Below are 55813 nucleotides of genomic sequence, written 5' to 3' on the forward strand. Positions count from 1 at the left end.
CCGCGCTTCCGGAGCGTCAGGAAGTCGAGCGGCTCGAGGCGGAGCGCGTCACCCGTAAGGACGCGGCGGTGGCCGTCGAAATCGTCCTCGACGATCTCGACCGCGACATCCGCAAGCTCGAAGGTGAGGTCGACGCCGTCCGTCAGCGCGAGGACCGCGACCGCACGCTGCTCCAGAGCGGAACGGTCGGATCGAAGCAGCTCACCGAACTCGAACACGAACTCGGCAGCCTCGTCCGCCGTCAGGGACTGCTCGAGGACGAATTGCTGGAGGTGATGGAACGGCGCGAGGCGTCGCAGTCCGACCACGACCACGCCGGTGCGCAGTTGTCGCAGATCGAGGAAGACCTCATCGACGCCGCCCGCCGCCGGGACGACGCCGTCGCGGATCTGGACGCCGCCGAGCAGCGCTGCATCCGCGACCGCACAGCGCTGGCCGACCAGTTCCCCGCCGACCTGATCGCCGTCTACGAGAAGCAGCGCAGCCAGAACGGTGTCGGAGCGGCGCTGCTGCAGGCCCGGCGCTGCGGAGCGTGCCGCATCGAACTCGACCGCGGCGAGATCTCCCGCATCACCGCCACCGCACCCGACGTCGTCGTGCGCTGCTCGGAATGCGGCGCGATCCTGGTGCGCACCAAGGAGTCGGGTCTGTGAGTGCCGGTCGGGTCGTCGTCGAGGCCGATGGTGGTTCGCGCGGCAATCCCGGACCCGCCGGCTACGGCGCCGTGGTGTTCGACGCCACCCACGGCACTGTTCTCGCGGAACGCAAGGAGAGCCTCGGGATCGCCACCAACAACGTCGCCGAGTACCGGGGGCTGATCGCCGGTCTCGACGCCGCCGCCGAACTCGGCGCGTCCGAGGTGGACGTGCGGATGGACTCCAAACTGGTGGTCGAGCAGATGTCCGGGCGCTGGAAGGTGAAGCACCCGGACATGATTCCGCTGCAGCGCCAGGCGTCCACACTCGCCCGGCAGTTCGATTCTGTGACGTACACCTGGATTCCGCGGGCGGAGAACGCGCACGCCGACCGCCTCGCCAACGAAGCCATGGACGGCGCCGCCGGCGATTCCGACGCCGAACCGGAACCGGCTGCCGTCCAGTCGGAGAAGGCCACCCCCGCGGCACCGGGCTGGATGGACACGACGGGCGCCCCGACCCGGATGCTGCTGCTTCGGCACGGGCAGACCGCGCTGTCCGTCGACCGGCGGTACTCGGGTCGCGGGAACCCGGCCCTCACCGAGATCGGGCAGGCCCAGGCGAACGGCGCGGCCGCTCGCCTTGCAGGCAACAGCGGAATCGCGGCCGTGGTGTCGTCCCCGCTGGGACGCGCGCAGCAGACCGCGACGGCGGCAGCGAAGGTGCTCGGACTCCCGGTCACCGTGCACGAGGGCCTCACCGAAACCGACTTCGGCGAGTGGGAGGGCCTCACGTTCCGGGAAGCTGCCGAGCGTGACCCCGAACTGCACCGCAAGTGGTTATCGGACACGTCGGTGTGCCCGCCCGCGGGGGAGAGCTTCGACGAGGTGCGGGAGCGCATCCTGAAGGTTCGCGACGACCTCACCGCTTCCTACGCCGGCTCCACGATCCTCGTGGTCACCCACGTGACCCCCATCAAGACCCTGTTGCAGTTGGCGCTCGACGCGGGACCGTCCCTGCTGTACAAGCTGCATCTGGATCTGGCCTCGCTGAGCATCGCCGAGTTCTATCCCGACGGCGGCTCGTCCGTCCGCCTGGTCAACGACACCTCCCACCTGTGAGTACTTGTTAACCGCGGGCGGTTAACAAGTACTCACAGGCCCAGAGGGCAACGACCGCGGCGAGCAGGGTCAACGGCGTGGTCACCAGCGCGAGAATCGTGAACGTCCGGAGATCTGCGGGAGATCCGGCGCGCGCGGCGACGCGCCGCCACAGCATGATCGCCAGCGACCCCACGTACGTGAGGTTGGGGCCGAGGTTCACACCGAGCAGCATCGCCAGCACGAGTCCGGTCGGAGCGTGCGGTCCGAGCGCTGCCAGCAGGAGCAGCGTGGCGGGGAGGTTGTTCACCAGGTTCGCGGCGACCGCGGCGACGACGGCCATCGTGAGCAACGCCGTGAACGACGTGTCGGTCGGCAGTCGCGTGGCGATCCATTCGCCGATCGGACCGTTCGCGACCCCGGCCACGACGACGCCGAGGATCAGGACGAACCCGCAGAACCACACGTCGATCGAATACACGATCCGGCCCACGCTGGTCCGGCCGTCACGCAGGGCGACGACGCCCAGCACGATCGCCCCCGCCGCGGCCACCCACGCCGGTGCGACCCCGACGAAGCCGGACACCGCGAACCCCAGGAGTGTGGCCGCGATGATCGACAGTGCGACTACCGGCGCCGGCGGGTCACGTTTCGGCTCCGGCTCGGCTTCGGGCCGGACGAGGTGCCGCCGGAAGAACACGCGAAACAGGATCAATTCGACGAGGATCGCCGCGGCCCACGGCAGCGCCATCACGGCGGTGAAATGCAGGAAGCTCAACCCGGTCGCCGAGAACGCGATGAGGTTCGTCAGGTTGGAGACGGGCAGCAGGGTCGACGCGGTGTTCGACAGGTGCGCGGTGGCATACGAATGGGGGCGCGGATCCATCCGCAGCGAGCGGGCGGTGGCGATCACCGCCGGTGTCAGCAGGACCACCGTGGCATCGAGGCTCAGGACCGCGGTGGTCAGCGCCGCCGCCGCGAACACGAGAGTCAGCAACCTCTTCGGATCCCCCCGCGCCCCGCGCCGCAACCGGCCCGCGATCCAGGTGAACACCCCCATGGCGTCCGCGAGGTGCGCAAGGACGAGGATCGCCGCCAGGAACCCGACGGTCGGGGCCATCTCCGACACTTCGTCCCAGGCCTCCGCCGGCGTCACCAGACCGGTGGCGAGGACGACGACCGCGGCCGGTGCGGCCGCGACGATCTCGGGCAGCCTCCGTGGACGCACGACGGCGAAGACGAGGACTCCGGCGACGAGCGCCACCGCCAGAACTGTCACCGACGGGTCACTTCAGGAGTTTGTGGAGGGTGCGCAGATTCCGGGTTGTGGTGAACGCCTTGAGCTTGGGAGCGCCGGTGCTCTTGCCGAACCTGCTCTTGAGCGTCATACCCCGTTCGACTTCCCAGTACAGGACGCCGTCGCCGGCCTGCACCCGTTCGACCCCCGGATCCAGCTCGTCCCCGATGCTCAGAAGGGTGTCCAGGACCTCGGGTTCGGGCGTCACCAGCACGTACGGGTGCCAGCCTTCTCGCTCGGGGTCGAACGGGTAGTCGTCGACGATCTGTCGAACCGTGTCGAGGTCGAGGACGAAACCCAGGCTTCGTAGTGGAATTCGGCACGCAGGCCGGATTCGATCTCACTCTTCAGCGCGGGGACGTCGTCACGGTCGGAATCGAACAGCACGTTGCCCGACGCGAGGACGGTCTTCACGTTCTCGAATCCCAGATCGACGAAGGTGCTGCGGAGGTCGGCCATCTTGATGTTGATGCCGCCCACATTGATGCCGCGCAGGAGGGCGGCGTATCGGGTCATGATCAGACCATAGTGCGGCGGCATGACACGTTCGCGCGAACTGTAGGCTGATCGGGCGGACGAGTTGGCCGGGCGACCGCGGCACAGGGAACCAGCACATCAGTGCACAGGCCCTGAGTCGAGGAAAGTCCGGACTCCACAGAGCAGGGCGGTTGTTAACGGCAACCCGAGGTGACTCGCGGGACAGTGCCACAGAAAACAGACCGCCGACGCCACATCCTCCGGGGTGAGGCGTCGGTCAGGGTGAAACGGTGCGGTAAGAGCGCACCAGCACCCCGGGTGACCGGGGTGGCTAGGTAAACCCCGCCCGGAGCAAGGTTGAAGGCCGCACCGGATCCTCCGGGATCCCGGTGCGGCTGCGCAGGTGTCCGAGGGCTGCTCGCCCGAGCCTGCGGGTGAACCGCTCGAGGTACCCGGCGACGGTGTGCCCAGATGGATGGTCGCCACCCGGCGCTTCGGCGCTCGGGGACAGGATCCGGCTTACACGCCAACTCGTCCGCCTCACCCGTGCGCCGGTCGGCGAGGTCTCGATCCTGACTGGCGAGTAACAAACAGACCGGTTAGCATCTTTCCCGCAACGGCCCGACTGACCCGAATCGGGGTCGATGCCGGGGCCCGTCGCCCACGTCCGTGGGCGATGGGCCCCTCTATCGGCGGCAGTAGATGTTACTCGCGATAGCGGTAACATCTGTCCATGGACTTGCCCCACGACATCGCCGGCTCCGGCCCCACCCTGATACTCGTGCACGGGGTGGTGCATCGCCGGCAGGCCTGGAACGCCCTGCTGGACCAGTTGACGCCCTATCGCCGAGTGGTCACCGTCGACCTTCCGGGACACGGAGAATCGGCGGCACTCGAAGACGGCCCGGACATGATGGATCAACTCCTCGAGGAACTGAGCGGGTTCGTCCGCTCGGTGACGCCGCCCGGCGAACGGCCCCACGTCGCCGGAAACTCGCTCGGAGGCTGGCTGTCCCTCGCGCTGGCGGCCAGGGGCGAGGTCGCCTCGGCCACGGCGCTCTCACCGGCCGGCTTCTTCGTCAACCACGCCGATCAGGCCCGCACCATTTACACGTTCCGGGCCCTGCGCGGACTCGCCCGGGCAATGGGTCCGAACGCTCCGAAGGCTTTGCGGTACAAGGCTGTCCGCTACCCCTCGCTTGCCGCCTTCTTCGCGCGGCCCAGCCGGGTGCCGTACGAGGATGCCGTGGTCGACGCGCACTCGCTCACCACCAACGCCCTGGTCGACAAGGGGATGACGGCGTCGTTCGATCTTCCGTCGGTCGTCGACGCGACGGTTCCGGTCACCGTGGCGTGGGGGCGCCGCGACCTGATTCTGCCGGTGTATCAGGCACGGGGGGTGCGCCGATTCCTCCCGCAGGCGCGGATACTGGTCCTGCCCGGCATCGGGCACGTCCCGATGACCGACGACCCGAATCTGATCAGCACGATTCTGCTCGGCGGCAGCTCGGCGACTTCCGGCGATTCCCGGAACTGACCTCGGCCCTACCGTGCCTCGGCGACGACGACGGCGCCGAAACCGAAGAGGACCGTTCCGGTGATCCGATCCAGGGTCCGTCGCACCGACGGCTTCTCCAGCGTGGTACGGGCACGGGTCAGCAGAAGGCTGTACGCGCCGAGCCAGACGATCCCGAGGAGCCCGTGAACGAGCACGAGCAACGCCAGGGTCGGGGCGGTCGGCCACCCGGGCGGAACGAGCTGGGGGAGCAGGCCGGTGTAGAACACTGCGATCTTCGGGTTCAGGAGGTTGGTCAGGAACCCGGCCCGCCAACTCGACCCCGGCGACGGAACCTGTGCCGGTCCGGGCGCGGCGGTGCGTTGTCGCGACCGGCTGCGCCAGAGGGTGGAGAGGCCCAGATACACCAGGTACATCCCGCCGACGATCTTCACGACGGTGTAGGCCTCCGCGGAGGCGGCGAGCACCGCGCCGAGCCCGACGACGGTCAGCGCGCCCCACACCATCAACCCGGCGACCACGCCGAACGTCGCTCGCAGCGCGGCGCCGCGTCCACCGGACAGGCCGGCGCGCGTCACCACCGCCATGTCCGGACCCGGAATGACGGTCAGGAGCCCGAGCACCGCGAACGCGGTCATCACGACACCGATCATCGGCCCAGTATGTCGGGCGCGCTCAGCGCAGTGAAATCCAGACTTGTGACTTGCCGAGCACGGTGTGTCCGTCGAACGTCACCGTCAGGTCGATCCTCGCAGTGCCCGCGGCCTCGTCGACCTGTGCGGCCTTCGCGACGACCTCGACGACCGCGCCGTCGTCCGGGGCGACGATCACCGGCTTGGTGAAGCGGGCGCGGTATCCGGTGACCCGTGCCGGGTCGCCGAGCCAGTCGACGACGCATTGCGTCGCCAGTCCCAGCGTCAGCATTCCGTGCGCCAGCACACCGGGCAGGCCCACGGCGTTCGCGACGTCGTCCCGGTAGTGAATGGAGTTGAAATCACCGGACGCCCCGGCATACCGGACCAGGGATTCCCGGGTCACGTGATATCGGGCCTTGGCGACGGTGTCGCCGAGCATGATTCGCTGCGGCGACGTCATTCCTCCCCCCTGACGAACAGCGTCGACGTCATGGTGCTCACGTGATCGCCTGCGGCGTCGAGGATCTCGATGTCGGCGACGAGCAGTGTATGCGGACCGCGTGACGTCACGTTCGTGACGGTGAGCACCGCGGAGAGTTCGTCGCCCGCGACGACCGGGCGGATGGACGTGGCGTGTTCGGTGCTGTGCACCAGATTGACCGGCTCGATTCCCGACGTCGGATCGGCGACGAGCTGCGCCAGTGCGCGTTCCTGCACGATGACGGGAAACGTGGGCGGGGCAACGAGATCGGCGTGACCGGCGGCGCGGGCACTGCCGACGTCGAAGGACGTCGGGTTGGTGGCGAAGACGGCGCGGGCGAATTCCCTGATCTTCTCGCGGCCGACGAGGTAGGGCTCGGTCGGCGGATAGACACGACCCGCGATCGCTGGATTCACTGCCATCAGGTCAGCCTAGAGACGTCCCGTCCCCAGGGCAGGGCGAAGCGTTCGGAGAATCGTCACGAATGTGTCGCGGACGTGCCTGCCCGCTCACGTCGAAGCCCCCGCCGGACAGGTCCGGCGGGGGCTTCGACGTATCGACTGATCGACAGCCGTCAGACGGGATCGACCATCAGCAGTTGGGCCCAGTAGGTGGCGCCTTCGGCACCGAGGTAGGGAAGTAGCTGATCAAAAATGATCGTTGACATGCTCGCTCCATTCTCTGTTCGGGCACTGCGCCGGGAAGGCGAGCCATCGGCACCGCACTGACCGGCGCCGGGGACCGTATCACCGGACAGGACTCCGAGGGTAACAGTATGAGCGTGATCCACAACCCCACACGTCCCACCGGTGCCACACTGAGGGCATGACTGACGAAGATCATCTCTGGTACTACAACGTCGAGGACGGCACGGTCACGCAGGGGAAGGCGGCATCGTCGATGTCCCGGATGGGCCCGTACCCCGATCGCGCGTCCGCCGAGAAGGCGCTGCAGATCGCCGCGGAGCGGAACAAGGCGGCGGACCGGGCAGACGAGGAGTGGAACAACTAGCGTTGTCGAGAGGGTGTGCGTGAGGTGCCGATGAGTCGTTTCGTCGCGCGCGGAATCGATTTCGGCACCGTGCGCACCGAATTCCACCTGCCGGAGGGGTATCCGCCCGCGGCGGTCGCGCAGGCGCGGGCGGCGTCCGACCGGTATGCGTCCGAGCGGGAGGACCGCACCGATCTGGCGTTCGTCACCATCGATCCGCCCGATTCCCTGGATCTCGATCAGGCGCTGCATCTGGAGCGGACACAGGTCGGATTCGTCCTGCACTACGCGATCGCGGACGTCGGCGCCGTCGTGGAGCCCGGTGGGGTGCTCGACGTGGAAACCCGCAAACGCGGGCAGACGTTCTACCTCCCCGACGGCAAGGTGCCGCTGCACCCGAAGGAACTCTCCGAGGGATCCGCGAGTCTTCTCCCCGACGAGGACCGCCCGGCGGTGGTGTGGCGGATCGAACTCGACGAATCGGCCACACCCTTGTCCTGCACGGTGTCCCGTGCGACGGTGCGTTCCGTGGCACGGCTGGACTACGCCGGGGTGCAGGCCGATTCGGAGGCGGGGAGACTGCATCCGTCCATCGCGTCGCTGCCGGAGTTCGGCCGGCTCCGCACGGCGGCGGCGGTGGCGCGCGGAGCGATCGAACTCCGGCTCCCCGAGCAGGAAGTGGTGCCGGACGGCGACGGCTGGCGGGTCGACCTCGCGCCCCGCACCGAGGCCGACGACTGGAACGCCGAGGTCTCGCTCCTCACCGGAATGTGCGCCGCGGACATGATGCTCGACGCGAAGGTCGGGCTGCTCCGCACCCTGCCGCCCGCCGGACCGGACGCGGTCGCGGCGCTGCGACGCACGGCGTCGGCATTGGGGATCGACTGGCCGGAGAGCGTCGGCGTCGGTGAACTCCTGGCGCGGCTCGACCCGAATTCGGCGTCGACGCTGGTGCTGATGACCGAGGCGCCGTCGCTGCTGCGGGGCGCCGACTACGCGGCGTTCGACGGCGCCCTGCCCGAATTGACCACGCACGCCGCCATCGGCGCCCCGTACGCCCACGTGACCGCGCCGCTGCGCCGGCTCTCGGATCGGTACTCGACGGAGGTGTGCCTCGCCGTCACCGCCGGAACGCCGGTGCCGTCCTGGGCGCGGGACGCCCTGGGTTCGATGCCCGAGATCATGGTCGGCTCGGATTCCCTCGCGAGCAAGATCGACCGTGCCTGCATCGACCTCACCGAAGCGACCGTGCTCGCCGACCGGGTGGGGGAGACGTTCGACGCGACCGTGCTGCGGTCACGGAACGGCAAGCGCACCGCGGACGTGTTCGTCCCGTCCGTGTCCGTGATGGCGAAATGCGTGGGCGACCCCGCCGAGGGCGAACAGGTGAAGATCAGGCTCGTCTCCGCCGACGTCGCGAAGCGGACTGTCGAGTTCGGTTACCCCGCATAGCGCGTCAGTCGCGGAACCGGTCCGTTGCCTCGACGAGGTGATGCACGATGCCCGGCTCCATCGCCGAGTGTCCCGCGTCGTCGACGATCTCGAGCCGCGAACCCGGCCAGGCCAGGTGCAGCGCCCACGCACTGGTCGCCGGGCACACCACGTCGTAGCGCCCCTGCACGATCACGCCCGGAATGCCGTCCAGCGCGGCGGCGTCCCGGAGAAGCTGACCCTCGTCCAGGAACCCGCGGTTGTGGAAGTAGTGGTTCTCGATGCGGGCGAAGGCCAGCGCGAACCTCGGCTGGGACGTCTCCACCACCCGTTCCGGTTTGGGGAGCAGCGAACTCGTCGCACCCTCCCACGTGGACCACGCGACCGCGGCCCGCGTCGCGACGTCGGGATCGTCGGACTGCAGGAGCCGGTGGTAGGCCTCGACGAGGTCGCCACCCCGCTCCGACTCCGGCACCGGCGCCAGGAACTCCTCCCACAGTTCGGGGAACAGATGTCCGGCACCGCCGTTGTAGTACCAGTCGATCTCGCTGCGGCGCAGCAGGAAGATGCCGCGCAACACCAGCTCGGTGACCCGGCCGGGATGCTTCTGGGCGTAGGCGAGAGCCAGCGTGGAGCCCCACGACCCGCCGAAGACCTGCCACCGGTCGATACCGAGATGGCTGCGCAGCAACTCCACATCGCCGAGGAGACGGTCGGTGGTGTTGACCGACAGATCGGCCCCGTCGGCGACGTGGGGTGTGGAACGGCCGCATCCGCGCTGGTCGAGCAGCACGATCCGGTACACCTGCGGGTCGAAGAACTGTCGTTGCGCGGGATCGGTGCCGCCGCCGGGCCCGCCGTGGAGAAACACGACCGGCTTCCCGTCGGGGTTCCCGCTCTGCTCCCAGTACATCTGCTGACCGTCGCCGACGTCGAGATGCCCGAACTGGTACGGCTCGAGCGGCGGGTACAGGGTGCGCAGCTGGGTCACGTCGGCCTCAGAACCCGATCAGGCCGGACGCCAGATCGGGGATCACCAGAGCGGTCACCGCTTCCTGCCGGATGCCGGGGCAGGCCGCCGTCGTGATGACGTCGATCCGGCCCCGGTCCTGCAGGAAGTCGAGCGCGTTGAGGTTGTTCTTCGCGATCCACGTGCCGACCAGACCGTTCAACCCGGTCTTGCCGATGGTCGGGGTGTAGGTGCGCCAACTCTGCAACTGACCTTCGAGGTCGGTGCACAGCTGGGCGGCCTGCGCATCGGTGACGCCACCCGGCACCAGGCCGGGGCCGGGAACCGCGGTGGTGGCCGGGGGTGGGGTGGTGCCGGGTGCGGGTGCGGGGCCCGGTCCGGCACACCCCGTGACGACCGCCGCGGCCGCCACCGCTGCGGCCGCCACCACGGCCGGGCGGTGACGACGTCCGGTGCCCTGCACGCGTCGCTGTCCCATGAACATCCCCCTCGAGTGTGTGCCGGCCCGGTGAGTCGAGGACGACCTAGAAGCTGTGCTCTTCCGCCGGGAACGTTCCGGCGCGTACCTCGGTCGCGTATGCGGCGGCTGCGTTACGCAACTCGTCACCGACGTTACCGAAGCGCTTGACGAACTTCGCCGTCTTGCCGCTGGTGTAGCCGGCCATGTCCTGCCACACGAGGACCTGGGCGTCACACTCGACGCCCGCTCCGATGCCCACGGTGGGGATGGTGAGCTTGCGGGTGACCTGGCCTGCGATCTCGGCGGGCACCATCTCCATGACGACGGAGAACGCGCCGGCCTCCTGCACGGCGATCGCGTCGGCGACCAACTGCTCGGCGGCGTCGCCGCGGCCCTGTACACGGAAACCGCCGAGCGAGTTCACGCTCTGCGGGGTGAACCCGACGTGGGCCATGACGGGGATGCCTGCCGCGGTGATCGCGGCGATCTGCGGCGCGACACGCTCGCCGCCCTCGAGCTTGACCGCGTGGGCCAGCCCTTCCTTCATGAACCGGGTCGCGGACGCGAGGGCCTGCTCCGGGGAGCTCTCGTAGCTGCCGAACGGGAGGTCCGCCACCACGAGAGCGTGCGGCGCACCGCGGACGACGCCGCGAACGAGGGGGAGGAGTTCGTCGATCGTGACCGGGACGGTGGTCTCGTATCCGTAGACGACGTTGGCAGCCGAGTCGCCGACGAGGAGAACGGGAATCCCGGCTTCCTCGAAGATGCGGGCGCTGGAGTAGTCGTAGGCGGTGAGCATCGCCCAGCGTTCACCCTCGGCCTTCATGGCCTGCAGGTGGTGGGTTCGGGTCTTGCGCTTGGGAACGTCGTGCGATGGTGCTGATCCGTAGAGCCGATCTTCTGACGTGCTCGCGGACGACTTGCTATCGGACATCGTTGTCCCTTTCTGGCCTCGAGGCCCTTGACGGGTCCCCGGGTGCGGGTGATGACGCCTACAGTCTGCCACCGGCCCGCGGGGGAGCGAAGGGCTCGCGCGGGTGCGATAGGTCACACCCACCGTCTGTCCTCTGACCTGCGGGAAGGCCTGCCGGCGCAGAACCCCTGGCACGATCGTCCTATGTCGAAGAGTGCTCGGGTACCGGCCGCGTTCGCGGGGTGCATCGCCGTCGTCCTTGTCGTCGCAGGCTGTGCGGGAGGCGGACGGGACACCGGTGAGGCCGTCGCCGAACCGTCGGCGGCCGCGGCGGCTCCGGCCGGACCGATCCCCGCCGGGCTCGAGGAGTTCTACACGCAGCAGGTGCAGTGGGGGTCGTGCGAGGGCTACAGCACGGACGGGTCTCCGCTCGGCGACACTCTCGACTGCGCGAAGGTGACCGTGCCGAACGACTACGCGAACCCCGGGGGTGCGACCGCGCAGATCGCCGTCTCCCGGTCGAAGGCGACCGGCGACAAGGTCGGATCGCTGCTCGTGAACCCCGGTGGCCCGGGGGCGTCGGGTATCGGGCTGGCGTCCGTGGCCGACGGCACCGACATCGCGGAGCGGTTCGACGTCATCGGTTTCGATCCGCGCGGCGTCGGCGCGTCCACGCCGCAGGTGACCTGCCTGACCCCGCCGGAGGTGGACGCGCGGCGTAAGGACGACGACGTCGACATGAGTCCCGCCGGAATCGCGCAGACGGAGGCCGAGAACCGTGAGTACGCGGACAAGTGCGCGGAGCGGACCGGCGTCGACGTCCTCGCGCACGTCGGAACGTACGACGTGGTGCGCGACATGGACGTCATCCGGGCGGTGCTCGGTGACGAGAAGCTCAACTACCTCGGCTACTCGTACGGCACCCGGCTCGGCTCGACGTACGCGGAGACGTTCCCGGGCAACGTGCGCGCGATGGTCCTCGACGGTGCCCTCGATCCCGAGCAGGACCCGACGGAGGAAGTGATCCTGCAGGCGGCCGGATTCCAGTCCGCGTTCGACGCGTTCGCCGCGGAATGCATGCAGCAACCGGACTGCCCGCTCGGCACCGACCCGGCGCAGGCGAACGCGAGGTTCCGGGCGCTCGTCGACCCGCTGATCGCCAAGCCGGCCGCGACCACCGACCCGCGCGGACTCAGCTACACCGATGCGATCACCGGCGTCCAGCAGGCCCTGTACTCGCCGAATCTGTGGGGCCCGCTCCGTGGAGGCCTGGAGAGCCTGCAGACGGGGACGGGCGATTCGCTGCTGATGCTGGCCGATCTGTACGAGGGGCGCGCCGACGACGGCACGTACTCCAACCTCAACGACGCCTTCAATTCCATCCGCTGCATGGACGATCCGCCCGTCACCGACCGCGCGGCCGTCGGGGAGGCGGACGTGCGGTACCGCCAGGCGGCGCCGTTCCTCGACGACGGTCGCGGCACCGGCAGCGCGCCGCTGGACGTCTGCGCGTTCTGGCCCGCGCCGAACACGGGCTCGCCGCACACCGTGTCGGCGCCCGGGATCCCGCCTGTCGTCGTCGTGTCGACGACCGAGGACCCGGCGACGCCGTACCAGGCGGGCGTGGATCTGGCGAAGCAGATGAACGGCTCACTCGTCACGTACCGGGGCACTCAGCACACCGTCGTTCTCGACGGCGAGGCGTGCGTCGACGACGCCGTCTCGGACTATCTCGTCGACCTCGCGGCGCCGCCCGCGGACCTGATGTGCTGACCCACGCCTGTGACGGGATCGTCCGAGGTGCCCGCACGCTGGCACGATGCGGAATCCGGCATAGTCGAATCAACGAAGTAACACAGATTTAACGAACTTTGCTTACTCTCGCGGACATGGATCGCCAAAAGGAATTCGTGCTTCGCACCCTCGAAGAGCGCGACATTCGGTTCGTCCGATTGTGGTTCACGGACGTTCTCGGATACCTGAAATCGGTGGCGATCGCCCCCGCGGAACTGGAAGGTGCCTTCGAGGAGGGCATCGGCTTCGACGGATCCGCGATCGAGGGCTTCTCCCGGGTGTCCGAGGCGGATACGGTCGCGAAGCCGGACGCCTCCACGTTCCAGGTGCTGCCGTGGAGTTCGAGCAAGGGGCATCAGCACTCCGCCCGCATGTTCTGCGACATCGCCATGCCCGACGGTTCCCCCTCCTGGGCGGATTCGCGGCACGTGCTGCGCCGTCAGCTGAACAAGGCGAGCGATCTGGGCTTCAGTTGCTACGTGCACCCCGAGATCGAGTTCTTCCTGCTGGAGAACGGGCCGATCGACGGCACGCCGCCGAAGCCCGCCGACTCCGGCGGCTACTTCGACCAGGCCGTCCACGACTCCGCTCCCAACTTCCGCAGGCACGCGATCGACGCACTCGAGTCGATGGGTATCTCCGTCGAGTTCAGCCACCACGAAGCGGCTCCCGGCCAGCAGGAGATCGACCTGCGGTACGCGGACGCCCTGTCGATGGCCGACAACGTGATGACGTTCCGCTACGTCGTCAAGGAGGTCGCGATCGCCGAGGGCGTGCGCGCCACGTTCATGCCGAAGCCGTTCAGCGATCAGGCCGGCTCGGCGATGCACACCCACATGAGCCTGTTCGAGGGCGACACCAACGCCTTCCACAACCCGGACGATCCGATGCAGCTGTCGGAGACCGGTAAGGCGTTCATCGCCGGCATCCTCGAGCACGCCAACGAGATCAGCGCCGTCACCAACCAGTGGGTGAACTCCTACAAGCGTCTGATCCATGGTGGCGAGGCCCCGACGGCGGCGTCCTGGGGGCCGTCCAACCGGTCGGCACTGGTCCGCGTCCCGATGTACACGCCGAACAAGGCGTCCTCGCGTCGCGTCGAGATCCGCAGCCCAGATTCGGCCTGCAACCCGTACCTGACGTTCGCGGTGCTCCTCGCCGCGGGTCTGCGCGGAATCGAGAAGGGCTACGAACTTCCCCCGGAGGCCGAGGACGACGTATGGGCGTTGACGTCGGCCGAGCGCCGCGCCATGGGTTACCGGGAACTGCCCGGCAACCTCGACGGCGCGCTGCGCGAGATGGAGAAGTCGGAGTTGGTGGCCGAAGCACTCGGCGAGCACGTGTTCGACTTCTTCCTGCGCAACAAGCGTCGCGAGTGGGAGGAGTACCGGAGCCACGTGACGCCGTTCGAACTCAAGACGTATCTGGGGTTGTGAGCAAGAGCATGGTGAAGCCTCCGGCAGCGCGTTCTGCCGTTCCCGGTCCGGGTCGTCTGGGTCTCGTCGAGCCGACCGCTCCGTCCGAACTCCGCGATCTGGGCTGGGTCGGTGAAGACAGCATCGAACTGCTCTGGTCGTTGTCGAGGGCCGCGAACGCCGACCTCGCCCTCCGCACCCTGGTGCGTCTGAAGGACGGGCTCGGCGAGGGCTGGGCCGAACTCGATGCGGCACTCCGCACCGACAAGGGTCTGCGTGGCCGGCTGTTCGGGCTGTTCGGCGCGTCCAGCGCGTTCGGCGACCACCTGGTCGCGGATCCCGCGTCCTGGAAGATCCTCGCCGGCGACGTCCGCCTCCCGTCGAAGGACGAGGCGACCGCCACGATGATGGCCGCGGTCGGGGCCGAACCCGAGGACGGCGCCCACCCGGACGCAAAACTGTACCGGGCGAAGGTGACCGGACCCGATGCCATCGCGGCGCTGCGCAAGGCGTACCGCGACGAGCTGATGCTGCTCGCCGCCGTCGACCTCGCGGCGACTGTCGAGAACGAACCGGTACTTCCGTACCAGACTGTCGGGCATCAGCTGTCCGATCTGGCGGACGCCGCGCTGAACGCCGCCCTCGCGGTGGCCGTCGCAGCCGTGTGTCCCGACGCGCCGTGCCCCGTGCGGCTGGCCGTCATCGCCATGGGCAAGTGCGGTGCCCGCGAACTCAATTACGTCAGCGACGTGGACGTGGTCTTCGTCGCCGAACCCGCCGACGCGATCGCCAGCCGGATCGCGGGCGAGATGATGCGCATCGGGTCCTCGGCCTTCTTCGACGTGGACGCCGCGCTGCGGCCGGAGGGCAAGCGCGGCGAACTCGTCCGCACCCTCGATTCGCATGTCGCGTACTACAAGCGCTGGGCCAAGACCTGGGAATTCCAGGCGCTGCTCAAGGCCCGCCCGATGATCGGCGACGTCGCGCTCGGACAGCAGTACGTCGACGCCCTCAGCCCGATGGTGTGGACCGCGTCGGAGCGCGAGGACTTCGTTCCCGAGGTGCAGGCGATGCGCCGCCGGGTGGAGGAGATGGTTCCGCCGGAACTCCGCGAACGCGAACTGAAACTGGGCCGCGGCAGTCTGCGCGACGTCGAGTTCGCCGTCCAGCTCCTGCAACTCGTGCACGGGCGCGCGGACGAGGCGCTGCACGTCCAGAGCACCATCGACGCGCTGACCGCCCTCGCCGCCCGCGGCTACGTGGGCCGCGACGACGCTGCGAATCTCGCTGCGTCCTACGAGTTCCTGCGGTTGCTCGAGCACCGGCTGCAGTTGCAGAAGCTGCGGCGCACGCACACCCTCCCGCCCGCCGACGACGAGGAAGCGCTGCGCTGGCTGGCTCGCGCGGCGCACATGCGGCCCGACGGCAGCAAGGACGCACTCGGCGTTCTCAATGCGGAGATCAAGCGCAACTCGCACCGCGTGCGACGGCTGCACGCCAAGCTGTTCTACCGGCCGCTGCTCGAATCGGTGGCGCGCATCGACAAGGAGGCTCTGCGGCTGAGCCCGGACGCGGCCATCCGCCAGCTGGCGGCGCTGGGCTACACCGCCCCGGAGAACGCGCTCGGGCACCTCACCGCACTCACCAGCGGCGCGTCCCGCAAGGGCCGCATCCAGGCGTTGTTGCTGCCGACGCTGCTCGAATCGCTCGCCGACACACCGGATCCCGATGCGGGCCTGCTCGCGTACCGGCGGCTGTCGGACGCGATGACCGATCAGACCTGGTTCCTCCGGCTGCTGCGTGACGAGGCCTCGGTCGCCGAGCGGCTGATGACAGTACTCGGATCCTCGGCCTACGTCCCCGACCTGCTGATCAAGGCGCCGGACGTGGTGCGCCTGTTCGCGGATTCGCCGGCCGGACCGCGGCTGCTGGAGTCGAAGCCGGAGGACGTCGCGCGCGGCATCCTGACGGCGTCGGCACGCCACGACGACCCGGCCCGCGCGATCGCGGCGGCGCGCTCCCTGCGCCGTTACGAGCTGGCCCGTATCGCCTCCGCGGACATCCTCGGCATGCTCGACGTGCCGGGCGTCTGCAAGGCGCTGTCGTCCGTGTGGGCGGCCGTGCTCAATGCCGCCCTGGCGGCCGTGACCAAGGCGAGCGAGAAGGAACTCGGCACGCCCGCTCCCGCGACCTTCACGGTGATCGGCATGGGCCGGCTCGGTGGCGGTGAGCTCGGCTACGGTTCCGACGCGGACGTGCTGTTCGTGTGCGAGCCGCGCGAGGGGATCGACGAGACGGTCGCCGTCAAGTGGGCCAATAGCATCGGCGACAAGGTGCGGGCTCTGCTCGGCGCGCCCAGCACCGATCCGCCGCTGGAGGTCGACACGGGTCTGCGCCCGGAGGGACGCAGCGGCCCGATGGTGCGCACGCTGGCGTCCTACGAGGCCTATTACGCGCAGTGGGCGCAGGCCTGGGAGATCCAGGCACTGCTGCGCGCGCATCACGTCGCGGGCGACGCCGATCTGGGACTGCGCTTCCTGCACATGATCGACAAGACACGCTACCCGGAGGGCGGGGTGTCGGAGCAGGCGGTCCGTGAGATCCGGCGCATCAAGGCGCGCGTCGACTCCGAGCGACTGCCGCGCGGCGCCGACCCCGCGACGCACACCAAGCTCGGGCGCGGCGGTCTCGCCGACATCGAATGGACCGTGCAGCTGATCCAGCTCCGGCACGCCCACGAGATCGAGTCGCTGCACAACACGTCGACTCTCGAGACACTCGACGCGATCGGCGCGGCCGAGTTGCTCAGCGAGTCCGACGTCGATCTGCTGCGTGACGCGTGGATCACGGCGACGAAGGCGCGCAACTGCCTCGTGCTCGTTCGCGGCAAGGCCACCGATCAGCTGCCCGGCTCGGGCCGGGTGCTGTCCGCGGTCGCGCAGATCGCCGGCTGGGGTGGCGGCGACGCGGGCGAGTTCCTCGACAACTACCTGCGGGTGACCCGGCGGGCCAAGGCTGTGGTGGAGAGAGTCTTCGGGGAGTGATCGCCACCTGGGGGGTGCGGACGCTGACGGCGCTCGGGTGGCTCGCGGTGCTCGTCGGCGTGTTCGGCGTCGTGCTGAGATTCCTCGACGTCCAGAACCAGCGTCTGCTCGTGCTGGCGTCCGCGGCGCCGTACCTGATGGCGGCCGCCGCGGTCGGGGTGCTGTTGCTGGGAATCACCCGGCACTGGATCGGTTTCGGGGTCGCGCTGGCCGTGGCCGCGGTGGCCACCCTGTCGCAGGGCCCGCTGTACGTGGCGAACAGTTCGGTGACGGCGTCCGGGCCGGAACTGACGGTGATGCAGGCCAACATCTGGCTCGGCAACGCGGACGCCGACTCCCTCGTCCGGCAGATCCGGGACCACGACGTCGACGTGCTCACCACCAACGAACTGACACCGGAGGCCGTCGACCGGTTGGTGGCCGCGGGAATCGAATCGACGCTGCCGTTCTCGTTCCTCATGCCCGGCAGTGGCGGCGAGGGAACCGGGATCTGGAGCCGGTACCCGCTGACCGACAAGGTCCACCACTCGGAATTCGTCCTGTCCGCGCTGTCGGCCCGGGTGGAACTCCCGGACGGTGCGAGCACGGCACTGTACGCGTTCCACCCGGTCCCGCCGTGGCCGTCGGATCCGTCGCTGTGGTCGCGCGAGATGGACCGCATCAAGACCATTCTCGACGCCCTCCCCGCCGACTCGGGACCGGTGATCGTCAGCGGCGACTTCAACTCCACCCGCGACCACGTGAAGTACCGCAGCCTCGTGACCGGACGCTACCGCGATGCCGCGGACCAGGTGGGTGCGGGAATCCAGAACACGTATCCCGCCGACCGGCAGCCGTTCCCGCCGATGATCGCGATCGATCACATCGTCACGAGCGGAGCGCAGGCGGAGTCCGTGGAATCGGTTGTCCTGATGGGTTCGGATCATCGAGGTCTGATCGCGAAGATCGCCGTCGGCAGCTGAGCGTCACGGGAGCGTGACGAATCCCTTCTCCACCATCCAGTCCTGGGCCACGTCCGCTGGTTCCTCGCCCTCGACGTCGACCCGCCGGTTCAGCTCGGTGATCTCCTCGTTGGTCAGCGCCGCGGAGATCGGGGCCATCACCTCCGCCACCTGCGGATGTGCCTCGGCGAAATCCTTGCGCATGGTGATCGCCGGGTTGTATTTCGGGAAGAACTGGCGATCGTCCTCCAGCAGCACCAGATCGAGCGCGATGATGCGGCCGTCCGTCGTGAACACCTCGCCGAACTTGCACTGCGTCCCGTCCGCGGTGGCCTGATAGATGATGCCGGTCTGCAGGATCTGGCGGTTCGCGCGGGCGGGGTCGAAGCCGTACTTGGCGGCCATACCCGGGAACCCGTCCTGCCGGACGTTGAATTCGGTTTCGACGCAGGTCGTCGCAGCGGCGGGGTCGCGGTTGACCAGATCCGCGTACTCCGACAGGGTGGTGATCCCGGTTTCCTCGGCGGTCTGCCTGCTCATCGCGAGTGCGTACGTGTTGTTCATCGGGGCCGGATCCACCCACACCATGCCGTTGCTTTCGAGGTCCTCGTCGCGGACCGCCTCGAACTGCGCGGTCGGGTCGGGAATCGGAATCTCGTTGCCGAGGTAGTTGATCCACCCGGTCCCGGTGTACTCGTAGGTGACGTCGATCTGCCCGTCCAGCTGGGCGTCCCGGGTGCTGTTGGAACCCTGGATGTTGGTGAGGTCGCGCACCTCCGCGCCGGCGGCACTGAGCGCGAACTCGATGATGTACCCGAGGGTGACCTGCTCGGTGAAGTCCTTGGAACCGACGGTGATCTTGACACCTTCGAGTTCGGGGACGGGCTGGATGCTGCCCGGTTCCACAGACAGTGGCAGGGCGCCACCGGATTCGAGGCCGCAGGACGCTGCGAGGACTCCGCAGAGTGTCACGGCCGTCGCGGCGATCGCCTTCCGAAGGTGGTTCATCAGCGCAGCCCCTTCGGGCCGAGGAACTCCTCGGCCAGGGCGCCGCACCAGTCGACGAGCAGCGCGAGCGCGACCGCGAGCACGGCTCCCACCACTAGGGTCACGTTGTCGCGCAACTTGTATCCGGTGTCGATGAGGATTCCCAGACCGCCGGCGCTGACGAGGAAACTGAGCGTCGCGGTGCCCACGGCGAGCACGAGCGACGTGCGCAGTCCCGCGAGGATGTACGGGACGGCGAGTGGGAACTCGACCTTCCGCAGGACGAGGCCGGCGGTCATGCCCTGTCCGCGCCCGGCGTCGATGACGGCGGGATCGACCTCCTGCAGACCCAGGATCGTGTTCCGGAGAACGGGCAGGAGAGAGTAGAACGCGATGGGGAGCACCCCGATCCAGAATCCGGTGGTCCCCGTCGCGAGGAAGAGCAGCACCAGCAGTCCGATGGCCGGCGCGGCCTGTCCGATGTTGGCGATTCCGAGGAAGATCGGCGCCAGCTTGGTGAACCCGGGCCGCGTCAGAAGGATCCCCAGCGGGACGGCGATGACGACGACGATCGCGACCACCGCGACCGTGATCAACACGTGCTGCCACGTCAGGGTCGCGATGTTGGCGGCGTTGAGGCTGCCCTTCTGCGTGGCGGTGAGTTCGCGGTTGAAGGCCCAGGCGAGCACACCCACCACCAGGATCACGACGATGATCGGCTGGACCAGCAAGCGGGCCCGCTCCGACCGCCGGGCGGCCGGTGCGGTGGGCTTCGTGGCGACGGCGGCCGTCATGACGGTGTGCCGCCCTCGCTCGCCCCGTCCTGCTGCGGCTCGCTGTCCTCGTCGTCGTGCGCGTGTTCCTCACGCATCGCGGACAGGTGCGTCACCAGTGTGTCGATGGTGATCAGGCCGCGGTACTCGCCCCGCCGGCCGGTGACGATCGTCGACGCACTGCTCTCCGCGAGGAGCGCCTCGAGGGCGTCCTGCAGCGTCGATTGGGTGGACACCACCTCCTCGATCGGGTCGCCGATGTCGCGCAGCGAGGTGGCGTTGGCCAGATGCCGCAACGACACCCAGCGGGTCGGGCGGTCCCGCGCGTCCAGGAGGACGCCCCACTTGATCCTGCGGGACGAGATCGCCGCCCGCAGATCGTCCACCGAGCCGTCCTCGTACGCGGTGGGGCAGTCGAGGAGTTCCACCTCCGCCACCCGGGTGAGCGTCAGCTGCTTCAGCGACGCGTCCGCGCCGACGAATCCGGCCACCATGTCGTTGGCGGGATGGGCGAGGATCGCCTCCGGAGTGTCGTACTGCATGATGTGCGACTGGTTGCCCAGCACCGCGATCCGATCGCCCAGCTTGACCGCCTCGTTGAAATCGTGCGTCACGAAGACGATCGTCTTGCCGAGATCGGACTGCAGTCGCATCAATTCGTCCTGCAGCAGTCCGCGCGTGATCGGATCGACCGCGCCGAACGGCTCGTCCATGAGCAGCACCGGGGGATCGGCGGCCAGCGCCCGCGCCACCCCGACGCGCTGCTGCTGACCGCCCGACAACTGCCGGGGGTAGCGCTCGCGGTAGAGGTCGGGTTCGAGTCCGACGAGGTCGAGCATCTCGTCGGTGCGGTCGGCGATCTTCTTCTTGTCCCAGCCGATCAGACCGGGGACCGTGCCCACGTTCTTCGCGATCGTGAGATGCGGGAACAGTCCGGCCTGCTGGATCGAGTAGCCGATGCCGCGCCGCAACTTGTCCGGGTCGATGGACAGGGCGTCCTTGCCGCCGATCGTGATCTTCCCCGACGTCGGTTCGATGAGCCGGTTGATCATGCGCATGGTGGTGGTCTTGCCGCAGCCGGACGGGCCGACGAGAACCACGATCTCGCCGGCGGGGATGCGCATCGACACGTTGTCGACGGCCGCCTTCTCCTGGCCCGGGTAGCTCTTGACGACGTCTTCGAGGACGATGTCCACTCCCGAGACGGTGCTTCCGTTGGTGTGCGGTGTGTCGAGGTCAGTCACGGATCCCCCTGGAGGTGGTGAGTCGGCCGATGACGGCGAGGATGCCGTCGAGTACGAGGGCGAGGATCACGATGAGAACGGTCCCCGTGAGGGCCTGCGGTATCGCTGTCGGGCTGCCGACGCGGGACAGCCCCGAGAAGATGAGGTTGCCGAGCCCGGGACCCTTGGCATAGGCGGCGATCGCGAGGATGCCCATCAGCATCTGGGTGCTCACCCGCATGCCCGTCAGGATCGACGGCCAGGCGAGCGGGAGTTCGATCCTGCTCAGCACCGTCGTGCGGCTCATTCCCACGCCCCGGGCCGCGTCGGTGATCGCGGGGTCGACGGAGGCGAGTCCGAGGATGGTGTTCCGGATGATCGGCAGCAGTGCGTACAGCACGAGAGCGGTGACGGTGGGGGCGACACCGAGTCCGAGGATCGGGATCAGCAGGCCGAGTAGGGCGAACGACGGGATGGTGAGGATCGTGCTCGCGAGTGCGGTGGCGATCGCGGAGCCGGCCGGGCTGCGGTACACGAGGATCCCGATCGCCACCGCGACGATCGTGGCGATCACCACGGACTGCACGACTGCGCTGACGTGCAAGAACGAGTCGGTGACCAGTTGCTGCTTGCGGGCGGAGACGAAGTCCCACAGTTGCTGCATGTCCAACCGTGAACACCTTTCTCCAGATGTGAAAACAGACCTCGGTCCTTCACAGTGCTACGTACCCGAACATCGCGCAGGTGAATCGGAAAGTCTGTTACGTGGTCGGGATCATGAACAGCAGGGTGCACACGGCGATCGAAATCCCGAACAGCGCGATCATCACGGCGTAACCGAGGTTCCGCCGGCGGGGGGAGATCGCCGGGTCCATCCACCATCCGAACACCTTGAACGCCGCCGGGACCGCCCACCAGCCGAGGATCTGGGTGGTGACCAGGTTCGCGAGAAACAGGGCGACGGCGATCGGAACCCCGTGCGCCTCGATGAACGGTGCGCTGACGAAATGGCCCCAGATCACCACCAGCGGATACAGCACCAGCAGCGCCAGGAGATTGCTCCGGGCAACGGGCACCGGGGGCGGCTCGTCACCGCCCGCGCCGCGGAACCAGAAGTCGAAACCGTAGCTCGCTTTGCGGATTCGGAGATTCTTGTTGAACTTCTCGCCCTCCTTCAGGAGGGCCGCCCGCTCGGGTGAATCCATCCACGACGCCAGGTTGTCCTCGGTGTCGAAGCTCAGCACGATCGTCCAGTCCTCGGTGATCCCCTGCACCGGCCTCTCGACCTTGTGTCCCCGGAAACCCCGGAACCCCGCCTCGGCGGCGGAGATCTTCCGCTGCCAGTCCATGAACGCCGACTCGTCCTCGGGGGCGACGTGACAGGAGATGACCACCGACGTCGCCGACTGCTCCCGGGTCTGCTCGCCGGTGAGCAGGTGGACGTCCTCGTTGCCGATGAAGGCGTGCTTGATCTCCGCCACGAGCTCCGTCCGGCGGTCGCTGTCGAGCCATGCGCGGGCGTCCTCGACGGTGGCGAACCGCAGCACGTCCACCCAGTCGTCCTGCACGGGCGGCGACGGCGGCACGATGTCCTGATCGATGAAACCCGGAACGGTCGCGAGGGCCTCCGCCGCACGCTTCTGCCACCGTGCGTAGTCGGCGTAACTCGCGTCGTCGATCCGGCGTTGGAAGATCACCGACACCGGGGACGCGGCAGGGCTGCGCGGGTGTGAATGCGGCACGTGAGGTCACCTCCGTTCTGGTCGTGGTGCAGGCGCGGCGGAGGGGGAACCCTGGGACCGCCGGGTGGACGTGGTGAGGAGCAGCAGGATCCCGGCTCCCGCGCCGAGGGTCAGGTACAGCCAGCCCAGCGGTGCCTGGCTGTTCTCCGGCAGTACTCCGGCGACGGCCATCGCCGCACTGACGACGAGATAGCAGGCCGCCGTGACGACCCCGCCGATCAGTCCGAGATTGCGGGTGAACAGTCCGAGAGCGAGCCCGTACATCTGCGGGCAGAGCACCCCGCATCCTGCGAGCGCGAGGCAGGCGCCGATCGTGATGGCCGGTGCGGTGACGACGGACAGCCCGGCCGTAACGGTGAGTACGAGCGCGCCCGCCACGAACACCCACCACGCGCCGAACGCGAGCCGGCGTGTGCCGACCCGGACAGCCAGCGCGCTGCAGGCGAGTTCGCCGACGAGGTTGGCGCCGCCCACGACGAGCGCCACCGCACCGTAGGCGGCCGGGGAGAATCCGAGAATCTGCTGGTAGAGGAAGGGCGCGACGACACCGAACACCATCTGTGCAGATGCCATCAGTCCGAACACGAGCACGAACCCCACGAAGATGCGGTGGCGCAGAGCCGCACCCAGCACCCGCGCCGCGGCGCCGACGTCGACCGGTGCCCGCAGTTCCGGTGGAAGCGTCTCCGGCAATCCCGCGACGACGAGGGGAACGGCCAGGGCCGCCAGAAGCGCGATCAACCCGAACACCAAACGCCACGACATGAACTGCACCAGTACCCCACCCACGGCGGGTGCGAGAACGGGTGCCAGCCCCCACGCGGCCCCGAGGAGACCGGACACGGACGTGAGCCGGGCGCCGCGGTAGCAGTCGGCGGCGATCGCGTAGGCGAGGACGAGGCACGCGCACCCACCGATACCCTGCACGAATCTCAGACCGAGCAGGAGCGTGATGTTCTGCACGAGTGCGCATCCCACGCTGGTGACGACGAGGATCGCCAGGCAGGTCAGCAGAGTTCGCTTGCGGCCCACCGCATCCGCGATCAGTCCGACCGGAATGAACGCCAGACTCATGCCCAGCATGTAGACCGTCACCGTGTTCTGCACCACGGCCGCGGACGCGTCCAGGTCGAGCACCATCTGCGGCAACGCCGGGGTGTAGATGTCGAGCGGGATCTGGCTGAGCGGAATTACCAGCAGCAGAATGACCACGACACGGCGCGGAACCGGCACGCCGGACGGCGTCGTGGGCACTGACATCCCGCACCACCTGCTTCTCGACCCGAGGGGGCTGGAGAACGGAGCAAGTATCCCGCAAGGCGTCGACCGCACGCTCCGCAACGGTCCGTGTGGTCGGTTGCCTGGATCATACGACGCTGCCCGCGGCACTCGGGCGGGTTCCGGACCGCGCGGCAGGGGAGTGACGTACGAAACGACGGGGCCCGCGTCCGTCGTAGGCTGAATCTCCCAGGAACGGACAGGAGGCTCAGGTGGCCGAGACGACGCTGACCGAGACGACGGTCGCCGAGGTGATGGCCGAGCTGGCCGAGCTCGAGGACCCGAGGGCACGCGAGGTGAACGAGAAGCACGGTGACGATCACGGTGTGAACCTCGGCAAGCTGCGCGCGCTCGCGAAGAGGCTGAAGACGCAGCAGGAACTGGCGTGCCGGCTCTGGGAGACGGGTGACACCGCGGCGCGACTGCTGGCGATCCTGATCTGCCGCCCGAGGGTGTTCGAGCGTGACGAGTTGGACGTCATGGTGCGCGAGGCGCGCGCACCCAAGGTGCACGACTGGCTCGTGAACTACGTGGTGAAGAAGAACCCGCACTCCGAGGAGCTGCGCCTGGCGTGGTCCGCCGATCCGGATCCGGTGGTCGCGAGTGCCGGCTGGGCGCTGACCACCGAACGCGTGGCGAAGAAGCCCGAGGACCTCGACCTCGCGGGACTACTCGACGTCATCGAGGCGGAGATGAAAGACGCCCCGGATCGCCTGCAGTGGGCGATGAACCACTGCCTGGCTCAGATCGGGATCGAGCACGCGGAGCACCGCGCCCGCGCACTCGAAATCGGTGAGCGCTTGGAGGTGCTGAAGGACTACCCGACGTCTCCGGGCTGTACGTCTCCGTACGCGCCCGTCTGGATCACCGAGATGGTGCGCCGACAGGGCGACAAGTAGAAGGTTCGCCCCGCGCGCGACCGCGCCCGGCCATCTGTGGCCGGATGCAGAAGAGCCCACCCGCGCCGCGATCGGTGTAGTGATCGCGGCGCGGGTGGGCTCGACCGCAGCTACTGCGTACCGGGGCGCTCTACCGAACGCCCCGACGCAGGTCAGCGGCTGCGGACGACTTACACGTCGTAGTACAGCTGGAACTCGTACGGGTGCGGACGCAGGTTGACCGGAGCGATTTCCTGCTCACGCTTGAGCGAGATCCACGTCTCGATCAGGTCGGACGTGAACACGCCACCCTCGGTGAGGTAGTCGTGATCTGCCTCGAGGCGATCGATGACGGCCGACAGGCTGGTGGGAGCCTGCGGGATGTTGCGGGCCTCCTCCGGCGGGAGCTCGTAGAGGTCCTTGTCGACGGGAGCCTGCGGCTCGATCTTGTTCTTGATGCCGTCCAGGCCGGCCATCATCTGCGCCGCGAAGTTCAGGTAGGGGTTACCCGAGGAGTCGGGGGCGCGGAACTCGAGGCGCTTGGCCTTCGGGTTGTTGCCGGTGATCGGGATACGCACGGCCGCCGAGCGGTTGCGCTGGCTGTACACGAGGTTGATGGGGGCTTCGTAGCCCGGCACCAGACGGTGGTACGAGTTGATCGTCGGGTTGGTGAACGCCAGCAGCGACGGTGCGTGGTGCAGGATGCCGCCGATGTAGTGACGCGCCATGTCGGACAGACCCGCGTAGCCGGCCTCGTCGTGGAACAGCGGCTTGCCGTCCTTCCACAGCGACTGGTGGACGTGCATACCCGAGCCGTTGTCACCGAACAGCGGCTTCGGCATGAAGGTGGCCGACTTGCCGTGCTGCCAGGCGGTGTTCTTCACGATGTACTTGAACAGCTGCAGGTCGTCTGCGGCCGCGAGCAGCGTGTTGAACTTGTAGTTGATCTCCTGCTGGCCGCCGGTGCCCACCTCGTGGTGGCCGCGCTCGAGCTCGAAGCCCGCGTTCTGCAGGTTGGTGGAGATCTCGTCGCGCAGGTCGACGTAGTGGTCGTACGGAGCGACGGGGAAGTATCCACCCTTGGGGCGGACCTTGTAGCCCAGGTTGGGGCTGCCGTCGGCGTTCACGTCGTTGCCGGTGTTCCAGGAACCCGAGATGGAGTCGACCTCGTAGAACGCGCCGTTGATGCCGGAGTCGTAGCGGACCGAGTCGAAGATGTAGAACTCGGCCTCGGCGCCGAAGAAGGCGGTGTCGGCGATGCCGGTCGACTTCAGGTATTCCTCGGCCTTGCGCGCGACGTTACGCGGGTCGCGGCTGTAGGACTCACGCGTGAACGGGTCGTGCACGAAGAAGTTGATGTTCAGCGTCTTGGCCGCGCGGAACGGGTCGATCTGGGCGGTGGCGACGTCGGGGAGGAGCATCATGTCCGACTCGTGGATCGACTGGAAGCCGCGGACGGACGAACCGTCGAACGCAAGGCCGTCCTCGAAGACGTCCTGGTTGAACGCGGACGCCGGGATCGAGAAGTGCTGCTGCACGCCCGGCAGGTCGCTGAACCGGATGTCGACATATTCGACGTTCTCGTCCTTGATGAACTTGATGACCTCTTCGGCCGTGGTGAACGCCACGCTTGTGCTCCTTAAGTCGCTTCAGCCAAGTGGATATTGGCGAATTCGTCGAGCCAGACGGTAAGGACTTGGTGTTGCCCGCTGGTCAACCTTTTGTTTCGCCCGTGTTACGCGTCGAATCTTCCTGGGCTTTTGCACCGGCTGTGACTGCGCACACAGCCCAAAGCTCCGGTGTGAGGTCCTCGGAGAGTCGACGCCTATCCTGGACAGCATGGCACGTATCACCGGTTCCTGGCTTTCCGGACCTTCGGCTGCCCTGCCGAACGGCGCGGACGAGACGAAGCAGTCCTTCCGGGGCGAGCGCCTCGGCCTGCAGGCGGAAGGTCCCGGTTCACTCGCGAGCACGGGCCGCCGTCTCGCCGCTCTGATGATCGACTGGGTGTCGTCGGCGGGCGTCGCGGCACTGATCATCGGCGACAACTTCTTCGAGGGTCCGTTCTCGACCTTCACTCTGCTCGTCTGGTTCGTCGTCGGTATCGCCACGGTGTCGCTGTTCTCCTTCACACCGGGGCAGCTGTTCCTCGGCATGCAGGTGGCGCGGGTGGACGGGCCCGCCCGGGTCGGCTTCGTCCGGGCCCTGGTGCGTCAGGCGCTGCTCGTGTTCGTCGTGCCCGGGACCATCACGGACATCGACGGTCGCGGCATGCAGGACCGGGCCACCGGCACCGCGCTGGTTCGCACCCGCTGACCCCGCAGAACGTCTTCCGCCCGATGTCGGATCGACATCGGGCGGAGTAGTGGGGCGACAGGCTTCTAGCGACGACGGATGGTGCGCTGCACGCCGCGCATCTTCGCGCCGCCGGGCATCGGACCCTTGGGCAGTGCGGCACCGCCACCGCGGCTGCTGAGCGCGGCGAGCCGCGACTCGATGGCGTCCATCCGCTTGGTGTCGATGTTCTTCGGGAGCTTGTTCAGGTGCTTCTGTAGCTGCGACAGCGGGACCTGGCCCTCGTCGTTGCCGATGACGATGTCGTAGATCGGGGTGTCGCCGACGAGGCGCGCCGTCTTCTTCTTCTCCTGGGCCAGGAGCGACTTCACGCGTTGCGGCGATCCCTCGGCGACGAGGATGACGCCGGGACGTCCGATCACGCGGTGAACGGCGTCGAGCTGCGTGGTGCCCGCGACCGCGCTGGTCACGCGCCAGGAGCCCTGCATGTTGTCGAGCGCCCACGCGGCCGCGCCCGCCTGGCCCTCCGCCTTGCCGTACACCGTCTTCTGGACGCGCCGGCCGAAGATGATGAAGGCCCCGAGCACGCCGAGAAGGAGGCCGATCGGGAGGAGGAACCACTGGAGGCCCCAGATCAGACCGACGAGGAAGAACACCACCGCGAGTCCGATGAGCGTGCCGAGCATGAGCGGCAACAGCAGCTTGTCTTCCTTGCGCTGCATCTGGAACGCCTGCCAGAGCTGAGTTCTGCGTTCCTTCGACGCCTGCCTGCGGGCTGCCTTGGCGGCTGCCTTTGCTTCTTTACTGGGTTTGCCCGCTTTACCGGATTTACTGCCGTTCGCCATGCTCTTCAGGATACGTCCCTGGCCGTGCGCGGTGATGACCCGTCCGGTGTCGACCACCGCGCACGCGGGGAGGTCAGCGGGCGAGCCGCGCCATGAGGGAACTTGCCTCCTGCGACGCATCGCCGCTTTCGGTGAGATGTGCCTGCCCTGCAGGCAATTCGCGGCCGTGGTGGGCCATCGCCTGTGCGTAGAGGCGGCCGGCGCGGTAGGAGGAGCGGACGAGAGGTCCGGCCATGACGCCGGCGAAGCCGATCTCCTCGGCGGTGGTGGAGTGCTCGACGAATTCCTCGGGCTTGACCCACCGTTCGACGGGGTGGTGGCGGGGGGAGGGGCGCAGGTACTGGGTGATGGTGATGATGTCGCAGCCGGCGTCGTGCAGGTCGTGCAACGCCTGGGTGACCTCGTCGGGGGTTTCGCCCATGCCGAGGATGAGGTTGGACTTGGTGACGAGGTTGTCTTCGCGGGCGGCGGTGAGCACGTCGAGGCTGCGCTGGTAGCGGAATGCGGGCCGGATCCGCTTGAAGATGCGGGGGACGGTTTCGACGTTGTGGGCGAGCACCTCGGGGCGGGTGGAGAACACCTCGGCGAGCTGGTCGGGTTTGGCGTTGAAGTCGGGGATGAGCAGTTCGACGCCGGTGCCGGGGTTGAGCTGGTGGATCAGGCGGACGGTTTCGGCGTAGAGCCAGGCGCCGCCGTCGGGGAGGTCGTCGCGGGCGACGCCGGTGATGGTGGAGTAGCGCAGTCCCATCGCCTGGACGGATTCGGCGACGCGGCGGGGTTCGTCGCGGTCGAGGTCGTCGGGTTTGCCGGTGTCGATCTGGCAGAAGTCGCAGCGGCGGGTGCATTGTTCACCGCCGATGAGGAAGGTCGCTTCGCGGTCTTCCCAGCATTCGTAGATGTTGGGGCAGCCGGCTTCTTCGCAGACGGTGTGCAAACCCTCGCGCTTGACGAGGCTTTTGAGCTCGGAGTATTCCGGGCCCATTTTCGCTCTCGTCTTGATCCAGTTCGGTTTGCGTTCGATCGGAGTCTCCGCATTTCGGATCTCGAGGCGGAGCAATTTGCGTCCTTCTGGGGCCACAGTCACGGAGACGATCGTACGCCCGGCCCGTCGCGCCCGGCGGGCCGGGGAGCGGAGGTCAACCGTACTGAACAGTAGTGAAGGTGGGCGCGGAGGCCGTCGTCCCGGCGGCGGCGGAGTCGAACGTGACCCGCTCGATGTCGTGTTCGGTCACCGGAAGTTCGCCGTCGAGCGCGGCGACGACGGCCGCCGTGACGGCGGCCGTGACCTCCTCGACAGTGACGTCGCGGCCCAGTTCCCGCGACAGCGACGTGACCCCGGCGTCGCGGATACCGCATGGGATGATCGCGTCGAACCCGGTGAGAACGGAATTGCAGTTGAGCGAGAAGCCGTGGAGTGCGACACCACGCTGCACCCGCACGCCGATGGCCGCCACCTTGCGCTCGGGCAGCCACTGCCCGTTGTCGAGGGACGCCGGCAGCCACACACCGGAGCGACCGTCGACCCGGCCGCAGTCGATGCCGAGGTCGGTGCACACGGTGATCAGTGCCTGCTCGAGCCGGCGCACGTACCGCACGACGTCGACCGGTTCGGCCAGCTTGACGATCGGGTAGCCCACCAGCTGACCCGGACCGTGCCAGGTGATCTTCCCGCCGCGGTCGACGTCGATGACGGGAGTGCCGTCGGTCGGACGGTCCTCGGGTTCGGTCCGGCGCCCCGCGGTGTAGACGGCCGGGTGTTCGAGCAGGAGCAGCGTGTCGGTACCCACGTTCTCGGCGCGTTCGGCCGCCAGCTCGCGCTGTCGATCCCAGGCGTCGACATACCCGATCGTGCCGAGATGTTCGACGGAAATCGGGGAGGGGCTGAAACGGGCGGATTGTGTCGCGCTGCTCATGCGCTAGAGGTTACGCCGGGGCGGCGGGCGCACCGCCACGACCTGGGTTCACTGCACGAGGGCGGCGTCGAGCGCTTCCCCGATGGTGTTGTGCCGGAACCGGAATCCCGCATTCTCGAGCACCGTGGGTATCGCGCGCTGTCCGGCCAGAATGCCCTCCTGCGCAAACTCTCCGACCAGTGCGCTGAGCGCGAACCCGGGAACGATCCACGGTGCGGGGCGGTGCAACGTCCGCGCGACCGCGCCGTTGAACTGGGCGTTGGTGACGGGCGCCGGGCCGGTGACGTTCACGGGACCGGCGACGTCGTCGCGGGTGAGGACGAACTTGATCGCATCGACCTCGTCCTCCAGCGAGATCCACGACAGGTACTGGCGGCCGTTGCCGAGCCGGCCGCCGAGCCCGAACGTGTACAGCGTCTTCAGCCTGCCGAGCAGGCCGCCGTGGGGGGAGAGGACGATGCCGCTCCGCAGCAGAACCGTCCGGATCTTCGAGGTGTCGGCGGGGGCTGTCGCGGCCTCCCAGTCGCGGCAGGTGTTCGCGAGGAAACCCGTCCCGGAGGGCGAGGTCTCGTCGACGACCCGATCGCCGGTGTCGCCGTAGTAGCCGACTGCGCTCGCATTCACGAACACGGGCACCGCGGCCGCGGCGACGCCCTCGGCCAGGACGTCGGTGGCGGCGATGCGGCTGTCCCGGATCAGTTGCTTGTACGCCCCGGTCCAGCGTTTGTCGCCGACGCCGACGCCGCACAGATTCACGACCGCATCGGCGTCCGCGAGTATCCCCGTGTCGATCCGGTCCTTCTGCGGATCCCAGTGTGACTCGTCGGGACCCGCGGACGACCGCCGGACGAGGCGGACGACGTCGTGACCGTCGCCGCGGAGAGACGAGACGAGAGCGGTGCCAATCAGCCCGGAGGAACCGGCGATGACCACTCGCATGTGCAACAGCCTCCTTCACGGCGCAGGGGCACCATCCCTGATGGAAATGGTGCCCCTGCGAAACTACGTTCGGCTCGAAGTCCGGTGACTATCAGAGGCCGAGGTCGGCCTCGAACGCTCCCTGCTCCAGACGCTGCTTGATCGTGGTCAAGAAGCGGCCGGCGTCGGCACCGTCGACGAGGCGGTGATCGTAGGTGAGCGGCAGGTAGCACATCGAGCGGACGCCGATGCTTTCACTGCCGGACTCGTCGGTCACGACCACGGGACGCTTGACGATCGCGCCGGTTCCGAGCATCGCGGCCTGCGGCGGCACGAGGATCGGGGTGTCGAACAGGGCGCCCTGGCTGCCGATGTTCGTGATCGTGAACGTGCCACCGGACAGCTCGTCCGGCTTGAGCCCACCGGAGCGGGCGCGCTTGGCGATGTCCGCGATCGCGCGGGCCAGGCCGGCCAGCGACAGGTCGCCGGCGTTGTGGATCACGGGGGACAGCAGACCCTGGTCGGTGTCGACCGCGATGCCCAGGTGCTCGGCGTCGTAGTAGGTGATCTGCTTGTTCGCCTCGTCGTAGCTGGCGTTGATGTTCGGGTGCGACTTCAGCGCCTCGACGACGGCCTTCGCGAAGAACGGGAGGAACGTGAGCTTGACGCCCTCGCGCTCGAGGAAGGTGTTCTTGGCCTGCGCGCGCAGGGCCGCGATCTTGGTGACGTCGATCTCGAAGGTCTGGGTGAGCTGCGCCGTGGTCTGCAGCGACTCCCGCGTCTTCGTGGCGGTGATCTGACGAATCCGGTTGGCCTTCTGCGTGGTTCCGCGCAGGTGGGCCAGTTCGGGGCGGACCCCGGGGTAGGCGGCTGCGGGAGCAGCGGCGGCGGCCGGTGCGGCAGCAGGCGCGGCAGCGGCGGCCGGTGCCTTCTTGGCCTCGGCGGCAGCGAGGACGTCCTGCTTACGGATGCGGCCACCGACTCCGGTGCCCGTCACCGAGGACAGGTCGACGTTGTTGTCCGTAGCGAGCTTGCGCACCAGCGGGGTGACGTACGGGGTGCTGTCTCCGGACGTGGCCGCGGGAGCGGGTGCGGCGGCTGCGGGAGCAGGCGCGGATGCTGCCGGTGCGGCGGCCGGGGCCGGTGCACTCTTGGCGGGCTCGGGCTTCGCGGGCTCCGGGGCGGGAGCGGGCTTCGCGGGCTCGGGGGTCGGCTCGGGCTTCGGTTCCGCGGCCGGCTTGGCGGCGGGCGCACCCGAACCGATGACGGCGAGCTGACCGCCGACGGAAACGGTGTCGTCTTCCTCGGCGCTGATCTCGAGGAGAGTACCGGCGACGGGGGACGGGATCTCCGTGTCGACCTTGTCGGTGGACACCTCGACGAGCGGCTCGTCCACGGCGACCTCGTCGCCGACGGCCTTGAGCCAGCGGGTGACGGTGCCCTCGGTGACGGACTCGCCCAGTTCGGGCATCTTCACGGCGGTGCCCTCGGCGGAACCGTTGCCGGATGCTGCGGGCGCGGGCTCGGCGGCCGGCGCCTCCGCGGCGGGAGCCGGCTCTGCGGCGGGCTCTTCGGCGGCGGGCTCTTCGGCGGCGGGTGCGGGAGCGGAGTCGGAGGCAGGAGCCTCACCGGCGTCGCCGATCACGGCAAGCTCGCCACCGATTTCCACGGTGTCGTCTTCCTGAGCAACGATCTTGCTGAGAACGCCGGCCACGGGAGACGGGATTTCCGTGTCCACCTTGTCCGTGGAGACTTCGAGCAAGGGTTCGTCAACTTCGACCGTGTCTCCTTCCTGCTTGAGCCACCGCGTGACAGTTCCCTCGGTGACACTCTCACCAAGCGCTGGCATCTGGACGGAGAAGGCCATGTCTTTTGACTCCTCGACAGTTGTGTTCGGGTTGTTGAATTTTGTCGACTTGTGGTCGTGAACCATTGTGCTTCGAGATGCACGTGTCTTGCGTCTACTTGCAGGTAATTCCGATTCGTCGTCACCCACTCGCTGTGTCGGCGCTCCACATCTTTCCATTGATCCGGCGGGCGTGTCCGCCGAGGGGCACCCGTCGGGGACTCCGGTGTGTCGCGACGTAATCGCTACCGGCCAGTAGTTTTCGTGTGCGGCGGAAACCGGGCGTTCGCTGGCAAACTTGGAGGACAGTCGCCGGCATCGTCGGGCGCACGCACTCGAGGAGGCTCGACGTGGGGTTGTTCGACCGATTCTCGCGGCCTCGGTCCGGCCGATCTCAGGCGTCCCCCGAGGACGCCGTGTATCTCGCGAACTGGACTCGCACGCACCTCGGTGTGGAGGCCTACGTGGAACCTCAGACGACGGTGACGGAAGTCACTGTCGTGCTCGTTGCGGCGGACGGCGAGTGGACCCGGCGCCGGGTGGGCGGTGAACGCGGCGCCCGCAAACTCGGCGAGGACCTCCGCATCCCCGTGTACGACGTCCGCAAGACGGGCTACCCGCAGCGGATGCGCGATCACGATGCGCGGCGCCGTATCGAGCGGAAGCGCGAGCGCGAGCGCGACCTCTAGGCGGCTTCGCCGCCCGTGCGCCTTTCTGGTTGTTCCAGCTACCCGAAAGGCGCACGGGCGCGGAGCGCCTACCCGTTGGCGGCGATGTCCTCGATCACCGCGATCATGGTGCGCACGGGCACGCCGGTGCCGCCGCGGCCGGTGTATCCCCACGGTCCCGACGAGTTGTACGCCGGTCCGGCGACGTCGATGTGCGCCCACTGGACGCCGTCGGCGACGAACTCCTTGAGGTACAAGGCCGCCGCGAGCATGCCGCCCCAGCGGTGGTTGGTGACGTTGGCGAGGTCGGCGACCTTCGAATCGAGGTCCGAGCGCAGTTCGGCGGGCATCGGCATGGCCCACGCGTTCTCCCCGATCTCCTGGGAGATGGCGGCGACCCGGTCGCGGAACTCGTCGGTGCCCATCACACCGGGCGTCCGGTTGCCCAGTGCCACCATCTGCGCGCCGGTGAGGGTCGCGGTGTCGATGAGGTAGTCGGGGTCGTCCTCGCACGCGCGGACGATGGCGTCGGCGAGGACGAGGCGTCCCTCCGCGTCGGTGTTGATGACCTCCACCGTGGTGCCGCCGTACTGGGTGAGGACGTCGCCGGGACGCTGCGCGGTGGACGACGGCATGTTCTCGGCCATCGGGACGGTGGCGGTGACGTCGACGGGCAGTCCGAGCTTGGCGGCGAGGACCACGGTAGCGACAACGGCTGCGGCGCCGCCCATGTCGGACGTCATGTTCTCCATGCCTGCGGCGGGCTTGATGGAGATGCCGCCGGTGTCGAACGTGATGCCCTTGCCGACGAGCGCGACCTTGGGGGCGTTCCGCTTCTTGGCTGAGTAGCTCAGCCGGACCAGCCGCGGTAGCCGGGACGAGCCCTTGCCCACCCCGAGGATGCCGCCGTACCCGTTCTTTTCGAGCGCCTTCTCGTCGAGGACCTCGACCTTCAGTCCGGCGTCGGTGCCGAGAGCCTTTGCGCGGTCGGCGAATTCGGCGGGGAAGAGGTGGCTCGGGGGAGTGTTGACGAATTCGCGCGCAGTGGCGACGGCGTCGGCGATTGCCGCGGAGCGCGCGAGGGTCTCCTTCGACTCCTTCGCACGCGGAGACGACACCAGCAGCTCCACCCGCGAGACAGGTTGTGCGTCCGGGCCGGGAGCGGATTTCGCGGACTTGAACTCGTTGAAGCGGTACGCGCCGAGGGCGAAACCTTCGGCTGCGGCACCGAGATCGAGTACGGACAGGGTGGTCGCGACGGTGCCGACGCCACTGAGTGAACGCGCCGCGGCGCCCGCGGACTTGCGGATCTGCTCGGCGTCGAGCTTCTCGGCCGAACCGAGGCCGACGGCCAGCACACTGTCGACCGGAAGCGTGTCGGGTGCCGGGATGCGGGTCGTCTCCTCCGCCTTGCCGGAGGCGCCCACCGCGACGAGCGTGTCGAGCAGATCGGTCAGCACCGATTCGTCGACGATGCCGTCGCCGAGCGCGATTTCGGGTCCGTCCGAGCTCGACGTCAACCCGATCACCAGCACGTCCACCCGCTTGCCGACGGTGCCGGCCAGGGCGAGTTGTGGTCCGAGGGGTCGGGCTGTGTGAGTGCTCACGGTGTCTCTCCTGCAGCGGTTCGGGATCGGGTGGTGTCGGATGGTCGACGTCCGTCCCGATGGTAGTGCTCGTCCGCCGTCGCCTACCCGGTGCGCCCGGGGGTCGGATAAGTTGAGGCCCATGACCGAGGAGCAGTTGTCCCAAGGCCCCGTCCACGCCGTTCACGTCGAACTCGGGGCCACGTTCGCTCCCTTCGGCGGCTGGGAGATGCCCGTCTCGTACGCCGGTGTCGTCGCCGAACACACCGCGGTGCGCGAGTCGGTGGGGGTGTTCGACGTCAGCCACCTCGGCAAGGCCCTCGTGCGGGGCAGCGGCGCCGCAGCCTTCGTGAACTCGGCGCTGACCAACGATCTCGACAAGATCGGCCCCGGCAAGGCGCAGTACACGCTGTGCTGCACGCCGTCGGGCGGAGTGATCGACGATCTGATCGCCTACTACGTGAGCCCCGACGAGGTGTTCCTCGTCCCCAACGCGGCCAACACCGCGGACGTGGTCGCGGCACTGGCCGCAGCGGCGCCCGAGGGCGTCACCGTGGAGAACCAGCACCGGGACTTCGGTGTGATCGCCGTGCAGGGCCCGAAGTCGGCGGACGTACTCACCGCCCTCGGCCTGCCCACCGACATCGAGTACATGGCCTTCGCGGACGCCACCTGGGACGGGGTTCCCGTCCGCGTGTGCCGCAGCGGGTACACCGGCGAGGTCGGGTTCGAACTGCTGCCGCGCTGGGAGGACAGCGAGAAGCTGTTCCGGGCCGCGGTCGAGCAGGTCCGCGCCCACGGCGGCCAGGTCGCCGGTCTCGGCGCCCGGGACACGCTGCGCACCGAGATGGGATACCCACTGCACGGGCACGAACTGTCGCTGGAGATCTCCCCGCTCGAGGCGCGATGCGGCTGGGCGATCGGGTGGAGGAAGCCGAAGTTCTGGGGCAAGGAGACGCTCACCGACGAGAAGGAGTCCGGCCCGGCGCGCACGCTGTGGGGCATCAAGGCGCTGGACCGCGGGGTTCTCCGCGCCGGTCAGACCGTGCTGCGCGACGGCGAGTCGATCGGCGAGACCACGTCGGGCACGTTCTCGCCCACGCTCAAGGTCGGGATCGCATTGGCGCTGCTCGACTCCGGAGCCGGCGTGTCGGCGGGAGACGAGATCGCCGTGGACGTCCGGGGACGCTCCCTGCGCGCCGAGGTGGTGTCGCCGCCGTTCGTGGAGATCAACACCAAGTAAGCGCCTGTCGCGGACGACCTGTCGGCCGTGGGGCGGCGGAAGGCGTTCGATAAGATCACGGGCATGACAGGTGTCACCGAGTTCGTTCGCGTCCCGCATCCCGCCCTCACCTCCGACGAGGTACGGCGAGAGATACTGGCGGCGCCCGGATTCGGTCGGTACTTCACGGACCACATGGTGTCGATCACCTACTCCACGGAGCTCGGCTGGCACGACGCCAAGGTGGAACCGTACGGGCCGCTCCAGCTCGACCCCGCCGCGATGGTGCTGCACTACGGGCAGGCCATCTTCGAGGGGCTGAAAGCGTACCGGCAGCCCGACGGCGGCATCTCGACGTTCCGCCTCGAAGCGAACGCCGAACGACTCGCGACGTCGGCGCGTCGTCTCGCGATGCCGGAACTACCGGAGGAGTTGTTCGTCAAGTCGATCACCGAACTGCTCGAGCTGGATCACGAATGGGTGCCCGCCGCCGGTGGTGAGGACGCGCTGTACCTTCGCCCGTTCATGTTCTCCACCGAGGCCGGACTCGGTGTGCGTCCGGCCGACGAGTACCGCTACCTGCTGATCGCCTCGCCCGCAGGCGCCTACTTTCCGCGTGGAGTGAAGCCGGTCAGCGTGTGGCTGTCGACGGAATACGTGCGCGCCGCACCCGGTGGCACCGGCGCCGCCAAGTTCGCGGGCAACTACGCGGCTTCGCTTCTCGCGCAGGCGCAGGCCGCCGACGAGGGTTGCGACCAGGTGGTGTGGCTCGACGCCATCGAACGGTCGTACGTGGAGGAGATGGGCGGCATGAACCTCTTCTTCGTGTTCGGCTCCGGATCCGACGCCCGCCTCGTGACGCCGTCCCTGTCCGGTTCGCTGCTGCCGGGTATCACCCGTAACTCGCTGCTGACCCTCGCGACCGACGCCGGTTTCGCGGTGGACGAGCGTCGGATCAGCACCGACGAATGGCGCACCAAGACCAAGTCGGGCGAGATCACCGAGGTGTTCGCGTGCGGTACGGCGGCGGTCATCACGCCTGTCGGCCGGGTCAAGTCGGCCGAGGGTGAGTTCACGATCGCCGACGGCGAGCCCGGCGAGGTCACCATGGCCCTGCGCGACACGCTGACCGGCATTCAGCGGGGAACGTTCGCCGACACCCACGGGTGGATGACGAAACTGCGCTGATCTCGGTTTCGGCGGTCGCTCAGAACGTGAGACCGATCGCCGAGGCGGTGACGGTGATCTCGAGCACGGCGCCGAGCACGTCGCCGTTGAGGCCGGCGAATCGCCGGACGCAGTGAGCCACCAGCAACGCGGTGAGCGTCAGCGCGACTGCCACGACGATCGGTCCCTGCCACCACGGCGAGGTGCACCACGCGGCCGCCGCGAGGAGCGGAACGGTCCAGGCGATGCCGGTCCACGGTGACTGGGTCTCGGCGACCAGTGCGCCGAATCCTTCCGTCGACGACGCGGGAATTCCGCGCCGGCAGGCGAAGACGACCGCCACCCGCCCGGCCGCCACGGCGACGGCGACGCACGCGAATTGTCCTGCGGCGGCCAGAGATCCGAACGCCAGTCCCTGGGCGCCCAGGCAGATCACCAGGGCGCACACCCCGAACGGGCCCGCGCCGCCGCTGTGCATCACCGCCCGCGCCCGCTCCGGCGGCCCGTAACAGCCGAGCCCGTCGACGGTGTCGGACAGACCGTCGATGTGCATGCCTCGGGTGGCGAGAGCGTGTGCACCCACCGTCATCAGGCCGGCGAGGGCGGGGGCGAGACCGGCGGACACGAGCGCCCACAGCAGCACCGCGGCCAGGACTCCCAGCGCGACCCCGGTCACCGGCGCCGCCCGGATCGCGCGGCGGCCCGACACGCGGTCCACGGAATCCGGTCCGCGCAGGGGGAGCACCGTCAGCCAGGAGAACGCGAGCAGTACGCCCGACACGGTCAGCCCGCGGTATCGGCGGCGGAGCCGGTCGCGGTGTCCTCGCCGTCGTCGGCGTCGCGGGTGCTGACTCCGGCCTCCGCGAACGTCGCCATCTCCGCGAGCGTGGCGACCGCGCCCTGCAGGATCGGCAGCGCGGTGACGGCGCCGGATCCCTCGCCGAGTCGCATGTCGAGTTCGAGGAGGGGGTCGAGTTGCAGGTGCTTCAGTGCGATCGTGTGGGCCGGTTCGGTGGAACGGTGGCCGGCCAGCCACCACGCGCGGGCGCCGTGCGCGAGTTCCTCCGCGACCATCGCGGCCGCGGTGACGACCACGCCGTCGAGAATCACCGGGGTCTTGCGGGCGGAGGCCTGGGCGAGGAAGCCGGCCATCGCGGCGAGGTCGGCGCCCGACACCGTACGCAGGAGCGCCACCGTGTCCCGGACCACCGGCCGGGCCCGGCGCATCGCGTCGCGGATCGCCGCCGTCTTCCGGATCCAGCCGGCGTCGTCGACACCGGTGCCCCGGCCGACCGCCGCCACCGGTTCGGTGTCCGTCAGCGCGGCGATGAGGACGGTGGCCGGCGTGGTGTTGCCGATTCCCATGTCTCCGGCGATCAACAGGTCTGCGCCGGAATCGATTTCGGAGTCGGCGATGGACCGTCCGGCCTCGATGGCCTTCAGTGTCTCCTCGTGTGTGAGCGCGTCCTCGCGGTCGATCGCCCCCGACGAGCGGCGGATCTTGAACGTCGACACCGACGGATCCGTGTCGCCGTCGACGGACAGGTCGACGACGCGCACGCTTGCGCCGGCCCGGTTCGCGAGAGCATTGACGGCGGCCCCGCCGCCGACGAAATTGGCGACCATCTGGGCCGTCACCTCGGGCGGATACGCCGAGACGCCGGTCCGTGCCACTCCGTGGTCGCCGGCGAACACCACCACGCGCGCCCGCGCGAACGGGGCGGGCGGGCAGACACCCTGGCAGGCCGCGGCCCAGCATGCGAGCGTCTCGAGACGTCCGAGCGAGCCGGCCGGTTTGGTGAGCTGCAACTGACGGGCCTCGGCCTGTGCGCGCACCCCTTCGTCGGGTGGGGTGACGGGTTCGAACCGACCGGGGTCGGTGCTCACGGACTCGCTGGTCACGCTTGGCCTCTCGCTCGAGTGGACACTTCTGCCCCGCACGCCTCGCGTGCGGGATCATCTTTCAAGGTCATGGTCAGTCCCGCGACGACGAGGACCACGCGATCGCAGACCTGGGCGAGCCGCGCGTTGAGGGAGCCGATCTCGTCGCGGAACAGGCGACCGGACCGGGTCTCGGGGATGACGCCGAGACCCACCTCGGGAGTCACCAGCACGAGTGCGCCGCGGTAGTCGCGGACGCTCGCGACGAGTTCGTCCGTGCGTGGGGTGATGGTGCCCCGCGGCGAGTCCCAGGCTGCGGCGCCGTCGAGTTCGACGGTGAGCCAGGTGCCGAGATCGTCGACGAGGGTGGCCGCGGCTTCGGTGGGGGAACGCAGTTGGTCGGCGAGGTCGAGCCGGTGCGCGGTCTCCACGGTGAGCCAGCTGCGGGGACGCCGATCGCGGTGCTGAGCGATGCGGTGTTCCCAGTCGTGGTCGTCGGGGTCGCGGTGACTGGTGGCGACGTAGCGCACCCGGCCCGCCCCGGCCAGGGCCTGGGTCAGTTCCTCGGCGTGAGCGGATTTTCCGGAGCGTGCACCGCCGAGCACGAGTGTTCGCGACGTCTGGTTCGGACGGCTCGGGCGGTCCGGGGAATCGGCGGTGGGCACGGAGGGAAACGCTACCAACCCACCGGAGTGGCAGTATTTTGACGAAGAACGTCAATTCCGCCACTGTTGGCGGGAAGTGAATGCGCGGAAAATTTCAGCCATGACCGAATTCCTCGTCCTCGTTGCACTTCTCCTCGTGCTGCATGCGGCCGTGATGTACGCCGGTCGGCACCTGGGTCCACTCCATCCGCGACTGCGGAAAAGCTACCGCGACAACTTCTTCCGACCGGCCGATCCCATGACCGACCTGTCCTACGACCGCGGCGCCGACCTGGGGCGGCTGCTCGCCGAGACGCACCGCGCGCCCCACAACTGACCGTCAGATGGCGTCGCCGGGGCGCACCCGCGGCTTGGGGGCGCGCAGCTTGCGGATCTGCGACGCACGCACGAACGCGTACCACCCGAGCTTGAAACCGCCGTCGGGGGTGTCCGGGAAGCGCTCCCGCACCTGATTGTTGATCTTGCGGCCCAGCCAGACGCCCTCGATGGCCATGAACATCATCATGATGAGCATGGCGAGCGTCACGATCGCCTGCAGCGCCGGGCTGACGAACATCGCCATGATGAGAACCAGGGCCAGCGGCATGAACAGGCCGACCAGGTTGCGCCGGGCGTCCACGATGTCGCGGACGTACGCGCGGACCGGGCCCTTGTCGCGGGGGAGGAGATACTTGTCCTCGCCGGCGAGCATGCGGGCGCGTCGCTCGGCGGCGGTGGCGCGTCGCTCCGCCGCGGCGACCTTGCGCTCTTCCTTGCTACCGCGGGTGGCCTTCTTACGGGCGCGTGCCTCTTTCGCCGTCAGGGGCGCGGGCGCGACCGGTCCGCGCCGCTTCGCCTCGGCGTCGCGTCGCTTGGGGGTCGGGCGGCCCTTGCCTGCCTGTTCGGCGGACTCCGCCTCCGGGGCCGTGGACGACTCGGCGACCTCGACGTCCCGCTTGTCTGAATTGTCCGAATCACCGCGGCGTAGCAATTTCACCCTTCCAGAGTATGGGAAGACGGCGCCGGGAGGAAAACCGCCCTCACATCGAAATGCCGGGTCGGGCCCGTCGCCATACACTTCGCCGATGCGAGTGATGATCGCACCGGACTCCTTCGGTGAAACGCTGACCGCCGTCGAGGCGACCGCCGCGATCGCGGCGGGATGGTCGGCCGTGCGCCCGGACGACCAGCTGATCGAGGCGCCGCAGTCCGACGGCGGCCCTGGGTTCGTCGACGTGGTCGCCGCTGCGGGCGGCACCGTCCGGACCGCGGTCGTGGAAGGGCCCCTCGGCGCCGACGTCACGGCCCGCTGGCTCCTCGACGGCACCGACGCCTACCTCGAATCCGCCCAGGCCTGCGGACTCGGACTGCTGGGCGGACCGCCGACGCCCCGCACCGCCCGCGACGCGCACAGCCGGGGCGTCGGCCAACTCGTGGTAGCCGCACTCGATGCCGGGGCGAGCAGAATCGTCGTCGGTCTCGGCGGCAGCAGTTGCACCGACGGCGGCCGCGGCCTCGTCGAAGCCCTCGCGCAGGGTTTCGGGAGCGCGGACGCCGCCGTCGCCCGCCTGCGCTCGGTGGAACTGGTGGCCGCGTCCGATGTCGAGCACCCGTTGCTCGGCGAGCACGGCGCCGCCCGCGTATTCGGACCGCAGAAGGGCGCCGACCCCGACACCGTCGCATTCCTCGAGGACCGGAACGCCGCATGGGCGGGACAACTGCAGCGGGTGACGGCCCGGGAGGTCGCCGCCGAGGCCGGCGCCGGCGCCGCCGGTGGCATCGGGGCCGCGCTGCTCGCCCTCGGCGCGACCCGAGAATCCGGTGCTCACGTGGTCGCGCAACGCACCCGGCAGGATCGGCAACTCGCCTCTGCCCAGCTCGTGATCACCGGGGAAGGCCGGCTCGACCAGCAGTCGCTGCGCGGGAAACTCGTGATCGCGCTTGCCGCTGCCGCCCGCCGGCGGTCGATCGCGACGCTCGTCCTGGCCGGGCAGGTGCTCCTCGACCCCGCGGATCTCGACAGCGCGGGCATCGACGACGCACTGTCGCTGGTGGACCACGCGGGATCGGTCGAACTCGCGATGTCGGACGCATACGCGCAGCTGAGAGACCTTGCCGCCGCCGCAGCCCGCGGATGGGACGGTGCGGCCGCAGGGCAGTAACCCGAATCCGCGACGTCGGATACCATGGACGTGGATCGATCTGCGGACGCTGCCGCAGGGAATGGAACCCGGGAATAAGTCGGGCGCGGAGTACCGTTGAAGCGCTCACGGGTTTGTTACGAACTACAGGGAGAGCCCATGACTGTGCAGAACGAGACCGCCGTCCACGGCGTCAAGATGACCGAAGCCGCGTCCGCCAAGGCGAAGGCGCTGCTCGATCAGGAAGGTCGTGACGACCTTGCACTGCGTATCGCCGTGCAACCCGGCGGCTGCGCAGGGCTGCGTTACCAGCTGTTCTTCGACGACCGGAACCTGGACGGCGACCTGATCGTGGACTTCGGTGGCGTCGCCCTCGCGGTGGACCGGATGAGCGCGCCGTACGTCGAGGGTGCCTCGATCGACTTCGTCGACACCATCGAGAAGCAGGGTTTCACCATCGACAACCCCAACGCGACCGGTTCGTGCGCCTGCGGCGACTCCTTCAACTGAGTCCCAGGCCGAAGTACAACTGAATCGACAAGTCTGACGCGGCGCCCACCGGCTGCCGCGTCAGACTTTTTTCGTGCCCGATCTCCACGTACCCGGGTCCCCGTGCTGCCGACTGATCATGGTGGTACCCCGGGGTACGGTGAGAAATCCCGACCGAACTCATCGAAAGGCATCCGCCCGTGACAATTGCGGTTACCGGTTCCATCGCCACCGACCACCTGATGCGGTTTCCGGGCCGGTTCGCCGAGCAGCTGCTCGCCGATCAGCTCAGCCACATCTCGTTGAGCTTCCTGGTCGACGACCTCGTAGTCCGGCGCGGGGGAGTGGGCGGCAACATCGCCTACGCCATGGGCGTCCTCGGTGGATCTCCACTACTGGTCGGGGCTGTCGGGGCCGACTTCGCGGACTACCGCCAGTGGCTCGAGAGCAACGGTGTCGACTGCACCGCCGTCCGGATCTCGACCACCGCACACACCGCGCGTTTCGTGTGCACCACCGACGAGGACATGGCGCAGATCGCGTCGTTCTACCCCGGTGCGATGAGTGAGGCCCGCGAAATCCAGCTGTCCGGTATCGCGCAGGACGCCGAAGCGCTCGAGCTGGTCCTGATCGGCGCCAACGACCCCGAGGCGATGATCCGCCACACCGAGGAATGCCGCCGGCAGGGAATCCCGTTCGCCGCCGACCCGTCGCAGCAGCTCGCCCGACTGAACGGCGACGAGGCATCGGCGCTGATCCGTGGCGCAAAATACCTGTTCACGAACGAGTACGAGTGGGGACTGCTGCGGCAGAAGACCGGACTGACCGAAGAGGAGATCCGCGCTCAGGTCGGCGTGCGCGTCACGACCCTCGGTTCCAAGGGCGTCGAGATCGTCGACTCCGAGGGCAACTGGACCCGCGTCGCCGTCGTTCCCGAGAAGGCGAAGGTCGACCCGACCGGTGTCGGTGACGGATTCCGGGCCGGATTCCTCCTCGCGCACAGCGCGGGCCTGAGTTTCGAGCGCTCCGCGCAGCTGGGGTCGCTGGTGGCGGTGCTGGTGCTGGAGACCGTCGGAACCCAGGAATGGACGTTCGACCGCGACGAGGCCGTCAAGCGCCTCGCGGACGCCTACGGCTCCACCGCCGCCGACGAGATCGCTGCCGTTCTTCCGTAGGAGGCGGCTCCGCCGCCCGTGCGCCTTTTTGGCAGCGCCAACGACCAAAAAGGCGCACGGGCGCGAAGCGCCTACAGCGAGACCGGATACGCCGGCTCGGCGATCTCCGGAACGATGCGGTTCTCCACGAAGATGCCGTGCCAGACCATGAAGATCAGCACGGTCCACAGGCGACGGCTGTGGTCGGACACGCCGTCCCGGTGGTCGTTCAGCATCTTCGCGATCGCCGCCTTGTCGAGCAGGTGATCGGTGCCCGACGCCGCGATCTGCTCGTGTGCCCAGTCGAACAGTTCGGTGCCGCGCAGCCAGTGCCGCAGCGGCACCGGGAAGCCCAGCTTCGCCCGATGGAGCACGTGCCCGGGCACGATGCCTTCCAGTGCCTGACGCAGCGCGTACTTGGTGGTGCTCTTGGTGATCTTCTGATCCAGCGGCACCTGCGACGCCACCTTGAAGACCTCGGGGTCGAGGAACGGCACCCGAAGTTCGAGCGAGTTGGCCATCGTCATCTTGTCGGCCTTGACGAGGATGTCGCCGCGCAACCACGTGAACAGGTCCAGGTGCTGCATCCGGGCCACCGGATCCCACCCCTGCGACTGCGCGTAGATCGGGTCGGTGACGTCGCGGTGCGTCCACTCCGGCCGGAAGTCGCGCAGGACGGCGCGCAACTGTGCGTCGTTGAAGCTGCGGGCGTTGCCGTAGTACCGCTCTTCCAGGGTCAGTGAACCGCGGTTGAGCAGGCTCTTTCCGCGGGTGCCCTCGGGGATGCGCTCGGACAGCTTCCCGGCGGCCCGCCGCAGTCCCTTGGGCAGGTACTCGAACGGCTTCAGCGAAATCGGCTCGCGGTAGATGGTGTAGCCGCCGAACAGCTCGTCGGCGCCCTCGCCGGACAGCACGACCTTGACGTGCTTGCGCGCCTCCTTGGCCACGAACCACAACGGCACCAGCGCGGGATCGGCGACGGGGTCGTCGAGGTACCACACGATCTCGGGGATGGCGGCGGCGAACTCGGACGGGCTCACCACCTTCACCACGTGACGCGCGCCGATCGCTTCCGCGGATTCGGCTGCGACGTCGACCTCGGAATAGCCTTCGCGCTCGAAACCGGTGGTGAACGTGATCAGGTTCGGGTTGTGCCGCATCGCGAGCGCCGCGATGGCCGTCGAGTCGATACCACCCGACAGGAAGGAACCGACCGTGACGTCGGCGCGCATGTGCTTGGCGACCGAATCCTCGAGCGCCTCCGCGATCTCGCGGTACCGGGCCTGCTCGGTGCCCGCGGCGAACGGACGCACCGGGAACGTGGGCGCGAAATAGCGGGTGATCACGGGTTCTTCGCCCGGCCGCACGCGCGCGAAGCAGCCGGACTCGAGCCGGCGGATCTGCTTGTGGAGGGTTTCCGGCTCCGGCACGTATTGAAGGACGGTGTAGTGCTCGACGGCCCGCGGATCGAGTTCGGTGCCGATGCCGATCAGGCTCGCCAGTTCCAGCAGGCTCTTCTTCTCGCTACCGAACGCGGTACCGCCGACGCCCGTCGCCAGGAAGAGCGGTTTGATGCCGAACGGATCGCGCGCGAGGAACAATTCCCGCGTCTCCGTGTCCCAGATCGCGAACGCGAACATGCCGCGCAGGCGGCGGACCGCGTCCTCGCCCCAGTAGTGGAACGCAGCGACGATGGCCTCGCTGTCGCCCTCTGTGACGAACTGCGCACCGAACTGCTCGGCGAGTTCGGCCCGAACCTCGAGGTAGTTGTAGATCTCGCCGTTGAACGTCAGCGCGTAGCGTTCCGGATTCTCCGCCGGACCCCACCGCAGGGGCTGGTGGGAGTGTTCGATGTCGATGATCGACAGCCGATTGAACCCGAAGACCAGGTGGTCGTCGTGCCAGGTCCCGTGCTCGTCCGGCCCACGGTGCCGCAGGCAGTGCATCGCCTGGTCGACCTGTGAGACGGCGTTGTCGCTGGTTTCTCCAGAGGTCAGTAGCCCGAGCAGTCCGCACACAGCGTCCGGTACCTCAATTCAGAATCTTGGAAGGCTCCACGAGGTGGAGTGGTCAGGGATCTCTGCCGGAAAGTATGCCGCAGATTGCCGGAGCGTCCGGTTCGGGCCGCCGGTGACGGTGCCCCCGGCGCGATCAGCGGCACCGCCGCGGCGTCGGCAGCGACACGTCGTCGCCCGACCCGAGGATGGAGAGCCGCCACCTTTGGTCTACGCTGCGTAGTAATTGGGCCTTCCCATCGGGTGTGCCCTAGTGGAATTTGCGGCGATCAGGAAGGCGTGAACGTGGCGCAAGGTCGGATCCTTCGGCGGGCAGGGTTGGCAGTATCTTTGGGCATTGCTGCCTTGCTGCTGTCGGGTTGTTCAATCGACAACGAGGTGCTTCGTTTCGGGTGGCCTTCGGGCGTAACCCCGCAGGCGCACCGCATGCGTGAACTGTGGACCTGGTCGGTCATCGCCGCCCTCGTCATGGGTGTGCTGGTGTGGGGACTCACCTTCTGGGCGGTGATCTTCCACCGTAAGAAGAAGGACTCACCCGAGTTCCCACGGCAGACGGCATACAACGTGCCGCTCGAGCTGGCGTACACCGCGGTTCCGTTCGTCATCATCGCCGTGCTGTTCTACTTCACGGTGATCGTGCAGAACCATGTCCTCGAGAAGGAGGACAACCCCAACGTGGTGGTGGATGTCACTGCGTACCAGTGGAACTGGAAGTTCGGCTACCGCTCCATCGACCTCGGTGAGGGTGGCGGCAAGTACGACGGCGTCGATCAGGAAGCGCAGGCTGCGGTCGAGTCCGCACCGGCATCCGAGGCGGAGGCCGAGGGTGAGCACGCTCAGCCCGGGCCGATCCACGGCAAGACCCCGCAGGACCTGTCCTACCTGCACTACGACAAGATCGAGACGATCGGCTCGAGCAACGAGATCCCGATCCTCGTCCTGCCGACCGGCAAGCGGATCCAGTTCGAACTGGCCTCGGCCGATGTCATCCACGCCTTCTGGGTGCCGGAGTTCCTGTTCAAGCGCGACGTGAACCCGAACCCGAAGGAGAACCACTCCGACAACGTCTTCCAGATCAGTGAGATCGAGAAGGAAGGTGCCTTCGTCGGGCGCTGCGCCGAGATGTGCGGCACGTTCCACGCGATGATGAACTTCGAGGTTCGCGCCGTGAGCCCCGACAAGTTCGCGCAGTACATCGAGCTGCGTAAGCCGGCGAGCGAGGGCGGCCGGGATCTGACCACGGCGGAGGCTCTGCAGGCCATCGGCGAGTCCCCGGTTGCGACGTCGACGTCTCCCTTCACCACCGATCGCGGCTACAAGCAGGCGAGCGGTGTCGAAGGTAACTGAACCTGCTGCTGATACCTCACTGACCAAGGACAAGTGCTGATATGAAGATCGAAGCCAAGCTCTTCGAGATCCTGACGGTATTCTTCATTCTCGTCGCGATCGTCTACGGCGTCTTCACCGCCGTTTCACGAACCGGTATCGAGTGGGCGGGTCTGACAGGCATCTGCCTGTCGGCGGGACTGACACTGATCATCGGAACGTACTTCCGGTTCGTCGCCCGTCGCCTCGACACCCGCCCCGAGGACTACGAGGACGCGGAGATCGCCGACGGCGCAGGCGACCTGGGCTTCTTCAGCCCCGGTAGCTACTGGCCGATCCTGCTCGCCGCTGCCGCCGCATTCGTCGCGGTCTCGATGGCGTTCTTCCAGCCGTGGATGCTCGTGGTCGCCGTGATTGCTGTGCTCGCGGCCGCTGCAGGCCTCGTCTTCGAGTACTACGTCGGGCCCGAGAAGCACTAGTTCCAACCACAGTCGGACAGCGGAGGCGCCGAATCCCATCAGGGTTCGGCGCCTCTGCTTTGTCGTCGGTCCTAGCCGGCTGGGTCCGCCGCGGCGGCGAGGAGTGCCGCCGCCTGATCGGACGCGAGTCGTACCGCCTCGGGAAACACGTGCAATCCGTGCGAGACCAGGGCGCCTTCGTGGAGCAGCATGATGGTGCGCGCGAGTGTCTCCGGATCGCGCACCGAGGCGTCCCGGCACACCCCCGTGAACAGGTCGAGCATCCACCGTTTCTGGCCGATGATGACCGCGTACGCCGGATGTGACGGGTCGCTGATCTCCGCGTGCGCGTTAACCATGCTGCACCCTTTCGCGCTGTTCTCCGCGGTCCACTCCCCGGACGCGTCGAAGATCGCCGTCAGGCGCCGCTCGGGGGAGTCGCCGACGGTGTCGAGGTGGGCTGCGAGGAATGCCCGCCACCGCTCGTCCCGGTCGGCGAGGTACTCGACCACGATCTGTTCCTTCGATCCGAAGCGGTCGTAGAGCGTCTTCTTCGTGACGCCGGCCTCGGCGGCGATGAGATCCACGCCGACCGCGTGAATTCCCCGCTCGTAGAAGAGGCGGCCGGCCGCGTCCAGCGCTCGCCTCGCTCCCGGGGTCAGTGCGACGCGTCGCGGGGACGGCACAGAATCCATGACAAAAGTATACAGATCGGTATAGGTTGGAGAGGTATACCGATCTGTTTACTTGGGTGGTGGTCAGTTGTGAATGCGTTTCTCGCCGTGCTGTTCGTCCTGTGCTGGAGCTCCGGCTTCATCGGGGCCAAACTCGGCGCCGGGGACGCGTCCCCCCTGACGGTTCTGACCTGGCGGTTCCTGCCACTCGCCCTGGCACTCGCCCTGGCGGCCGCGCTGTTCGACCGCGCACGGTGGCGTGGACTCGGGTCCCGAGCGTTCGGTCGTCAGGTGACGGTCGGCGCGCTGTCGCAGACCGGATATCTGCTGACCGTCTACCAGGCGATCGGGCTCGGCGTCTCGACCGGTACCACCGCGCTGATCGACGGCACCCAGCCCCTGGTCGTCGCCGTACTGGCCGGCCCGCTGCTGGGGCAGTACGTCGCGCCCCGGCAGTGGTGGGGGCTGCTGCTGGGACTGGCAGGGGTTGTGATCGTCACCGCAGGCGACGCCACCTCTGGGTCCGGCGTGTCGTGGTGGGCGTATCTCGTGCCGTTCGCCGGGATGCTGTCGCTGGTGGCCGCGACCTTCCTGGAGAGTCGCTCACCGACCGACACCGACCCCGTCGTGGCCATGACCGTGCACTGCGCGACCAGTGCCGTGCTCTTCACCGCCCTCGCCGCGTGCGCCCGACAGGTGTCGCCACCGCCGACGGCATCGTTCTGGTGGTCGGTGGCCTGGTTGATCGGCCTGTCCACGTTCGGCGGCTACGGCCTGTACTGGCTCGTGCTGCGTCGGAGCGGGGTCACCCGGGTCAATGCCCTGATGTTCCTGATGGCACCGGTGACGGCGATCTGGGGGACCGTGATGTTCGGCGAGCCGTTCGGAATCCTCACCGCGCTCGGTCTACTTCTGGGACTCGGGGCGGTCGCGCTCGTGTTCCGCGCACAGCCGCGGGGGAGGGGAGCGGGCAAGCCCACAGACGAGCAGAGCCCCGAACCGGAAGTGGTTCGGGGCTCTGCTCGGTTGCGGAGGTGAGGCTAGTGGGCCTCGCCGTTGCCGGACGATCCGTTGCCGGAAGCCGACGAACCGTTGCCGTGGGCGCGGTCCTGGTACTCCCGCAGCATCGTGAGCTGCTCGTGCTCGCCGTGGTGCAGGGCGTGCTCGAGAGCCAGGCTCTCCTCGACCGGGTCGGCCGTGACGAGGCTGCCGGAACCGGGCTTGCCGGCGGAACCGAGCTTGTTCATCTTCTTCGGGACGGTCGCACCCTGGTACTCGAGCGGGATCGGATGACCGTGGTCGTCGACCGGGCCGAGCGGCTGGTGGATCTCGATGTACTGGCCGTTCGGCATCCGCTTGATGATGCCGGTCTCGATGCCGTGCTCGAGGACCTCACGGTCGCTGCGCTGGAGACCCAGGCAGAACCGGTAGGCCACGAAGAAGGCGATCGGAGGCAGCAACACCATGCCGATGCGGCCGATCCACGTCATCGCGTTCAGCGAGATGCTCAGGTGGTACGCGATGATGTCGTTGATGCAGGAGATCGTCAGGACGGCGTAGAACGCAATCGCCATCGCACCGATCGCGGTACGCACCGGAACGTCACGCGGACGCTGCAGCAGGTTGTGGTGAGCGTCGTCCTTCGTCAGGCGCTTCTCGATCCACGGGTAGGCGATCAGCACCGTGAACACCAGACCCATGATCAACGCGACAGCGAACACAGACGGAATGGTGTAGCGGTCGAACAGGTAGATGTCCCATGCCGGCCACAGACGGGCCAGGCCGTCCGTCCACATCATGTAGATGTCGGGCTGCGAACCGGCCGACACCTGCGACGGGTTGTAGGGGCCGATGGTCCAGACCGGGTTGATCTGCAGCACGCCACCCATCACGGCCAGAACACCGAACGTGATCGCGAAGAACGCGCCCGACTTGACGGCGAACACCGGGAGGATGCGCACACCCACGACGTTGTTCTCCGTGCGGCCGGGGCCGGGGAACTGCGTGTGCTTCTGATACCAGACGAGCGCGAGGTGACCGGCGATCAGGGCGAGGATGATGCCCGGGAACAGCAGGACGTGCGCGACGTACAGGCGCGGGATGATCAGGTCGCCGGGGAAGTCGCCGCCGAAGATCAGCCAGTGCATCCAGGTGCCTGCGATCGGGATGCTCAGCGTGATGCCGGAGAACGCGGCGCGCAGGCCCGTGCCGGACAGCAGGTCGTCGGGGATGGTGTAGCCGAAGAATCCCTCGAACATGGCCAGGATCAGCAGCAGGCAGCCGATGACCCAGTTGGCCTCACGCGGACGCCGGAAGGCGCCGGTGAAGAAGATGCGCATCAGGTGCACGACGATCGACGCCGCGAACATCAGCGCGGCCCAGTGGTGGATCTGACGGACGAACAGGCCGCCACGGACCTCGAACGAGATGTTCAGCGTGGTCTCGTACGCGCGGGACATCGTGACGCCGCGCAGGGGCTCGTACGCACCGTTGTAGACGACGTGCGCCATCGACGGATCGAAGAACAGGGTCAGGTAGACACCGGAGATCAGCAGGATGACGAAGCTGTACAGCGCGATCTCGCCGAGCAGGAACGACCAGTGGGTGGGGAAGACCTTGTTGATCTGCCGCCGCATTCCCGCTGCGAGGTGGTAGCGCGAGTCCATCGCTTCGGCCTGGCCGGTGGCCATCGCGCTCAGTTTGGACGGTTTGTTGTCGGTCACGGTCGACGCTCCCAAAATGCCGGGCCGAGAGCTTCGATGTAGTCACCCGTTGTGACTAGGAAACCCTCTTCGTTCACTGTAATAGGCAACTGCGGAAGTGCACGAGCGGCCGGACCGAAAATCGGCTTTCCGTAGGTCAGCGCATCGAACTGCGACTGGTGGCACGGGCAGAGGATTCGGTTGGTCTGCTGTTCGTACAGGGAGGTGGGGCAGCCGAGGTGGGTGCAGATCTTCGAGAAGGCGAAGTAGTCGCCGTAGTTGAAGCTCTCCTGGCCCTTGCGCTTGGTGACCCGTGCCGCGTCCTCCGTGCGGAGGCGGATGAGCATGGTTGCGTTACGGATGCCGCGCAGCGCCTCGAGCAGCGCGTCGTGGTCGCCGCGATCGGACTCACGGAACGGGAACACCGTTTCCATGGCGCCGGCGTCCAGGTCTTCCGGGCGAACGAGGACGACGTCCTCGGGGCGACCGGTGTCGCGGCGCAGGTAGATGGTTTCACCCTCGTAGCGGGGGGTCCATCCCGACACCCACAGCGGGGAGTCGTCACGCTTGGCCCACGGGTTCTTGATCAGACCACCGAGGGGCATGACGGACATGATGCCGAGGGCACCGCCGCCGAAGATGAGGGTGCGCTTGAGGAGCTTGCGGCGTCCCAGCGTCGACGTGTCGAACGAGTCGCCGAGTTCCGCGACGATCGTCTTGCGGTCGACCTCGGACGATCCACCGTCGTGGCGGTCCTGGATGGACACCTCTTCGGGGATGAACTTCTTGGTGAACTGCACCGCACCGACACCGAGGCCGAGAATGGCGAGACCCATGGTGAGGCCGATCAGCGGCGTGTACAGGCTGTAGGCCGAGTAGTGCTCCTCGCCGGCGCCTGCGTACTCCCAGGGCCAGAAGAGGTAGATCGCGATGAACGCGATCGCGGAGATGCCGGAGAGGGCGAACCAGAAGGCGACCGACCGCTCGGCGCGCTTCTCGGCCTTCGTCCCCGGAACCGCCCAGCGGTTGCGGCGGAACGCGACGTCGACGTGGTCGAGGTTGGTTCCCAGCTCGACCAGTTCGTCGCGGCTCAGGTTCTCGAGTTCTGCATCCGTGTACTTCTTTGGCGTGGCGCCGCCCGGCTGGCCAGCGTCGCTCATGACCTTGCTCCGATCCACAGTGCTGCACCGACGACAGCGATGATTCCGATGACCCACATGGCCAAGCCCTCGGAGGCGGGACCGATGCCGCCGAGTCCGTAGCCGCCGGGCTGCTTCGTCTCGCCTGACGACTTGATGTAGGCGATGATGTCCTTCTTCTCCTCGAGGGTCAGCTGACGGTCCGAGAACTTGGGCATGTTCTGCGGGCCGGTGACCATCGCGGTGTAGATCTGCTGCTCGCTGGCCGGGTCGAGGACCGGCGCGTACTTACCGGACGAGAGTGCACCGCCGCGTCCGGTGAAGTTGTGGCAGGACGCGCAGTTGAGGCGGAACAGTTCGCTGCCGCGTCCGATGTCGCCACCGCGCAGCGAAGACTGGGCGACCTCGCCGTTCTCGTCGCGAATGACCGTGGGGCCGCCGCCGTTGGCCTGGACGTACGCGCCGATGGCGTCCGTCTGCTCGGCGTCGAACTTGACGGGCTTGCGCTCGACCTGGGCCTCGTTACGCGAGGCAGGCATGCGTCCCGACGACACCTGGAAGTAGACGGCGGCCTCGCCGACACCGATCAGGCTCGGGCCGCGGTCCTGCACACCCTGCAGGTTCGCGCCGTGGCACGTGATGCACGAGGTGTCGTACAACTGCTTGCCCTCGCGGATCAGTGCTGCCTGATCGTCGGTGGCGGTGGCCACCTGCGGGGTCGGCGTCAACGCGGACGCGAGGAAACCGGCGCTGACCAGTCCCATCATCAGGACCAGGGCGCCCGTGACGCGCCTGCGGAGCTTCCGCTGGCGGCGTGCCTTCGCGGCAGACGCTGTGGTATCGGATGCGGGAGGGGGGGATGAACTCATCTGTATCCCTTTGGTATGTCGGGACGGACTGGACGTCAGGGGGCTGCCTGGGGCGTTCAGCTGATCAACGGATGAAATAGATCGTGGCGAACAGACCGATCCACACGATGTCGACGAAGTGCCAGTAGTACGAGACGACGATGGCGGCGGTGGCCTGGGCGGGCGTGAACTTGCTGACCTTGGTGCGGGCGATCAGGAAGACGAACGCGATGAGGCCGCCGATCACGTGCATGCCGTGGAAGCCGGTGGTCATGTAGAACACCGAGCCGTACACGCTGCTGGAGATCGAGGTGCCGTGCTCGACGAGGTGGATGTACTCGTAGGCCTGTCCGAGGACGAAGAACGTGCCCATCGCCAGGGTCAGGAGGTACCACCGGCGGAGGCCGAAGACGTCGCCGCGCTCTGCCGCGAACACACCCATCTGGCAGGTGAACGACGAGGCGATCAGCACCAGCGTCACCGGTACGGCGAGGAACAGATTCAGCTCGGTCGGCTCCGGCGGCCAGTTCCCATTCGCCTGCGCTCGCGCCACGAAATACATGGCGAAGAGCCCTGCGAAGAACATGAGCTCACTTGACAACCACACGATGGTGCCAACGCTGACCATGTTAGGTCGGTTCAGCGAGTGCACGCGTTGGGTGATTGCTGATCCTGAAGTCCCTACTGCGCTCGTCACAGACAGAAGTATGACGCTTCGTCGTAAGAGACGACTACCCGGGTCCACCCTCGGCGCGTAGACGCGCCCCGGTTGTCCGATTCTCCCTGCTGACAGCCTGGTGGCGGACCGTGAAAGGGTGGAGTCATGCGCTCTCGTGACAACAGTACGGGGTGGCTGCGGAGGCTGTTCGGCAGTCGGCAACCGGCCCCTCTCGATCAGGATCGGCACGACCTCGTGGTCGTCGCCTCGAGCTTCGACGACGTGGAGGCGTGCTCGACCGCGCTCGACCGCGCCGCCGCCGAGGATCCGCGGTGGGACGCCGACGCGGAAGCGGTGCTGCGGCACCATCTGAGGCTGCCCGCGTCGTCGGTGGCCGACGCCGTGTCGATCGCCGCCCAGGACGGCTACCGACCGCAGAATCCGGACAGGCAGGCATCCCCCGGCGAGGACGGTGCGACGGTCGGACTCGTGCTGCAGCGAGTCCAGATCCTCGACGCGCTGCACTGTTCTCAGGAACGGTCGAGAATGGCCGGGCTGGCGCAGCGACTCGGTGGCTCGGTCGACGGCTGGGACGCGACGCAACCGGCGCGCGAGTCCGATCCGTCCGGTGACTAGGCTGCCAGGACCGGATCCGCCACTAGTACAAGGGGACACGACGATGCAGAGCCCGACTGCTCAGGGGACGAACGACGGTGTGCGGCCGGCACGCACGTGGCCGTCGGTCCTCGGCACGCTCACCGACGGACGTGACCTCTCGGTGGACGAGGCGAAGTGGGCGATGGACGAGATCATGTCCGACAACGCCACGTCCGCGCAGATCGCGGCGTTCGGTGTCGCCCTGAAGATGAAGGGCGAGACACCGGAGGAGTTGCGCGGACTGGCGGACTCGATGCTCGGGCACGCGCGCAAGGTCCCCGTCGACGACGACGTCGTCGACATCGTCGGAACCGGAGGTGACCGGTCCAACACCGTGAACATCTCCACGATGGCGTCACTCGTGGTCGCGGCGTCCGGCATTCGCGTCGTCAAACACGGAAACCGGGCGGCGTCCTCCAAGAGCGGCGGGGCGGACGTTCTCGAGGCGCTCGGGGTGAAGATCAATCTCGGTCCCGACGAGGTGGCCCGCTGCGTCCGGGAGGTCGGCATCGGTTTCTGCTTCGCGCCGGTGTTCCATCCCGCCCTGCGCTTCGCCGGCGCGCCGCGCAAGGAGATCGGCATCCCGACCGTCTTCAACGTGCTCGGACCGCTCACCAATCCGGCGCGTCCGCGGGCCGGCCTCATCGGCTGCGCGTTCCCGGGCCTGATCTCGGTGGTGGCCGGTGTGCTCGCGCAGCGCGGCAACTCGGCGCTCGTGGTGCGAGGTGACGACGGCCTGGACGAGTTGACGACGTCGACGACGTCGACCGTGCACATCGTGGCGGACGGGGCGGTGACCACCCGTCAGCTCGATCCCCGGGACATCGGGATCGCGCGGGTGTCGCTCGACGAACTGCGCGGCGGCGACGCCGAGGTGAACGCGGCGGTGGCGCGGCGACTCCTCGCCGGTGAGACCGGACCCGTCCGCGACGCGGTCCTCCTCAACGCCGCGGCGGCGATCGCGGCGTATCGGGGACTCGGCGGCCGCACGCTCGAAGACGCGTTGTCGGACGGACTCTCGACGGCGGCACAGTCGATAGACAGTGGAGCGGCCGCGACGCTGCTCGCGCGGTGGGCCGAACTCACGTCGGGCCTTTCCACCAGCAAATAGTCGGCGGAACTATTCGCCGATCGAGAAGCCCGCTTCGACATCGGCGCTGGAGTAGGACTGGAACGCGATGTGCGTCGCCGTCCGGGAGACGCCGTCCACCTTGTTGATTCCCTCGGTGACGACCTCCGCGATCTTCGCGTGGTCCCGAACCCGCACGATCCCGATCAGGTCGACGTCGCCTGCGCAGGAATAGACCTTGTCGACGCCCTCGATGTCGGCGACCGCCTGAGCGGTCTCCGGGATGCGGTGGGCTTCGGCGTGGATCAGGACGATGGCGTTGATCATGATCGCCAGCCTAAGCGGTGGTCGGCGGAACTCGGCGCGGGTGGTCGGGTCTCGGCGTCCCGTGTCGACGCGCTCCCCGCTCGCGCGAGTGCGCACCACTCGGACCAGGATCCGGCGCCCCGTGCGGGCTCGCACCAGCCCGCGGAGGCGCTGACGATGCGGGTGTCCTCCTGGTCGAGCCAGCGCGCCAG

55 protein-coding genes, 1 other RNA gene and 1 pseudogene (2 of these 57 cut by a window edge) are annotated in these 55813 nt (G+C 68.1%); 24 read left to right on the forward strand and 33 right to left on the reverse strand.

All coding sequences use genetic code 11. From position 1 onward, the window contains the following. A protein-coding gene (locus tag GO592_RS08400; protein WP_007299536.1) for a zinc ribbon domain-containing protein crosses the window boundary here: on the forward strand, window positions 1-653 show its 3' portion. It extends 85 nt beyond the left edge of the window; only the last 653 of its 738 coding nucleotides appear in the window; the start codon falls outside the window, past its left edge; it ends in the stop codon at window positions 651-653. Beyond that, window positions 650-1756 (forward strand): bifunctional RNase H/acid phosphatase, encoded by a 1107-nt coding sequence (locus tag GO592_RS08405; protein WP_007299537.1) that lies wholly within the window; start codon window positions 650-652, stop codon window positions 1754-1756. Before GO592_RS08400 ends, GO592_RS08405 begins: the two co-directional genes overlap by 4 nt. Window positions 1757-1763: 7 nt before the next feature. Here GO592_RS08405 and GO592_RS08410 read toward each other — a convergent pair whose 3' ends face one another. Both GO592_RS08410 and GO592_RS08415 read right to left on the reverse strand, forming a co-directional pair. Further along, entirely contained in the window at window positions 1764-3014 is a 1251-nt protein-coding gene (locus GO592_RS08410; RefSeq protein WP_007299538.1) for an SLC13 family permease, read from the reverse strand. Window positions 3015-3021: 7 nt separating this feature from the next. Beyond that, a pseudogene (locus GO592_RS08415) lies at window positions 3022-3548 on the reverse strand (DUF1697 domain-containing protein). A 60-nt stretch (window positions 3549-3608) separates the two neighbouring features. On the opposite strand from GO592_RS08415, the gene rnpB reads away from it, so the two are divergent. Both rnpB and GO592_RS08425 read left to right on the forward strand, forming a co-directional pair. Beyond that, window positions 3609-4047: RNase P RNA component class A (gene rnpB, locus GO592_RS08420), an RNA gene on the forward strand. Window positions 4048-4242: 195 nt separating this feature from the next. Continuing rightward, the gene (locus GO592_RS08425) at window positions 4243-5046 is read left to right on the forward strand and encodes an alpha/beta fold hydrolase (protein ID WP_007299539.1); all 804 of its coding nucleotides are present in this window, start codon (window positions 4243-4245) and stop codon (window positions 5044-5046) included. 8 nt (window positions 5047-5054) lie between these two features. Here the strand turns inward: GO592_RS08425 and GO592_RS08430 are convergent, their stop codons facing one another. The 3 genes from GO592_RS08430 to GO592_RS08440 are packed head-to-tail and all read right to left on the reverse strand — an operon-like array spanning window position 5055 to window position 6563. Then, on the reverse strand, window positions 5055-5678 hold the full coding sequence (locus tag GO592_RS08430) for a LysE family translocator (protein WP_007299540.1): 624 nt from the start codon (window positions 5676-5678) through the stop codon (window positions 5055-5057). Between the two features lie 22 nt (window positions 5679-5700). After that, complete coding sequence (locus tag GO592_RS08435) at window positions 5701-6120, reverse strand: MaoC/PaaZ C-terminal domain-containing protein (RefSeq protein ID WP_005567677.1); 420 nt, start codon at window positions 6118-6120, stop codon at window positions 5701-5703. Further along, the gene (locus GO592_RS08440) at window positions 6117-6563 is read right to left on the reverse strand and encodes an FAS1-like dehydratase domain-containing protein (protein WP_007299541.1); all 447 of its coding nucleotides are present in this window, start codon (window positions 6561-6563) and stop codon (window positions 6117-6119) included. Before GO592_RS08440 ends, GO592_RS08435 begins: the two co-directional genes overlap by 4 nt. A gap of 403 nt (window positions 6564-6966) precedes the next feature. Here GO592_RS08440 and GO592_RS08450 point away from each other — a divergent pair, with 403 nt between their 5' ends. Both GO592_RS08450 and GO592_RS08455 read left to right on the forward strand, forming a co-directional pair. Next, entirely contained in the window at window positions 6967-7152 is a 186-nt protein-coding gene (locus tag GO592_RS08450; RefSeq protein ID WP_005254262.1) for a hypothetical protein, read from the forward strand. Window positions 7153-7182: 30 nt separating this feature from the next. Next, entirely contained in the window at window positions 7183-8583 is a 1401-nt protein-coding gene (locus tag GO592_RS08455) for an RNB domain-containing ribonuclease (RefSeq protein WP_007299542.1), read from the forward strand. A gap of 4 nt (window positions 8584-8587) precedes the next feature. On the opposite strand, the gene pip is transcribed toward GO592_RS08455, so the two are convergent. Genes pip through panB form a run of 3 tightly spaced genes read right to left on the reverse strand, consistent with a single transcriptional unit; the run spans window position 8588 to window position 10926 of the window. Beyond that, entirely contained in the window at window positions 8588-9553 is a 966-nt protein-coding gene (gene pip, locus GO592_RS08460) for a prolyl aminopeptidase (RefSeq protein ID WP_007299543.1), read from the reverse strand. Window positions 9554-9560: 7 nt separating this feature from the next. Then, entirely contained in the window at window positions 9561-10016 is a 456-nt protein-coding gene (locus GO592_RS08465) for a hypothetical protein (protein WP_007299544.1), read from the reverse strand. A 40-nt stretch (window positions 10017-10056) separates the two neighbouring features. Then, on the reverse strand, window positions 10057-10926 hold the full coding sequence (gene panB / locus GO592_RS08470) for a 3-methyl-2-oxobutanoate hydroxymethyltransferase (RefSeq protein ID WP_005247779.1): 870 nt from the start codon (window positions 10924-10926) through the stop codon (window positions 10057-10059). Between the two features lie 183 nt (window positions 10927-11109). On the opposite strand from panB, the gene GO592_RS08475 reads away from it, so the two are divergent. From GO592_RS08475 to GO592_RS08490, 4 genes are all read left to right on the forward strand, one after another. After that, window positions 11110-12678, forward strand: coding sequence for an alpha/beta hydrolase (locus GO592_RS08475; RefSeq protein WP_007299545.1), 1569 nt, complete (start codon window positions 11110-11112; stop codon window positions 12676-12678). Between the two features lie 116 nt (window positions 12679-12794). After that, window positions 12795-14135, forward strand: a complete 1341-nt coding sequence (glnA, locus tag GO592_RS08480) for a type I glutamate--ammonia ligase (RefSeq protein ID WP_005247775.1) — start codon at window positions 12795-12797, stop codon at window positions 14133-14135. An 8-nt stretch (window positions 14136-14143) separates the two neighbouring features. Continuing rightward, on the forward strand, window positions 14144-17158 hold the full coding sequence (locus GO592_RS08485) for a bifunctional [glutamine synthetase] adenylyltransferase/[glutamine synthetase]-adenylyl-L-tyrosine phosphorylase (RefSeq protein ID WP_007299546.1): 3015 nt from the start codon (window positions 14144-14146) through the stop codon (window positions 17156-17158). Then, window positions 17155-18120 carry an endonuclease/exonuclease/phosphatase family protein gene (locus GO592_RS08490; protein WP_007299547.1) on the forward strand — a complete coding sequence of 322 codons (966 nt, stop codon included), beginning with the start codon at window positions 17155-17157 and terminating at the stop codon, window positions 18118-18120. The genes GO592_RS08485 and GO592_RS08490 overlap by 4 nt, the downstream gene beginning before the upstream one ends. 3 nt (window positions 18121-18123) lie before the next feature. On the opposite strand, the gene GO592_RS08495 is transcribed toward GO592_RS08490, so the two are convergent. The 6 genes from GO592_RS08495 to GO592_RS08520 form a co-directional block, all read right to left on the reverse strand. Then, window positions 18124-19107: a glycine betaine ABC transporter substrate-binding protein gene (locus GO592_RS08495; RefSeq protein WP_007299548.1), complete on the reverse strand. Its 984-nt coding sequence runs from the start codon at window positions 19105-19107 to the stop codon at window positions 18124-18126. Then, on the reverse strand, window positions 19107-19880 hold the full coding sequence (locus GO592_RS08500; RefSeq protein ID WP_007299549.1) for an ABC transporter permease: 774 nt from the start codon (window positions 19878-19880) through the stop codon (window positions 19107-19109). The genes GO592_RS08495 and GO592_RS08500 overlap by 1 nt, the downstream gene beginning before the upstream one ends. Further along, window positions 19877-21103 (reverse strand): ABC transporter ATP-binding protein, encoded by a 1227-nt coding sequence (locus tag GO592_RS08505; protein WP_007299550.1) that lies wholly within the window; start codon window positions 21101-21103, stop codon window positions 19877-19879. The genes GO592_RS08500 and GO592_RS08505 overlap by 4 nt, the downstream gene beginning before the upstream one ends. After that, window positions 21096-21746 carry an ABC transporter permease gene (locus GO592_RS08510; protein WP_007299551.1) on the reverse strand — a complete coding sequence of 217 codons (651 nt, stop codon included), beginning with the start codon at window positions 21744-21746 and terminating at the stop codon, window positions 21096-21098. The genes GO592_RS08505 and GO592_RS08510 overlap by 8 nt, the downstream gene beginning before the upstream one ends. A gap of 97 nt (window positions 21747-21843) precedes the next feature. Next, complete coding sequence (locus GO592_RS08515) at window positions 21844-22824, reverse strand: hypothetical protein (RefSeq protein WP_005254251.1); 981 nt, start codon at window positions 22822-22824, stop codon at window positions 21844-21846. A 6-nt stretch (window positions 22825-22830) separates the two neighbouring features. Continuing rightward, complete coding sequence (locus tag GO592_RS08520) at window positions 22831-24084, reverse strand: multidrug effflux MFS transporter (RefSeq protein ID WP_007299552.1); 1254 nt, start codon at window positions 24082-24084, stop codon at window positions 22831-22833. Window positions 24085-24314: 230 nt separating this feature from the next. Between GO592_RS08520 and GO592_RS08525 the strand changes: the two genes are divergently transcribed. Beyond that, complete coding sequence (locus GO592_RS08525; RefSeq protein WP_007299553.1) at window positions 24315-25001, forward strand: DNA alkylation repair protein; 687 nt, start codon at window positions 24315-24317, stop codon at window positions 24999-25001. Window positions 25002-25171: 170 nt separating this feature from the next. Here GO592_RS08525 and glnA (GO592_RS08530) read toward each other — a convergent pair whose 3' ends face one another. Further along, entirely contained in the window at window positions 25172-26608 is a 1437-nt protein-coding gene (gene glnA / locus GO592_RS08530; RefSeq protein WP_005254248.1) for a type I glutamate--ammonia ligase, read from the reverse strand. Window positions 26609-26819: 211 nt separating this feature from the next. On the opposite strand from glnA (GO592_RS08530), the gene GO592_RS08535 reads away from it, so the two are divergent. Further along, a complete protein-coding gene (locus GO592_RS08535; protein WP_005561161.1) occupies window positions 26820-27296 on the forward strand; it encodes an RDD family protein in 477 nt (158 codons plus the stop codon). Window positions 27297-27361: 65 nt separating this feature from the next. Here GO592_RS08535 and GO592_RS08540 read toward each other — a convergent pair whose 3' ends face one another. The 5 genes from GO592_RS08540 to sucB form a co-directional block, all read right to left on the reverse strand. Continuing rightward, window positions 27362-28120: a DUF4191 domain-containing protein gene (locus GO592_RS08540; RefSeq protein ID WP_005247752.1), complete on the reverse strand. Its 759-nt coding sequence runs from the start codon at window positions 28118-28120 to the stop codon at window positions 27362-27364. A gap of 73 nt (window positions 28121-28193) precedes the next feature. Continuing rightward, a complete protein-coding gene (lipA, locus tag GO592_RS08545; RefSeq protein WP_202715105.1) occupies window positions 28194-29204 on the reverse strand; it encodes a lipoyl synthase in 1011 nt (336 codons plus the stop codon). 52 nt (window positions 29205-29256) lie between these two features. Then, the gene (gene lipB / locus GO592_RS08550; RefSeq protein WP_007297485.1) at window positions 29257-30033 is read right to left on the reverse strand and encodes a lipoyl(octanoyl) transferase LipB; all 777 of its coding nucleotides are present in this window, start codon (window positions 30031-30033) and stop codon (window positions 29257-29259) included. A gap of 48 nt (window positions 30034-30081) precedes the next feature. Continuing rightward, window positions 30082-30972, reverse strand: a complete 891-nt coding sequence (locus GO592_RS08555) for a TIGR01777 family oxidoreductase (protein ID WP_007297484.1) — start codon at window positions 30970-30972, stop codon at window positions 30082-30084. 91 nt (window positions 30973-31063) lie between these two features. Further along, entirely contained in the window at window positions 31064-32818 is a 1755-nt protein-coding gene (gene sucB / locus GO592_RS08560) for a 2-oxoglutarate dehydrogenase, E2 component, dihydrolipoamide succinyltransferase (protein WP_007297483.1), read from the reverse strand. A 329-nt stretch (window positions 32819-33147) separates the two neighbouring features. On the opposite strand from sucB, the gene GO592_RS08565 reads away from it, so the two are divergent. Beyond that, a complete protein-coding gene (locus tag GO592_RS08565; RefSeq protein ID WP_007297482.1) occupies window positions 33148-33486 on the forward strand; it encodes a hypothetical protein in 339 nt (112 codons plus the stop codon). A 68-nt stretch (window positions 33487-33554) separates the two neighbouring features. Here GO592_RS08565 and GO592_RS08570 read toward each other — a convergent pair whose 3' ends face one another. Then, complete coding sequence (locus GO592_RS08570) at window positions 33555-35072, reverse strand: leucyl aminopeptidase (RefSeq protein ID WP_007297481.1); 1518 nt, start codon at window positions 35070-35072, stop codon at window positions 33555-33557. A gap of 121 nt (window positions 35073-35193) precedes the next feature. Here GO592_RS08570 and gcvT point away from each other — a divergent pair, with 121 nt between their 5' ends. Then, entirely contained in the window at window positions 35194-36294 is a 1101-nt protein-coding gene (gene gcvT / locus GO592_RS08575; RefSeq protein WP_007297480.1) for a glycine cleavage system aminomethyltransferase GcvT, read from the forward strand. 63 nt (window positions 36295-36357) lie between these two features. Then, window positions 36358-37461, forward strand: a complete 1104-nt coding sequence (locus GO592_RS08580) for a branched-chain amino acid aminotransferase (RefSeq protein ID WP_005260097.1) — start codon at window positions 36358-36360, stop codon at window positions 37459-37461. Window positions 37462-37480: 19 nt separating this feature from the next. On the opposite strand, the gene GO592_RS08585 is transcribed toward GO592_RS08580, so the two are convergent. From GO592_RS08585 to cobU, 3 genes are read right to left on the reverse strand one after another with little or no spacing between them, the layout of a single operon-like run. Beyond that, window positions 37481-38221, reverse strand: a complete 741-nt coding sequence (locus GO592_RS08585; protein WP_007297479.1) for an adenosylcobinamide-GDP ribazoletransferase — start codon at window positions 38219-38221, stop codon at window positions 37481-37483. A gap of 2 nt (window positions 38222-38223) precedes the next feature. Further along, window positions 38224-39342: a nicotinate-nucleotide--dimethylbenzimidazole phosphoribosyltransferase gene (cobT, locus tag GO592_RS08590; protein WP_007297478.1), complete on the reverse strand. Its 1119-nt coding sequence runs from the start codon at window positions 39340-39342 to the stop codon at window positions 38224-38226. Further along, window positions 39339-39986, reverse strand: coding sequence for a bifunctional adenosylcobinamide kinase/adenosylcobinamide-phosphate guanylyltransferase (gene cobU, locus GO592_RS08595; RefSeq protein ID WP_007297477.1), 648 nt, complete (start codon window positions 39984-39986; stop codon window positions 39339-39341). The genes cobT and cobU overlap by 4 nt, the downstream gene beginning before the upstream one ends. Before the next feature lie 100 nt (window positions 39987-40086). Between cobU and GO592_RS08600 the strand changes: the two genes are divergently transcribed. After that, window positions 40087-40302, forward strand: a complete 216-nt coding sequence (locus GO592_RS08600; protein WP_007297476.1) for a hypothetical protein — start codon at window positions 40087-40089, stop codon at window positions 40300-40302. 3 nt (window positions 40303-40305) lie between these two features. Here GO592_RS08600 and GO592_RS08605 read toward each other — a convergent pair whose 3' ends face one another. Further along, window positions 40306-40962, reverse strand: coding sequence for a DUF3043 domain-containing protein (locus tag GO592_RS08605; RefSeq protein WP_007297475.1), 657 nt, complete (start codon window positions 40960-40962; stop codon window positions 40306-40308). Window positions 40963-41050: 88 nt separating this feature from the next. Between GO592_RS08605 and GO592_RS08610 the strand changes: the two genes are divergently transcribed. From GO592_RS08610 to GO592_RS08620, 3 genes are all read left to right on the forward strand, one after another. Next, entirely contained in the window at window positions 41051-42127 is a 1077-nt protein-coding gene (locus tag GO592_RS08610) for a glycerate kinase family protein (RefSeq protein ID WP_039951281.1), read from the forward strand. 138 nt (window positions 42128-42265) lie between these two features. Beyond that, on the forward strand, window positions 42266-42616 hold the full coding sequence (locus GO592_RS08615) for an iron-sulfur cluster assembly accessory protein (RefSeq protein ID WP_005247725.1): 351 nt from the start codon (window positions 42266-42268) through the stop codon (window positions 42614-42616). 179 nt (window positions 42617-42795) lie between these two features. Then, window positions 42796-43770 (forward strand): carbohydrate kinase family protein, encoded by a 975-nt coding sequence (locus tag GO592_RS08620; RefSeq protein ID WP_007297473.1) that lies wholly within the window; start codon window positions 42796-42798, stop codon window positions 43768-43770. A gap of 71 nt (window positions 43771-43841) precedes the next feature. Here GO592_RS08620 and asnB read toward each other — a convergent pair whose 3' ends face one another. After that, on the reverse strand, window positions 43842-45767 hold the full coding sequence (gene asnB / locus GO592_RS08625; RefSeq protein ID WP_007297472.1) for an asparagine synthase (glutamine-hydrolyzing): 1926 nt from the start codon (window positions 45765-45767) through the stop codon (window positions 43842-43844). A gap of 276 nt (window positions 45768-46043) precedes the next feature. On the opposite strand from asnB, the gene ctaC reads away from it, so the two are divergent. Both ctaC and GO592_RS08635 read left to right on the forward strand, forming a co-directional pair. Further along, the gene (gene ctaC, locus GO592_RS08630; protein ID WP_016880030.1) at window positions 46044-47111 is read left to right on the forward strand and encodes an aa3-type cytochrome oxidase subunit II; all 1068 of its coding nucleotides are present in this window, start codon (window positions 46044-46046) and stop codon (window positions 47109-47111) included. Window positions 47112-47152: 41 nt separating this feature from the next. Further along, window positions 47153-47569 (forward strand): cytochrome c oxidase subunit 4, encoded by a 417-nt coding sequence (locus GO592_RS08635; protein WP_007297471.1) that lies wholly within the window; start codon window positions 47153-47155, stop codon window positions 47567-47569. A 71-nt stretch (window positions 47570-47640) separates the two neighbouring features. Here GO592_RS08635 and GO592_RS08640 read toward each other — a convergent pair whose 3' ends face one another. Next, window positions 47641-48243, reverse strand: a complete 603-nt coding sequence (locus tag GO592_RS08640; RefSeq protein WP_039951280.1) for a TetR/AcrR family transcriptional regulator — start codon at window positions 48241-48243, stop codon at window positions 47641-47643. A gap of 69 nt (window positions 48244-48312) precedes the next feature. On the opposite strand from GO592_RS08640, the gene GO592_RS08645 reads away from it, so the two are divergent. Further along, entirely contained in the window at window positions 48313-49260 is a 948-nt protein-coding gene (locus GO592_RS08645) for a DMT family transporter (RefSeq protein ID WP_007297469.1), read from the forward strand. Window positions 49261-49262: 2 nt separating this feature from the next. On the opposite strand, the gene qcrB is transcribed toward GO592_RS08645, so the two are convergent. The 4 genes from qcrB to ctaE form a co-directional block, all read right to left on the reverse strand. Then, window positions 49263-50912, reverse strand: a complete 1650-nt coding sequence (gene qcrB / locus GO592_RS08650) for a cytochrome bc1 complex cytochrome b subunit (RefSeq protein ID WP_050787461.1) — start codon at window positions 50910-50912, stop codon at window positions 49263-49265. Window positions 50913-50941: 29 nt separating this feature from the next. Then, window positions 50942-52084 carry a cytochrome bc1 complex Rieske iron-sulfur subunit gene (gene qcrA / locus GO592_RS08655; protein WP_005247713.1) on the reverse strand — a complete coding sequence of 381 codons (1143 nt, stop codon included), beginning with the start codon at window positions 52082-52084 and terminating at the stop codon, window positions 50942-50944. Further along, window positions 52081-52932, reverse strand: a complete 852-nt coding sequence (gene qcrC / locus GO592_RS08660; protein WP_005247712.1) for a cytochrome bc1 complex diheme cytochrome c subunit — start codon at window positions 52930-52932, stop codon at window positions 52081-52083. Before qcrC ends, qcrA begins: the two co-directional genes overlap by 4 nt. A 64-nt stretch (window positions 52933-52996) precedes the next feature. Continuing rightward, window positions 52997-53608, reverse strand: coding sequence for an aa3-type cytochrome oxidase subunit III (ctaE, locus tag GO592_RS08665; protein ID WP_005260123.1), 612 nt, complete (start codon window positions 53606-53608; stop codon window positions 52997-52999). Between the two features lie 126 nt (window positions 53609-53734). Between ctaE and GO592_RS08670 the strand changes: the two genes are divergently transcribed. Next, entirely contained in the window at window positions 53735-54205 is a 471-nt protein-coding gene (locus GO592_RS08670; RefSeq protein ID WP_007297468.1) for a ribonuclease E inhibitor RraB, read from the forward strand. Window positions 54206-54248: 43 nt separating this feature from the next. Then, window positions 54249-55337 carry an anthranilate phosphoribosyltransferase gene (gene trpD / locus GO592_RS08675; protein ID WP_039951279.1) on the forward strand — a complete coding sequence of 363 codons (1089 nt, stop codon included), beginning with the start codon at window positions 54249-54251 and terminating at the stop codon, window positions 55335-55337. 9 nt (window positions 55338-55346) lie between these two features. On the opposite strand, the gene GO592_RS08680 is transcribed toward trpD, so the two are convergent. Both GO592_RS08680 and GO592_RS08685 read right to left on the reverse strand, forming a co-directional pair. Next, the gene (locus GO592_RS08680; protein ID WP_007297466.1) at window positions 55347-55622 is read right to left on the reverse strand and encodes an Lrp/AsnC family transcriptional regulator; all 276 of its coding nucleotides are present in this window, start codon (window positions 55620-55622) and stop codon (window positions 55347-55349) included. Then, window positions 55619-55813 carry the 3' portion of a DEDD exonuclease domain-containing protein gene (locus tag GO592_RS08685; RefSeq protein WP_007297465.1) on the reverse strand. The gene runs 1572 nt beyond the window's last position, so 195 of the gene's 1767 nt are visible here — the last part of the coding sequence; the start codon falls outside the window, past its right edge — the gene reads right to left on this strand; its stop codon occupies window positions 55619-55621. Before GO592_RS08685 ends, GO592_RS08680 begins: the two co-directional genes overlap by 4 nt.

Origin of the sequence: Rhodococcus sp. 21391, from assembly GCF_016772255.1 — a bacterium.
Taxonomy (GTDB): Bacteria; Actinomycetota; Actinomycetes; order Mycobacteriales; family Mycobacteriaceae; genus Rhodococcus_F; species Rhodococcus_F opacus.

Excerpts from the sequence above, each read along its gene's own strand:
- GO592_RS08425 (WP_007299539.1), top strand. The coding sequence starts at position 4,243 with ATGGACTTGCCCCACGACATCGCCGGCTCCGGCCCCACCCTGATACTC.
- GO592_RS08430 (WP_007299540.1), bottom strand. The coding sequence starts at position 5,678 with ATGATCGGTGTCGTGATGACCGCGTTCGCGGTGCTCGGGCTCCTGACC.
- GO592_RS08435 (WP_005567677.1), bottom strand. The coding sequence starts at position 6,120 with ATGACGTCGCCGCAGCGAATCATGCTCGGCGACACCGTCGCCAAGGCC.
- GO592_RS08440 (WP_007299541.1), bottom strand. The coding sequence starts at position 6,563 with ATGGCAGTGAATCCAGCGATCGCGGGTCGTGTCTATCCGCCGACCGAG.
- GO592_RS08450 (WP_005254262.1), top strand. The coding sequence starts at position 6,967 with ATGACTGACGAAGATCATCTCTGGTACTACAACGTCGAGGACGGCACG.
- GO592_RS08455 (WP_007299542.1), top strand. The coding sequence starts at position 7,183 with ATGAGTCGTTTCGTCGCGCGCGGAATCGATTTCGGCACCGTGCGCACC.
- GO592_RS08465 (WP_007299544.1), bottom strand. The coding sequence starts at position 10,016 with ATGTTCATGGGACAGCGACGCGTGCAGGGCACCGGACGTCGTCACCGC.
- panB (WP_005247779.1), bottom strand. The coding sequence starts at position 10,926 with ATGTCCGATAGCAAGTCGTCCGCGAGCACGTCAGAAGATCGGCTCTAC.
- GO592_RS08475 (WP_007299545.1), top strand. The coding sequence starts at position 11,110 with ATGTCGAAGAGTGCTCGGGTACCGGCCGCGTTCGCGGGGTGCATCGCC.
- glnA (WP_005247775.1), top strand. The coding sequence starts at position 12,795 with ATGGATCGCCAAAAGGAATTCGTGCTTCGCACCCTCGAAGAGCGCGAC.
- GO592_RS08485 (WP_007299546.1), top strand. The coding sequence starts at position 14,144 with ATGGTGAAGCCTCCGGCAGCGCGTTCTGCCGTTCCCGGTCCGGGTCGT.
- GO592_RS08495 (WP_007299548.1), bottom strand. The coding sequence starts at position 19,107 with ATGAACCACCTTCGGAAGGCGATCGCCGCGACGGCCGTGACACTCTGC.
- GO592_RS08500 (WP_007299549.1), bottom strand. The coding sequence starts at position 19,880 with ATGACGGCCGCCGTCGCCACGAAGCCCACCGCACCGGCCGCCCGGCGG.
- GO592_RS08510 (WP_007299551.1), bottom strand. The coding sequence starts at position 21,746 with ATGCAGCAACTGTGGGACTTCGTCTCCGCCCGCAAGCAGCAACTGGTC.
- GO592_RS08520 (WP_007299552.1), bottom strand. The coding sequence starts at position 24,084 with ATGTCAGTGCCCACGACGCCGTCCGGCGTGCCGGTTCCGCGCCGTGTC.
- GO592_RS08535 (WP_005561161.1), top strand. The coding sequence starts at position 26,820 with ATGGCACGTATCACCGGTTCCTGGCTTTCCGGACCTTCGGCTGCCCTG.
- GO592_RS08540 (WP_005247752.1), bottom strand. The coding sequence starts at position 28,120 with ATGGCGAACGGCAGTAAATCCGGTAAAGCGGGCAAACCCAGTAAAGAA.
- lipB (WP_007297485.1), bottom strand. The coding sequence starts at position 30,033 with ATGAGCAGCGCGACACAATCCGCCCGTTTCAGCCCCTCCCCGATTTCC.
- GO592_RS08555 (WP_007297484.1), bottom strand. The coding sequence starts at position 30,972 with ATGCGAGTGGTCATCGCCGGTTCCTCCGGGCTGATTGGCACCGCTCTC.
- sucB (WP_007297483.1), bottom strand. The coding sequence starts at position 32,818 with ATGGCCTTCTCCGTCCAGATGCCAGCGCTTGGTGAGAGTGTCACCGAG.
- gcvT (WP_007297480.1), top strand. The coding sequence starts at position 35,194 with ATGACCGAGGAGCAGTTGTCCCAAGGCCCCGTCCACGCCGTTCACGTC.
- GO592_RS08580 (WP_005260097.1), top strand. The coding sequence starts at position 36,358 with ATGACAGGTGTCACCGAGTTCGTTCGCGTCCCGCATCCCGCCCTCACC.
- GO592_RS08600 (WP_007297476.1), top strand. The coding sequence starts at position 40,087 with ATGACCGAATTCCTCGTCCTCGTTGCACTTCTCCTCGTGCTGCATGCG.
- GO592_RS08610 (WP_039951281.1), top strand. The coding sequence starts at position 41,051 with ATGCGAGTGATGATCGCACCGGACTCCTTCGGTGAAACGCTGACCGCC.
- GO592_RS08615 (WP_005247725.1), top strand. The coding sequence starts at position 42,266 with ATGACTGTGCAGAACGAGACCGCCGTCCACGGCGTCAAGATGACCGAA.
- GO592_RS08635 (WP_007297471.1), top strand. The coding sequence starts at position 47,153 with ATGAAGATCGAAGCCAAGCTCTTCGAGATCCTGACGGTATTCTTCATT.
- GO592_RS08640 (WP_039951280.1), bottom strand. The coding sequence starts at position 48,243 with ATGGATTCTGTGCCGTCCCCGCGACGCGTCGCACTGACCCCGGGAGCG.
- qcrB (WP_050787461.1), bottom strand. The coding sequence starts at position 50,912 with ATGGCCACCGGCCAGGCCGAAGCGATGGACTCGCGCTACCACCTCGCA.
- qcrA (WP_005247713.1), bottom strand. The coding sequence starts at position 52,084 with ATGAGCGACGCTGGCCAGCCGGGCGGCGCCACGCCAAAGAAGTACACG.
- qcrC (WP_005247712.1), bottom strand. The coding sequence starts at position 52,932 with ATGAGTTCATCCCCCCCTCCCGCATCCGATACCACAGCGTCTGCCGCG.
- GO592_RS08670 (WP_007297468.1), top strand. The coding sequence starts at position 53,735 with ATGCGCTCTCGTGACAACAGTACGGGGTGGCTGCGGAGGCTGTTCGGC.
- trpD (WP_039951279.1), top strand. The coding sequence starts at position 54,249 with ATGCAGAGCCCGACTGCTCAGGGGACGAACGACGGTGTGCGGCCGGCA.
- GO592_RS08680 (WP_007297466.1), bottom strand. The coding sequence starts at position 55,622 with ATGATCAACGCCATCGTCCTGATCCACGCCGAAGCCCACCGCATCCCG.